Source organism: uncultured Maribacter sp., from assembly GCF_963977385.1.
Lineage (GTDB): Bacteria > Bacteroidota > Bacteroidia > Flavobacteriales > Flavobacteriaceae > Maribacter.
Window position 1 is genome coordinate 346,030 of sequence record NZ_CAXBOU010000001.1, and the last position, 57,671, is coordinate 403,700.

The window sequence follows — 57,671 nt, forward strand, 5'->3', positions numbered from 1 at the left end:
TCCCGCATTGTTGGGCTATATCAAATCACGGGGAATATCGATTAGTAACGCAAAAAGCTATTGTAAAGAAGTCCATTACAGGTTTAAGGGGAAACCGTATTTCGCCATCGGATTGCAGAATCATACCGGAGGTTGGGAGCTTCGTAACAAATACCTGAAGAACTGTACCTCGCCCAAGGATATCACATTATTTCAAAATGGATACGACATACTTACCGTAACCGAGGGCATGTTCGATTTGCTCTCCATTGTTGCACACCAACCTGATTTGCGACAAAAATCCGATTTTTTAGTAATGAATTCTACTGTTTTAATCCAAAAAGCGATGCAGGTTTTCAAGGGGTATAGTAAGATAAAACTCTGTCTGGACAACGATTCAAACGGGAGGTTGTGTACAGAAAGACTAATGGAACATAGGGGTGCGATGGATATGTCTTTTATCTATACCGGCCATAAGGACATGAACCAATGGCTGATGGAAAATGGTAAAAATCGTGTCGGGCAGGGAATTCAAGATGTGTTTTTGTTGCCACAAAAACAAACTTGCTTTACTCCCGATGGTCGCAAAGAAGGAAAACAATGAAAAAGACCTACATCAAATTTCGTTGTACCATCTACGAAAAGAAGCTGCTCGTAAAAAGGGCGGAACGTGCCGGGATTTCCCTTTCGGAATATTGTAGGAACACGGCCTTTGGCCGCAATGTCATCGAGAGGCTTTCCGCGGAACAACTGGAATGCTATAAGAACTTGGTCACCTATAAAAACAATTTCACCCGTATCGGGAACATGTTCAGGAAACGTAATCCCAATCTGGCAGATGAAGTCAAACAGTTGGCAAGGGAGATAGGCATACATCTTAAAAACTTCAGAAAATGATAGGCATGGGAAAGTCCATAGCACATACCGGAGCTTCCATGGCATACGGATGGAACAACGAGAAGGATGCCAAAGTGGTACTCATCCAATATGTGGCAGGGGACAATGCACAAGAGGTCACGGAAGAATTCAAGATTACACAGGAGATGAACGAACGTTGCAAGAAGAACACCCTGAGTTTCGTCCTAAGCCCAACCGTTGAGGATGGCAAAAAACTTGACAATGAAAGACTCCGTGAGATGACGGAACGGTTCTTAAAGGAAATGCAGTTGAAGGAACGTCAGGCCATCGCATTCGTGCATAGGGACAAGGAACATACCCATGTACATCTTTATGTGAACCGCATAGACTTTGAAGGCAAGGCCTACAACGATAGTTTTATCGGGAAACGGAGCCAAGCTGCCGCCGAGAACGTGGCCAAGGAAATGGGCCTTACCACGGTCAAAGAAATACAGATGGAGCAACAATTACAGTCCGTGGCCTTACGCAACGAAATACGCAGGATACACGAGAGGACATTGGCTAATGAACAGCTAAAGACCTTGGATGCCTACATCAAGGCGATGAAGGCGCAGAACGTAGCCGTTGTTCCCAGTATCAACAAAGGTAATCGTCTACAGGGCTTCCGCTTCGAGTACAAGGGACAGAGCTTCAAGGGTAGCGAGGTGCACCGTTCCATGTCGGGCGGTAAATTGCTCGGTGGACTTACTACGGATATGGACATACAGAAACGGTTGGAGAAGGCTCCTTCGATAAACTTCTCGGGCAAGGCCTTGGAGCTAAGTTCCAATATGGCAAGCGCACTTGCCAAAAAAGTAATCAAGAAAGTCATCAAACGGGCGATAGATACTGGGATAGGATTTTAAAACAAAGAACAATGGGATACAAGAAACCGGATGAGATCATGGAACTGCTCACGGACGAACTGGATGGATTCAACAAGGCGCTTAACAAACTGCAACGGCTGACCAGGAACGTAGAGGACATCAGGATACTTCCCGACACTTCGGAAATAGAGCAACTGTTGGAAAACCATTTAAAACGGGAAAAGGAAAAAACATTAAACCTTGAGGAATCCGTCCGTTCACTAAAAGAGCGTTTGGCAAAGGCGAGCGTGATATCTAGATTCCGATTGTGGTTACATTATTACATTTGGGCAAGCTCTTTACTTATTATTTGTTACCTAGTTTTTAAGGTTGCTAAAATGGAAGAAATTCGAGAGGAATCTTTCTCTAAAGGAAGGCAAGAGGTCATCACAAACCTAAGGGGTTATTTCGACCAATATCCCGAATACTATGAAGATTACGAACAATGGCTCAAAGAAAATAATAGCGTTCCAAATCAAAAGTAGTGTGCGCCCTATTTCGATTTTACTTACGCTTATCTACCGGAACACTATAAAATCGAAACAGGATCCTTGCGCAGGTAAGTTATGGTAAGATTTGGGGGCAAGCTTAAAACAACCTTATATTTCTGTCAACTTTTTATTGTATCCATCCAATATCTCATTCGGCAAAGACTTAAGGTATATTTGAGTGGTGGATAAACGATTATGACCAAGCATAGCTGAAATAGCTTGTAAAGGAACATCTTGTAACATGGCTTGGGTCGCAAAACTATGGCGAGATACATAGGAGGTCAACCTTTGCTCTATATCGCATTTTTTTGCAATCTCTTTCAAACCTTTATTATATCTCTTTCGAGCCCATAATACATCCTTGTATTGAAGTTCAAAGGTGTCTCTTTTCACTATCGGAAATATAAAATCTGATTTTCGCTTGGTCTTAAGGTAAAACGAAAGTATCGCCATAAGCGGTGACGTTATGTTTATATCATAAGGTTTGGATGTTTTTTTCCTTTGAAACTTAATGCGGTTATCAATTATATTTTCAACTTTTAAAAAAGCCAAGTCCATAAATGAAACTCCATAGAGCATATATGAGGCTAAGAAATAGTTTCTAAAATGAAACAGACTATTGGTTTCTTCCAGTTCTAAAAGCATTATAGATTTAATGCTTTTAATATCAAGTGCTCTTTTTTCGGTTGGAGTTGTTTTAATTCTATAATGAGTAAAGGGATAAGCATCCAAGGAAATAACATCAGCTTTAATGGCTCTGTTTAAAATCGCTTTTATCGTTCTCATATAGGCTGAAAGGCCATTTACAGAATTACCTCTAGAAAAATGCCAGCTTTCAAATTTTTTAAGAAAATCATAATTTATTTCATTGAATTTGATATCATGTCCTCCAGTAAATTTTTCCAATACCTTAATTACAGCGTAGTACGTGTTCGCATTTCCAAAACGCTCTGCCTTCTTCAGATCTAATACAATACTCTTACTAAATTCAAAAAATGAATCAAATGAAGCAGTTTTCACAATCTTACTTTTGAGCTGTAAGATTGATAAATAGTTTAGCTCATCTTTTTCATGGAGGTCATTAATTATATCTACGGCTCCGGTTTTTTCTTTCAATAGCTGATTATTCAACTTACTAACGGATGAAGTACCTTTATAGGCTCTTTTTATCTTCTCATTTTTAGTATCCCAAAACTCCTTTTGTATAGATTGCCCTAAGCTAATAGATGTTGTTTTACGAAAATGAGTCAACCGTAAAATAACAGGGTAGGAGGCATCTTTTTTCTTCCTGCGTGTATCTAAGGAAAGCTTTATGTTGGTATTCATCTCAATAAAGGTAAAAAAAATTTGCACGCAATTTGCACGCAAATAGATGGTTTTGTTTGATATCAAACAAAACCATAATAAATTAAAATACTGATTTATAATTAGTTATGTATAGATATGGTTTTATTTGGTATGCGTTTCCTCTTGCTGGCAGGCAAGAGGTCACCGGTTCGAATCCGGTATTCTCCACTAGTAATGACGGGCCTTCACAGATGTGAAGGCTTTTTTCATTTTAGAAATTGCATACTTTTTGCATACTTTCTCAAATTTCTTCAAACTTTAACATTTCAGTTACCAAATTCGACTTTTTAAAATCAAATTTCAGGACATTTTCGGCATAGCTTCTTTGCAATAATAATTATTGGTGTTTCTGTTGTAGCCTTCCCCCAAATCTTACCATAACTTATCTGCGCAGGATCCTGTTGGGTTTTTGTAGTTTTCGGGTAGATAAGCGTTAATCAAAAACCCAATAGGGCGCATGTAGCTTTTAATCGAACTGACCCATTCAGCACATTCACCTTTCATTCGCATACTCATTTCGGTGAATAAGCTTCACTACTATTGTCTTGGACACGACCATGGATATCTGTCCATTTTTTATTATTTCTACTAACACAAATCCATATATAGCTTTATTGAATCTTTTGGAAAATCCATGGTCAAGTCCGCTTAAACGGAATTAGACTTTGTTGCATTTGGTTCCGCTTCCAGTTGAGTTGGTACTCTTCCATGTTGGCCTTAGCTCCACTTTCCGTTCCGCCACCGTTCCCTTTTTATCGATAGCAAAAAAACAACATATGTTCTTGGACAATGGCATAAACCAGGCGCGTGCCTTGCTCTTATTTATACGCCTTACCAAGAACAAATATTGTAAGAAGTACAGCATCAAAAAAAGGGTAACAGCGGACGGCACTATGGGAAGTAAATCAAAGGCAAATAACATGAAATCGTACAGAATCAACAAAAAGGAAGCGGAACCAAAGTTAAAAAATCAAAAAAGGGAAAACGCTCTGGATATAATAAGTAAATCGATTTTTAAAGCCTTCCGAAGGGTTCGGGTGGGTAGTATTAATTAATTCTAATTTTTTTCAATTATGAGTACACTTAGAAACAAAGTCCAATTGATTGGCAACGTGGGGAACGACCCAGAAATGACCATTTTAGAAAGTGGTAAAAAAGTAATCCGTTTTTCATTGGCGACCAATGAAACCTACAAAAACGCCAAAGGCGAGAAAGTCCAAAATACGGACTGGCATAATTTGGTCGCTTGGAACAAAACAGCTGAAGTGATTGAACAATATGCAAGTAAAGGCAAGGAGATTGCGATTGAAGGTAAGCTGACGTCTAGAAGCTATGAAACTAGTGAAGGTGAAAAACGATTTATCACAGAAGTAGTCATTAGCGAAGTATTGCTCTTAGGCATCAAAAATGAAAATAAAGTAGCCTAATGTAAAATTCCTTTAAAATCAAAGAGGGCATCTCTCGCTAAAGTTCTGCCCTCTTTTTTTACCCATAATCCAAAAATTACAAGTAATGAAAGACAAAGTTAATGAAATACAGATAAGCTATACCGAACGGATTCCCTCCCCATTTTGGCAGAAGATAAATTCCTCTAAAGATGCAGCAGCGCTACTTTTTCAACATTGGGATAAAAGCACCATTCAAGTACATGAATCCTTTAAAGTAATGCTACTAAACAACAGCAATAAAGTAAAGGGAATCTATCATTTATCAAAAGGAGGAACCACAGGAACTTTGGTTGACATACGAATACTATTTGCGGTATATATCCCATATTTTAAACACTTTGTAGGAATTTTCTTTTTATGTAGGAGAATTTTAACATTTATAGTTATTTTTAGAATTATATGCACGGATTTCCAAATTACAGACAGATGGATTCCTGGGATTGTGGACCTACAAGCCTAAAAATCATAGCACATCATTTTGGACATCAAATCGATATCGAAAAGATAAGAAGAGAGATAGATTTTGAAAGGATTGGTGTTTCACTTAATTCTTTGGAATCGGCTGCAGAAAATATAGGCTTTGAACATCATTCCATAATGGTCAATTTCGATGACCTAAAAAATAGAGCCCCTTTACCCTGTGTTTGCCATTGGAATCAAAATCACTTTTTGGTAGTCTATGCCATTAAAAAGGGAATGGTGTATATTTCGGACCCAGCAAAAGGTAAGTATACTTTAAGTATTAAAGATTTCTTGGCGGGTTGGTCTACTAACTCACAAAAGGTGGACGAAGCGGAAGGAATTGCCATGCTATTGGAACCTAATGAACTACTTGGGACACAATATGTAAGTGATGGCAAAAAAAATCATTCTCATATTTATAGTTTCTTTTTAAAAAGGCTTTTGAACGAAAAGAAAGTTCTTTATTCCTTATTGTTGGGGTTGGCCGTAGCCGGTATTCTACAGGTTCTATTGCCGATAATGACACAATCTATTGTTGATCAGGGAATATTCTTTCAGGACAAGCGCCTTATATGGGTATTAATAATAGGACAACTTTTTTTCTTGCTCATTAACTTTTTGGTTGAAATAGTACGAAAATGGATTTTACTTTTTTTGTCAATGAAATTGAACCTTCAACTGATGGATTCCTATCTTAGTAAGTTATTATCCCTTCCTATCTCCTTTTTACAGCGTCGTGCAAAGGGCGATATCATCAATAGAATAAATGATTCAGATAGAATAGAATCCTTTTTAACCAAATACCTATTGGATTCCTTGTACGATGCCACTATTTTAATAGTTCTATCGATTCTATTATTCATATACAGTCCTCAAATTTTTGGGATTTTTATAATTGGGAGTGTCATGTATGTTTTATGGTTTCCCTATTTATGAAACGCAGGGCAAACTTGGACCATGAATCTTTCGGACTGAAATCCAAAGGGCAAGGATATGAATTGCAGCTTATCTCCAATATTGCCGATATAAAGACCAGTGGATCCGAGAATAGAAGAAAAAAAGAATGGTACGAAAATCAACTAAAGATTATAAATACAAAGACCAAATCCCTTAAACTTCAAAATACTCAGGAGAACCTAGCCGATATTATTAGAAACACTATTAATATTATTATTCTTTTGGTTTCCGCGATGGCCGTAGTAAATGGAACGATGACTCTTGGAACCATGTTGGCCATCCAATTTATTCTGGCACAGACCAATATACCACTTAGTAGGAGTGTCGATTTTATGCTTGAACTTCAGGAAACGAACCTTGCCATGAGCCGTTTGTCAGAAGTCTTTAAGGAAGAACCAGAGGATAATTCGGAAATGAACATATCCTTACCTAAAGGTTCGTTCGATATTGTTATCGATGATATATCGTTTGGCTATCTTGGACAGAACAACTCTATTTTCAATGGTTTAAACCTAACTATTCCTTCAGGTAAAACAACGGCTATTGTTGGCGCATCCGGCTCAGGAAAGACAACACTCTTCAGATTATTGTTAGGTTTTAGACAGCCATCAAAAGGCCGTATTACCCTTGGGGGCGAGAATCTGAACTTAATAAGTATTTCGAATTGGAGAAAGAGATGTGGAACAGTACTTCAGGATGGAAAAATATTTGATGATAGCATAATACGAAATATCACTGAATCAAATTCAAACGAAAAGCTAAACGAATTAAGGCTTACCACTATTCTAAAGTGCACCAAACTTGATGAGATGATTTCAGATTTACCAAACGGACTGAATACAAGAGTAGGGGAGAAAGGTGTAATGTTATCTGGAGGAGAGACACAAAAGGTTTTAATTGCTCGGGCCTTATACAAAAATCCCGATTTCCTTTTCATGGACGAAGCAACGTCAGCTCTAGATGCTACCAATGAATCTGAAATACAAAACAATCTTAACGAATTTATAAAAGGGAAAACGGTAGTGATCATAGCGCATAGACTTTCCACGGTAGTTAATGCCGACCAGATAATTGTATTGGATAAGGGAAAGGTTATTGAAAAGGGTAATCATATAGAGTTAATGAAAAACGATGGTAGTTATTCACGACTGATAAAAAACCAGCTGGGCAATGGATAACGAAATGAATATTTCAAATGAGACATCTAATTTCATAGGAAAAACATCCAAACGTTTTTTAACCTATGGGAACGCACTTAGTTTATTTACAGTAGGGTGTTTGATAGTTTTTGGTTTCTTTATATCCTTCAATCAAACAATAGAGGCAGAAGCTTTAATTACCAGTAATCCGCCACCAGTTACTTTACTTTCCCGAATTGATGGGAATATTCAGGAAATAAAAATTATTTCCGGTGATAACGTACAAGAAGGGGATGTTCTAGCGGTTTTGGAATCATCGGGTAACTTTATGGATATCATATATCTGGACAGCACTCTGTCAAATGATGAAACCATTACCTTGACAGTTGAAGAACTTCTGGATTTTTACCCGACCAATCTAAAACTAGGTCCAACTATTCAAACATCCTACACGACCTATATTGAATCCTATTTGTCTCATATTCTTTTAAAGAGTTTAGATATTGAGCAGGGTAATATAAATAGTCTAGAGGAGCGCAGGACATCTACAGCCAATCAGATTTTTTCAAAAAGGCAACAGTTGGCAAACTCTATTTCAAAACTTAAATCTGGTAAGAAAAACTTGGACAGGTATGCACAGTTGTATGAAAAAGGTGTTTTTTCAGAAAACGAAATGGATATCGAGAAAAGGAAATACCTGGATCTATTAACCCAGAAAAGTAAAAGCCAAGAGGAATTGGAAACCCTGCGTATTTCTTTATCGGAGATATCCAACCAAAGTAAAAGTTCGCAATCATACTTAACAAGAAACTCGGTAATGAGTCTTTCTAAGCTTCAGTTGGAAAGACAAAAATTAATATCCGAAATCAGTCATTGGAAAGAACAATATCTTTTTACAAGTCCAATTACAGGAACTATTTCAACTTACGATTCATGGCACAAGAACCAGGAAGTAAAAGAAGGTGAAAACATTTTCACCATAGTTCCATCCAATAGTGAAAACATATTTGCAAAGTGTAAAGTTCCCGTTGTAAACACCGGTGGTTTGGTAAAAGGACAAAAAGTCCTTATTCATATAGATAATTACCCATTTCCTGAATGGGGAGCTCTAGTAGGTACTATAAAATCCGTTTCGGATGTACCTAAATTAGAAACAGTGCCATACTATTTAGTGGATGTGGAACTTAAAAATTTGACGACAAATTTTGATAAGAAATTGCAATTCAAACAAAATATGAACGGTCAGGCATATATTTTACTTAACGAACTAAGCTTATTTGAACGGGTAATGTTCAATTTAAGAAAAACCTTTTCACAAAAATGATTGCTCTTTTACGTAAAACCTTAACTATTCAGTTTGTAATATTCATGCTGTTAGTACCAAAAGCTTATTCACAGGATGGGCCTTTAAATGATTGCGACAAACTTTTTAAAGAAATGGTGGCCATCCCTTTAGCTGAAAGAATCTACTTATTGAACGATTTTGAAGGTTCTACAGAATGTGCAAAAAAAGCCGCTAACGTATTATCTGCCCAAGCAAAAGTAGAACGGGACAGTCTAATATTATCCAAGATATACGCTATCATGTCATATAGAACTGACACCGAGTATAGTCTTAGATATGCCGATTCACTTATAATGCTAAGCAAAGAACCTGAAGATTTTTATTTTTTTGATAAATATTTGATTAAAGGTTATGTGTATTATTTTCTTGAACAACCTTTAATGGCTTCAAAAGAGTTTACCAAGACTTATGAACAGGGGATAGAGTACAAAAATTTTGAAACTGAGGTAAGAGCTCAAATTTGGTTAGCGACCATTAAAGAGGAAAATGAAGAAAGTTCTCAGGCATTAGAGCTATATTTTGAGACCCTAGCGTCTATCGATAAATGGGAAACTGAGGATAATGAGACTAAAAGAGAATTAAAGTTATCGGTGCTTCAAAGTATAATAATTCTTGAACTTAATAATAAAGACCCGGATAAAGCTGATTTTTATTTAAAAGAGGCTAAAAATATTTTGGCGGAATATCCCTCCCAAAACGCAACTCAAAAAACCCGTATATGGGATGGTAAAATAGCTTTTTTAAGAGAGGATTACGATACTGCATATGATATTTTAAAAGCTGAATTGGGAATAAATCATGGATCTGAAGATCTTGATTTGTTATTCACTTTGGGAACAATTCAAAAGAAAAAAAACAACGCGTTCCTAGAAAGAAAACATTTTAGACAATTTGATTCTATATCTACGAAATTAAAATTATCACCGATACCTGAAAGTAAGAGTGTATATCTATTTCTTTTAAACGATGCAATTACCCAAAATGACAATAAGAAACAATTGGAATATTATGATAAGCTTATATATATTGACAGCTTTTTGACTGCAAATAAAAAAGATTCCGATTTAATAGAAATGCCGGGATATTCTATTTCTGATTTAAAAAATCAAAGGGATACTTTAATCAATAAATCAAAAGGTAAAGATTACGCTTTGTTGATTTTTGGTTCATGTTTAGTTGTATTTATTATTGTTTTAATCTTTTATGTCAAAAAATATAATCGAGCAAAACAAAGTCTTTCCGACTATATAGATTCCTCCCCTAGTCCAAAAGAAGTAATCAATACAGAATCAGTAGATAAAGTTATAAATGAGCCAAAGGATTCCATCCAACATGTAAAAAAGAAAATTGATAAAGAGATTGAAGCATCCGTTAAAATAGCATTATATAAACTAAATTCTTGGGAAGAAGCAAAGGGTTTTACAAATAAAGATGTTGATTTAAATTATTTAGCAAATTTATTTAAAACCAACAGAACCTATATATCGAAAGCCGTCAATGTTTATAAGGATAAAAAGTTCAGGGTTTATATTACCGAATTAAGAATGAATCATTTTATACAAACAACTAGAAAGAATTATGATTATAGAAATAAAAATCTTAGTTCGATTTTGGAGGAATTCGGTTTTAACTCTATAGACACATTTAGTCGTGCGCTTAAAACTAAACTCAAAAATAAAAATATCACTCCATCAATGTATATGAACGAAATAATTAAACGCAATACGTAAAATGCGTATATGATTCCCTTATTATCATGGTTTTATATTTTTAGTTAATTATATTTATAAAAGCGAATAAACATTAAAATTAAAACTCACATTATGAAAAAAGCAGTAAAAACAATCGGAAAGACTCTTACGAAAAAACAAAAGAACAAAGTTATTGGAGGAGATGACCCCGTAGAGAAAAAAAGACTTGACAAAAAAATCTAATATCTTTTAACGGAAGCTTAAATAATTAATACTATTTAGGCTTCTCTTTATCTAGCGTTACCGTTCTTAATAGTACTATTTTTAATGAATCCAGATATATTCCACTTCCCGAATATTGGTTTTTTTATATCAGATATACTCAACAAATATATGAGACTTTTTTTCACATCCCATCTAGTACTTTTTTTAATCAGTTCATGCTCGAGTCAAAAAACTATTATAGACCAATACCCTCTTCCAGAAAACAATAAAGAATTAGTAAAGGAACATGGATTGGAATATTTAAATATCTATGCCAACCTAGAAAACATTAATAGTCCTGAAACTAAGGACTGGTTATCCAAGCAAGATACTATTGTCCACAACTACTATGCGAACAATGGGTTTGAAGAATATAGTAAACAGTTGGATTATGTCAACAAAACATTCAATCCCGGTTATTATTGGCTTAAAAATAGTGACGACGCATATTATTATTGGGGCGATAATGATTCCACACAAGTATTATATAGGAGATACAGAATTACCAATGAGCTAAAACCAATTTATTCAGCGACCTATGATAAGACCGTTCATTTTTATCAACCAAATAAGGAAGGAACCATGTTCATCCTATTTGTAAGCGATGATGAGGGCGATTACTTGCAGGTTATCGATATAGCTAGCCAAAAGATATTGTTCGAAACCGCCAAGGACATGAATTCACAACAAGTCTCATATGCAGTTTGGGCTAACCAAAAACAAATTGTTTTTACAGGCTGGCCTAATCCTGACAATTCAAAAAATTCATATTTGGCTTTAGGTGATATTTCTACCGGAAGTATAAAAAAGATATTTAGCGGTGATGATATTATGGGGTATAACGAGGAACATTTTTTAAGACCTAATATCAGGTACGGTTCTGATGTTCTTCAGGCAATATTGGTTAGTGGTTCGGAAAGTTACAATGGCTTTAACACTTCAATGAAAACAGTCGGGTCCAATAATCCTTCTTGGAAACAAGTAATGTTCGAGAAGGATAGTGTGCTCTATTATCCAAAGGAAAGAAACGGGGATATGTATTTTTTAAGGTATAAGAACGGGCAAAAGAATCTGATTAAGACAACCATCGATAATATTAGCGACCCTAGTAAGGATAACGTTATATTCAGACCAGAAGAAGATTACATTATAACCAGCTATGCGGTTTCCAATACAAATATTTATGTTATTACATCTAAATATGGTATAGAGCATAAGGCTTATGCTATCAATAAAAATAACGACGTGACGTTATTGGAACTGGATTACCCTGCTACAGGTTTAAGATTTTATTCCCACGACTCTTCGTTAGGTACAATCACATTATTGCAATCTAGTTGGAAAGAGAATTACGTTTTTATAGATGTTGATGATTCTTTGAATATAACTGTCAATGATGAAGTAACAAGGAAAACACCACAAGAATTTAAGAATATTAGGACCGAAATTATTGAAGTCATTTCATATGATGGAACCATGGTTCCTATGACCATTATTAAGCCAAATAATTTTGTTTCTACCAATGCAAAAAAGGCTATCATTACCGTATATGGTTCCTATGGTATATCGATTGAGTCTTATTATAGTATGGCTATACTAGACTTTGTTAAACAAGGAAATGTTTTTGCCATTGCCCACGTAAGGGGTGGTTCAGAAAAAGGTCTGAAATGGTATACAGACGCTATTAAAGAAAACAAAAAGCATTCTTGGAAAGACTTACTTGCTTGTTCACAGTACCTTAAGGATAATGGCTATACCGATAAAGATAAATTAGGGGTTTATTTTAGTAGTGCCGGTGGGGTTACTGCCGGAATGGCAATTAATGAAGACCCTGAAATGTATAAAGCTTCAGTAGGCGAGATTCCGTTACTCAATCCTTTAAGGTTGGGTTATCAAAAGAATTTTAATGCGAGTGACAATGATTATGATTTTGGTACTAAATCGACATTAGAAGGCTTAAATTCTCTGCTAAGTCTTGACCCCGTGTATAATTTACAAGAGAATCGATTATATCCAAACACCCTTATAATTAATGGGGAAATAGATGAATTAATCCCAGTTTACGATGGGGCCAAATACATTGCTTTTTTACAAAATCAGAGTGTAAATTCAGATAGAACTTTCTTACTTGATGTTATCAAAGATGGAGGTCATGGCTTAGATACTGATGTTGCCACCCAAAAAGCCATGTTTTTCTTCAACAAAGAATTATAGCATATTTCATTCACGAAATAGGTCTTTTATGTAACGGCATTTCTTCAGAAAGTTTACTATTTTTTAAACTATAGGTACATTTTAATGTTTTTGCATTTCATCCCTTCCATCACTATTAACAGTAAATAACAATACATTGTGACAACTGTCGTTTTAATTAAGACAGTTTGCGTTTAAAATATTGTATATTAGGTTTGTAATTCTATCATTATGACCACAAAAAAATTAGATAAAAGTACAAAGGAAGGAATAACATCTTCCATACAGTTTATTGACCTATATTTCCAGACTTTTGGTGTTAGTAATAAAAAAGCATTGGGTTTATTTAGGAAATTAAGAGATAATCCAGCATATCATTCAATTGTACCTATCGGCAATACATTAGAATTAACGGAACATTATATTAAAACCTTAATAAGAGATGATACTAACGAGATTGGTACAAGCTTAAATGAGATGGCTAAATCGCATTATTCAGTTTTAAAAATTCTAGCTGAAACAATGACTAACCATGCATTTAAAAATATTAAGGAATCTGAATTTAATATTACATATGAATGGAATGATGATTCTCGTGCAATTCAGTTGCTAACATTAATAAAAAAAGGCTTCGATTATAAAACCTTTCTTTTAGTAACTAAAAATATGCCTTTTAATGACAATGATTGGGCTAATATTTTGGATACAACAACTAGAACACTAGATCGATATAAAAAGGATAATAAATCTTTCAGCTCTACACAAACAGAAAAAATCATTGAAATCCAGCAATTGATGAAATTTGGTGCCGAAGTATTTGGTGATATAACTAAATTCAATAATTGGTTAGTTCGAGAGAACTCTGGATTAGGTAACATTATACCAAAAACATTACTAGATACCTCAATTGGGATAGGGTTAGTAAAAGACTCTTTGGGTAGAATTGAACATGGTATTTTTGCATGATTGTATATAGGATTTCGAAAGGAAAATATAAAGAGGACCTATCTGGAACCGGCGCTGAGTTATATGGAGGTAGATGGAACAATAAAGGAACAAAAATGCTCTATACCGCATCATCTATTGCCTTAGCTATGGCTGAAGTCACTGTGCATGTAGACCATAGTATTCTACCTTTGGATTTTTATGTTATTTATATTGAAATTCCCGATAGTCCTATCCATAGGATTCCGCTAACCGATCTTACACATTTTGAATGGAATTTGAATCCTCCTTCTTTTCAAACTCAACAGATAGGAGATAATTTTATTGCTGAAAATAAATATATTGCCTTAGAAGTTCCATCGGCTATAGTACCTGGAGAATTCAATATACTTGTTAATCCAAACCATCTTGAAAAATCTAAAATTAAGGTCATAGAGGTACAAAAGTTCCCTTTTGACAAAAGACTTTTTGGACTTTAATTTAGTTCAACTACTAAAAATATTATTTACCTCTTTAAAGCTACGTATAAAATCTTTTCAAAAATAATTCTGCTATAGGAGGGAGAGTTGAATCAATATGTGAACAAATATAAACTCGCAAAATGTTTATCGGACAAGAGACGGCATAAACCGTTCGGTCCTCTTTTTTTTCCGTTTCCTTATCTCTCTAAAAATTTACTAAATAATATAATTGTAGCTAAGTAAAAACAAGGTTGTGAGATGCTTAATTATATTTAATGTACTAAAAATCAACATTATACAAAATTGCTATAGATAAAGTATTAAGTTAAAAATACAATAGCAAGTCTAACCGTAAATTATGAAAAACTCAATTGATAAATTGATACGCAATTTATCAATTGAGTTTTTCTATCTGTTTTCTTTTGAAATAAAATGAATGACCTTTCCATTGTATAAAAAAGGACAAACCATCCCAAATTTTATGTTAACACGTTATAATCAATTTTAATTGTTTTCAAACAGTAACAAATTAAATAGAGCCATATTGAATTCCATCAAAAACCTAGAACGTTTACAAAGATTACACTCGCTAATTAAGCAGGAAGTCACAGGTCAACCAAAAGAGTTGGCTGATCGTTTATTTGTAAGTGAAAGGCTAGTGTATAATCTTATTGACCAATTAAAGGATTTTCAAGCAGATATATGTTATTGCCGTAGTAGGAAGACTTATTACTACTGTGAAAGTTTTCAGTTTGAGGTTAACATTTCAATAATTATTGGCGCCAGCAATAAAACTCAAAAACTGTATGACTTAAGGTATGTTTAGTATAATAAGAGAGGCAATTTCTTTAAAATTATTAGGGGTAAAGCGAAAGTAAATGATAAATCTAATAAAACTAGTAATGGGATATATATTGAGTTATGAAGTAAACACAATTCAATTTATTTTAAATGAAGTATATCAGATAACCTTTTATCTCTCAATTTTGCTTTCAGTACTGTTATTATTTAAAAAACTGTATATGCTAAGAGGATCTAAACTTTTAAAAATAATATATACAAATTTGGAGATTGATTGGGAAGGTTTAAAACATCTTAAATATTAAAATAGCAAATTTTACAAAACAAATCATCAAATAATTTAAACTATGATAGATTTCAACTCATTAACAAAAGAAGATGGCTCGCCAATTTTTTATCAACATTACCCCAGGTTGTTTTCTAAATATTTTACGCAAGTGAAGCCAAGTCTGGTAAATCAACTTTCGAAAGCTGGTTATTTCTATTATCACTCCACATTATTGACTGACTCTTTAATTGATGATAAAGAATTTTCGAATTTCCCTATAATTACCTTGCTTCAAGAAGAGACAGTAAAGATTCTAACTGACATTTATGGCAAGGATTCTGAATTTTGGAGCTACTGGAACAAACGAAGAGAAGAATATTTCACGGCCGTAAAAATCGAAAAGAAGTTGAACTATGATGCGGTTGTAACACTTTCAGAGTATGAAGATTTAGCCGATAAAAAAGCAGCTTTTGGTAAGGTTGCCATTGATTGTCTGCATTTGTTATCTAACAAAAAAGACGAAAAGTTATATCAGGTATTATTAAAATCACATTTTTATTTTTCCATGGGTTTTCAATTATACGATGATGTAAAAGACTTTAAAGAAGATTTCGAAAAAGAACAGTTTAATTGGGCCATTTATGAGCAAAGAAAAGAAGAATATTATGAAGATTTCAAAGATAATCCTATAACCTTAAACAAATTACTTTTTTTAAATGGTACAGGTCAAAAAGTAATGAATACTTCTATCATGTATTTTCAAAAAGCTATAGGCATTATCAGTAGCTTAAATATTGATAGTGAGTGGAAAGGTGTGATTCAAGAAATGAAGCAAACGATAGATGGTTATATCGATATTACAACAGGATATATAAAAACTATTGAAGAAAAGATTCGAATAAAAGAAAACAAGTACGGTGAATACATCTTTTTAAATTATAGTGATGTAGCTGTAAAAGAAATGAAAGATGGGCTGCATTATATTAAAGGTAGTTTTACTCAAAATTATGCAGACTTAAAACATATCATGTACTTAAGTACATCAGAAGGCTTTGAAAACGAAGAAGATATTCATGTTTCAGATGTTTTTCAACGAGCAATGTTAAATGATTGTTTGATTGATGTTTGCAAGGTTTTAAATGTAAATGTTTCTAATTTCTTCAATTTAGAATGCGAGTATTTAATTAGCCAACGAAACACTGATGCCATCGGAGGATGGTCTTATTTTCCTTCTGTAAAAGAAATTGCTGCGGATATAGACGATTTAGGCCAAATAATGCAATTTTTTATTAAATCGGGTAACCAGCATTACATAAAAAAGTATTGTCTACCGGCTATCGATTTAGCTATAGCGGATAGAGTAACCCCAGAAGGAGGCATAGAAACATGGATTATACCTATGAACAATAGGAATAGTTTACAGGAGAAACAAGAAGTGTTTAACTCTACAAAATGGGGTAAAGGGCCTGATGTGGAGGTTGTAGCTAATTTTATATTTGCCTTATCAATTTATGATGCTATTCAATATAAATCTACTATCGAAAATGCTATATTATTTATTTTGAAAAATCAGAATGATCTTGGGTTTTGGGAGAGCCGCTGGTATTATGGTAATTATTATGGCACTTATGTTTGTTTGAGATTATTGAATGAATATAATAATAAAAACACAAGGCAAATTCAAAAAGCCTTAGAGTACATATTAGACGAACAAAATGAAGATGGTGGTTTTTCAACTACAAATTCTAAAGAATCAGATGCACTTTCTACAGCCCTCGCAATATTATCTTTAAAACTCTTTTTTAAAGGAGACCACATGTCAATTAAAAGAGGAATCAAATATCTTAAAATGACTCAGCACGAAAGTGGCTATTGGAATGCTACTAATTTTATAAAACCAAAAGCTCAGGAACCTTATAAAAGTAAAACAATCACAACAGCATTTGTGTTAAAAGCTTTATGTAATGTCGAATAACTACAATGATTTAATACCAGTGCTTTCAGAACATGTAGAATATAATCGCCTTACTGAATCTGAGTTTATTTTAAGTAATACGGTACATAGACATTATTTGAAAATAAACAAAGATGTACATAATTTACTTTCTCAAATAGATGGTAAAAAAAGCTTGGTAGAGCTTTCACAGTCATTTTTTGAAAATTTTGGTCAAAAAATAAGTGTGGAATCTATTTACAAATTACTTTACGAAAACTTATCAACTTACGGAATTTTAAAAGGTTTTGATGAGAAAATTAAAGCGTACCAAAAACCGTCATACTTAAAACTTAGTTTTATAATTTTTCCTGATAAAATGGTTAACAAGCTTACCAGCGAGTTGCATTTCTTATTTAAAAGAAGAAATGTTTTCATTATTTTATTTATTACTACTACGATTGTTTTATCCTTATTGTTTTTCAATTTTAAACTCTTTGAATCTTTCAACCTTCAAGACAGTCTTATTTATTTTATCATTGTTATGGCGTTAAGTGTAACATTTCATGAGATAGGACACGCTACTGCAGCAAGCTATTTCGGTGCAAAACATGGTGGTATAGGTGGGGGGTTTTATTTGTTTACCCCTGTTTATTATGCGGATGTCACAGATATTTGGCGCTTGACGAAAAGACAGCGTATCATAGTAAATTTAGCCGGTATGTACTTTGAGTTGATTTTTTGTTCTTTTATAGCTTTGATTGCGTTTTTATTAGGAAATAGTATTCTTTTATTAATTTCAATAACAGTCTGCTTTCATACTCTATTTAATCTAAATCCATTTTTAAGAAGTGATGGGTATTGGGTACTATCTGACTTAACTAATAAACCAAATTTGTTATTTCATTCTGCTAATAAAGTAAAAGATATCTTTAGATTTCTTTTATTTAAAAAATCTATATCGTGGAATGCTAAAGATATATTTCTATTAGCCTATGGTTCTGTGAGTTTTATTTTTATAGGTTTTTTTCTATACTATGTATTAATAGACAACCCTAGCTCTCTCTTAGATTTCCCCAAGAATGCATACATATTTGTACTTAGCCTATTAAGTAACGATTCTGAGTTTTCATTGGCTAAATATGGTGAACTCATAATTCCTATAATTTTCTTTACGCTCGTAGTTAAATTAAGTATTACGTTTATTAGAAGGCGTTTTAAAAATCATATCAAAGCCGAAACTTAAAATCAATTGTTTTACAGTAATTGAGAAATTCTCTGCAAGGTTTATGCAGTAGGTAGTTATAATTTTTTAAAAGAATTAAAATCGAATAATAATGGAAAAGAAAACAATAGAGCTATTTGAAATGGAAGAGTTAGAAAAAAGATTTGAGATGGGATGGGGAGGAAAAAGGGATAATCCAGGATTACCTGATGAAGAGCCTTTTGGGTTAACAATTAGGTAAGAATTGAGTAAGAATTGAGTAAGAAATTGGTAATGTCCAAGTAAATAAAGAAATATTTAATAGTTAATTTTTATTCTTTTGTGAATCGAAAATAAAGTTTTAGAAAAAAGATTTGAAATAAGTTGAGAACAAAAAAACTCGTATGGGCTGTGACCAACAATATGTTGCCGAAAAAGTTAATGAGTTTGAATAAGGACTAAGTTCAAAATAGAAATATAGAACTTTTTAAATTATATGTAATCAATTAATAAGTGCAATACCAACATTAAAATATAATAACATGAAAAAAGAAAATGAAGTATTAGTAAATTTTGAGGTTGAAGAACTTGAAAAACGTTTTGAAATGGCCTGGGTAAGAACAATTAATCGTACCGCTAGAGAGATAGCTGAGGAGCTACCTGATATGGAATAATGAAAAAAGATTAGTTAGCTAGTAGAAGAGCTTGAAAAAATTTTGAATTGGGTTGGGGAAAGAGAAAGAAAGCATTAGAAGTAGTTTGGTTTATTCAAAAGTAAGTTGCTCAATAATTTATCTAACACTGAGGTAATTAATCTTTAAAGTTAATTAAAGAGGGCTATTTACCTATGCCGATATTAAAATAGGTATGTATTTAAATTAAATATTATGAAAAATGAAGAAGTACTAGTTAGTTTTCAAGTAGAAGAGCTTGAAAAACGTTTTGAGATGGGTTGGGGTGGCAAAAAAAAGAATTTTGACCCTAATGATTACCCAGCAATAGCCTAGTTTTTTTAACTGTAGAGCTTAAAGGGCTTGTAATATTACAGGCCCTTATTCAGTTATTTAGATAAAAAATAATTTTCAGTACACGAGTAAATTTAAACAAACCTCATCATGAGACCTCAATATCTCTTATCATTTTTCTTTTTTATTAATAGTTTATATGGCCAATTTGTTCATAAAGGCGTTATTGTAGATTCTGTTTCGTTAGAGCCTATATCTTATGTAAATATATCTTGGTCATCTTCAAAAGGAACCATCACCAATGAACAAGGGAAATTTAAATATATAAGTGAAGGGTATGATGAAAATATTTCAATTTATATATCACATCTAGGGTACGAAAATAAGATTATACCAAGAACCGTATTATCAGATACTATTTACCTTGTTCAAAAAACGTATCAGTTAAATGAGGTTACAGTAATTGACACCAAAGAATTAAAGAATAAGATTTTAAAAAATATTGAAAATAATTATGATTCAGGAAAAACATGCGAATCATTCTTTATTAAACAATTTTTACAGGAAAATGGAGATTATGTTAACTATCTGGAAGCAGTAGGAGTTGTCGAGAATCGTTCAAAATCTGATATTCTCAAAGTTAAAATAAAAGGAGTTCGTAAAACTGATGACCTTATTACTCCATACATAAATTTTATTCATCAAAATATTTATCTGTTATTGACTGAAGCCACTACAGAAATTATTAATAAGGGCAAAATTATAGATTATGACTGGGTTGATTCTAATATCATTGAAGCCATATTAGAAGAATATAAAACTAAACAAAAATATTTATTGACCATTGACACCTCAGACCACTCGATACAGAGGGTTGTGAAAAATACTCTGACAAACGAATTAAAGAATAAATTTCAATGGGAAACTATTCGTGATGAAGGAGAAGAAAAAGAGTTCGAAGGATATTTGCAGGGCAAGCTGCTAGAATATGACTTTAAAAAAATTAAAGGAAAATATTATTTAAATAGAATTCGTCATAAAGTGAAAGCTGTACTCGTTAGCAAAGATAATACTATAAAGCATGAATTTTTAAGTGAACAATTATATTTAACGACTGAAGTGATTTCTGATTGCCAAACGAAAGAAATGAAAGCTTTAAAGAGAGGTAAAGCCTTAAATGATCTTAAAATTAAAGATTACAATAATGAGTCGTGGCAATTTTTAAACGCTATTCTTCCCCTAGCAGAACAACAAAAAATACTAAATGAATTAGGGGGTGTTCGTTAAACAAAAAGGCTTTTATCTCATTGGATTATCCAAAAGTTCCGTTGCCCAGATTTTTTTGTAGGGTTCTTTAAAAAGATTAAGAGTATAGTTCTATCAATTTCTATTCTAAAACCTTTTTGTGGATTATAATACAACTGTATTATGAAAGTCGCGTAAAGAATTTGACATCGGCTTTTTTTTTAAACCATCTTTATATTAAAATTATTATTCCTGCAAGGTTTGTGCAGTAGGTGAAAGTACATTAGTAAAATAGTATTGTAAGTATTAATACAGCCATTTAAAAAAAACTAATAGTTTAGAATTGACATGAAAAGAGGTGATTATTTGAAATATACCTAGTGGGTCAAAAAGGTAATCTCTAATTACTTAAATGAAATAATATTAAAGATGACATGCTAGAGTTGTTCGTTTCAGAGGAGTTAGAATAAAGATTTAAAATGGGTTGTAAACCTCGTTTCTTGGCGAATTGAGTTGTTTTGAAAATTGTGAGTGTGATAAAAGGTAATTTAATACGGATTTAGATAAAAAATTTTGAAATAAAGAAGTATAAATATAAACTTAATAATATGAAAAATGAAATTTTGGATTTGTTCAGTACAGAGGAATTAGAGCAAAGATATGAGATGGGCTGGAAAGTAAATCTTGAAATATGTACCGGAGATGCTTGTAATGAGCAATAGAATAGGAGTAACAGGGAGGGAGCCGAAAATCCTTAGATAGAGTAGGTATATAATTAAACCAATTATTATGAAAAATGACATGTTAGATTTGTTTAGTTCAGAAGAATTAGAGCAAAGGTTCGAAATGGGCTGGAAAGCTAAAGCAGAATTCTGCAGTGGTGATGCTTGTAATCAGCAATAGAATAGGAGTAACAAGGAGGGAGCCGAAAATCCTTAGGTAGAGTAGGTAAATAAATAAACCAATATATTATGAAAAATGACATGTTAGATTTGTTCAGTTCAGAGGAATTAGAGCAAAGGTTCGAAATGGGCTGGAAGGGAAAGGTTGAATTTTGCAGTGGTGATGCCTGTAATGCTGCTGAGAAGTAATTAATTTTAATTGTTTCAAGGGTGTCATTAATGTTTAATCTACGTTGATGCAACACACTCTGTTATTGACTTGGATGTTTATGAAATATTTAAAGTATTTTCTTTAAATTATAGCATGAAAATTTTTGACACCCTTACATTTTGATTATGAAATATAATACCATTTTTCTATTTTTTTTTACATTAACATTTTTATCTGCACAGAATAATTATAGGGGTATAGTATTGGATTCTTTATCTGGAGAGCCAATGAAATATGCCAATTTTATTTGGGAAAATGGTCATGGAGCCATTACTAATGAGGAAGGGGGATATGAGTTTTTCGTTAGATCAAATGATAGCTTATTAATTACTATTTCCTATATAGGGTATCATGACTTACAATTGAATTTGGGGGAGTTGAATGACACAATTTATCTTTCACCTAAAGCTTACGAACTTGATGAAGTTGTAGTTATTGATACTGATGATTTGAAGAAAAAAATTTTAGTAAATTTTAATAAAAATTATGAATTAAATAGTTCTTGTGAAGAGTTTTTTTATAAACAGTTCTTAAAAGAAAATGATAAATATGTCAATTATTTAGAGAGTATTGGGGTAGTTAAAAAACTAGTAGATATTGAGGGACAAGAACTTTATATTAAAGGAGTTCGTAAAACGGAGAATTTAATCACTTCGTATGTAAATTTTCGTTTTCAAAGTATATCAAGGCTGTTTGACAGAATTTCTAAAAATATTCTTAAAGATGGAGAAATAACAGATTATGATTGGATTGCTGAAAAATTGATAGAAGTAACCGTAAAAGATTATGAAACTGAAAAGGATTATATACTGACAATTGATACATCGGACTATTCTATACAAAAAGTAATTAAGAGCGATTTGACAGAGGGTTTTAATGAAAAAATATTTTCAAAAACTATGTATATTAATAATAAAAGTCGTGAAGTAGATGGTTTTCTACAAGGTGAATTTTTCGAGTACGACTTTAAAAAAGTAGAAGGTAAATATTTTTTAAACCACATATATCATAAAGGAAAAGGGATATTATTAAGTAAAGACAAAACAGTTAAGCATCAATTCATTAGTGAACAATTATATTTGACCACAAACATATCAAGTTCTTGCAATCCAAAGAAAAATTATTCACAATTAAAAAGGGGTAGAGACTTACGAGATATCAATGCAAAACTCGACCAGGAGCAATGGTCAAAACTTAATGCAATACTACCTCTGAAAGAACAATTAGAAATTATTTCAACTCTAGGAAAGGTAGAATAGTTTATTTAAAAAAACTCAGGAGTGCCCTATAATACTAAATATGGGCAAAATTTTTACAAAATATATGGTGTCAAATGGTGAATTAGTAAATAGCAGGGTCAAAATAGCAAATATTATTCCTGTAAAGTCAACAGAGTTGAGCGTGCAAGAGTTTTCAGAAAATGAGTATTTATTACATCAAAAAAAATATGGACATTATGTAAAAGTCTCAAAACATGTTTATCAATTGCTTGATTTGATTGACGGTAAAAAGGACTTTGAAGTCATTTCTATTGAATATAGTTTGAAGTATAATCAGAAAATTACGCCTGAATTACTATATAAATTGTTTTTCAATGATTTGTCTAAATATGGATTGCTTCTAAACACTTCTGAAATAGCGGAATATGTTAAAAAACCAGATTACCTTAAATTAAGCTTTACGATTATAAAAGAAGAAACTTTAGCCAAGATAACACCCTTATGTAAACGAATGTTTATTCCTAATTTAATAGGGGTCGTATCCATACTTTCTTTAGTTATTTGTCTTTTAACACTTTGGTTTAACTTCCAAGAAATAAAAGATTTTTTCTATATGTTCGTGCCAACTACGGTTTCGTTATTGTATTTTTTTGGGATTATGTTTCTTAGTGTCACGTTTCATGAATTTGGTCATGTTTCGGCAGCAAAATTTTATGGAGCTAAACATGGTGGAATTGGAGGAGGCTTTTATTTATTTACACCTGTCTACTATGCGGACGTCACAGATATATGGAAATTACCTGTAAAGCAGCGAATCATGGTCAATCTGGCTGGAGTATATTTTGAATTAATCTTTTGTTCTATTTTATGTATACTATCTGTCATAATTTCCAATTCTTATCTAGGGGTAATGGCGTTTATTGTTTTTGTACATTCCTTGTATAATCTAGTTCCATTTGTTAGAAATGACGGTTATTGGGTTCTGTCGGATGCATTGAATTCACCCAACCTAAGTAAAAATTCTACAAAAAAATTACTGCAATGGACAAAGAGTGTTTTTCGTTTAAAGAAATTTCAGTATAGTTTAAAGACTATTTTTCTACTTTTATATGGATTTATCAATAATTTTCTTATAATTTTTTATGTTGTTTCTGTTTTAGTTTATGATTCCGAATCTATTTTATATTTTCCGTGGAATATTTACGAATATGTTAATAATGTTTTTGTCTCTAATTTCATATTTTCAGATTTAAAGCAATTTGTAGTTCCGCTTGTATTTTATTATTTGGTTTTTAAGCTCCTCAAAAGGGTAATTAAAAATTTCTCTTTAGGTTATCAAAAATTGAAATCTAGTCTTCCTATTTGAATATTTCTTTATCTTTTATCTTTTATCTTTTTAGCAGTTAGCTAATTGGACTGTAATCTTTTCCTCAGCAATTACTCAACTACTCTTGAATTTGCATCATCCAACATCTCGTTTTCAAAACTTTTTAAATAAACCTGAGTGGTCCGAAGAGAATTATGTCCAAGTCCCTCACTAATTACCTCAGTAGAAATACCTAAATATTTTGCGATTGTAGCCCAAGAATGTCTTATGGAATATGTTGTAAATTTTTCTTCGATACCTGCATCTGTTGCGATTATTTTTAAACGTTCATTCACACGCCGGCGTATAGATTTATATTTTTCGTAATGTTCTGTACTACCATCATAATTGATAGGAAATAAATAATCTTCCGAATTTTTATTAATTATATAGTAGCTTAAAATGTCTGAGAGTTCAGACGTGATTTTTACTGAAAGTGGGTCGCCGGTTTTACTTCTACCATAGTAGAGCCTATCGCCTTGTATATTGTTTATTTTTAGCTTTACCAAATCAATCAAGTTCATCCCTCTACAGTTGAACATAATCAAAATATAATTTTTCGCATGCCAAAGGATTGAATCCTTTGGGTAACACAAATTTCTTATTTCTTGAAAATTGTTTTTAGAAGTAGCCCTTTTTTTAGTGTGCTTGCTAGTTGGAATTTTATATTTTAAAAATGGATTACTTAAAGGAATAAACTCATCTTCTTCTATTGCCTTATTATAAATAGCCCTTAACCCTCTCATATACGAGTTAATTGTACCTGGTCTATTTCCATTTGAAATAAAGTAAACTTCGTAATCCTTTAGAAGACTAACCGAATATCATCTTTCTTACAAAATTTCAAAAAACGATTGATGCAACTTGAATACCACTCAGCAGTAGATGGTGAGTTCATTTTTCTTTTACGATTTATGATGACATTTCCACTTTCAACTAATGTAATATTATTTTTTATTTGATGTCTTTCAATAGTGTCGATTTGGCTATCCCATGAATTTTTAATCGCTTCAACCAATTGATCCGCGTTAATTTTATTAATATCACGACCAAAGTTTTTTATTTTTTTCTTGGCAAGATGGAGTTTGTCATTTATTTCTTCTTCAATAGCATCATGGTCTTTGTTTTGATTATAGGAAGCTGATTTTTTTAGCCTCGCATTTTTTTCATCCCAACCTTTGATTGTTGAGGAAAAACCAAGGGTTATAAATCGTTGTTTTTTATGATAAACATAAAGCACAATTGGATATGAATTATCACTCCTTTTTGATGTTTTTCTGAGGTCTAAAGTAAGTCTTGCTAATGCCATTTTTGAATCTAAACTTACTTTAAGGTATGGAAAAAATTGCATACTTTTTGCATACTTTTTTTTGAAATCAAACCAAGATAAATGATTTCAAAAAAAATAAAAAATGTAAAAAACTGAAATTCAATAATTTATGAAGTTAAGAAGTGGAATAGATTTGTTGAATTGAAGACTGGCAGGCAAGAGGTCACCGGTTCAAATCCGGTATTCTCCACGTAAAAAGGCTTCCAGTTTTGGGAGCTTTTTTTATGTTCATTTTGGAAGCTTTTTAATTACTTATTTTCAAAACTAAGCCTCACTTCTCCGCTTACTAACCTATTTTCATTATCAACACCACTATAGACTCCATCTTGAAATAGGTTACCTTCTTTTAAATAATAAGTTTTAAAATACATATCTAAACGATCAAACGCAACAACGCCTGTGAGATTAAAACTAAAGTATACGACCGAACCTTTATTTAATAGTTCTAAATTGTCTCTTTCAAAATAAACATTCTCATCTAGTGGTATCATCTTATAATTTTCAGATAATATCTTAAACTTGAAGATTTCGGTTCGATCACCTTGTAAATTTATAGTCAGCTCGTAAGTACCCGTAATACTTTTGTAAATAGCAGCATACGGACTATTTTTTGATATTTCTAAAAAGTGTTTTGGCACTATTGTTTTATTGACAATTCTTTGGTTTCTAATTTCCATAGCAATATATGGTGGTATATCAGAAGAATCGAATTGTGTTTCCATATCCTCTTTAGACTCGTACTTTTCGAGAATGAACCTGCCTGCAACCGAATTATTATAAAGATCAAATGTGTTATAACAACCAATGAGGTATTTAAGATGCGCAGGGTTGTTTTGCCCTATATATATTATCTCGCTAGCGCCTTCTACCAATTTACCGTTTAACATTGTTTTGTTTCTAATAAAAATGGCGTCTTCCCTAATTATAATATTACCAAAGTCATAAAATTCCTTGTAATTACCTTCTTTGTCTGGGTATCTATAGGTATTTTTTATTTTTTTCCAATTATTAGAAATAATGGTTTTACCTTTTTGTATTACCCCATCTTCACCGAAATAATAATTTAAATAGTAATAGGTTTTATTATCGTTTTCACCGTAGAGTAATGAGCGTTGCGATTTTTCAACCTCACCATTTATTCTATTTTTTTCTAGAAACTGTTCAATATTCTCAAATCCTAAGTAGAGTAGAACAATAGATTTATAGTATTGATTAAGTTTAATAATAGATTTACCCTTATGAAATTCACGTACTTTATCATAGAGATACTTGCCATTTATGAAATCGCTGCCAATTTGCTCTAAATCACTTTTTAAATTTGGTTTTAAAGAGTCATAATTGCCATAACCAAAATACTGCATTGATTTTGGTAAACTCTTAAGTGAATGCTTCTTCTTAAAAGTTTTCTCCAGTTCATTTAGTAATAATTCAAAATATTCAGAGGTGAGTGATAGAGATTGAACTTCCTGTTTATTCATAAATTCCGAATTTACATTATAAAATTATTAAAAAATTTATTAGTAATTAGAAATAATCAAAAATAAGTATTGTGAATTAAATTTATAATCTATTGATAACGAACATTGTACTCATTAAAACCAAACTCATGAAAAAACTAATTTTAACTCTTTTATTGATTCCTATGTTAACATGGGGTCAAAATAAAACCGTAAGTGGCGTTGTAACCGATGGTAATGATCCACTCCCTGGGGTGAACATTATTGAAAAAGGAACCACAAATGGGGTTACTACAGATTTCAATGGTAATTACGAAATTGTAGTGGCATCTACTGCTATTTTAGAATTTTCATATATCGGTTTCAAAATACAAGAAATCACAGTTGGCAATGAATCTACCATTAATATTGCCATGGAAGAAAATACAGAGCAACTTGAGGGGGTAGAAGTTACCGGATTTGCTGGGGTTGTTGGTCGAGCAAGAAAAAGAACCGAATCGGTACAATCTATTCCTGAGTCTATTACCGCATTAAATGCAGAAGGTATTGAGAATAATGGTATAAATAACGTTACGAATTTTGCTAAGCTGGTACCGAATATGAAGCTAAACAGTTCGCAATCAGCGGGCGTTAACTTTTTAACCGTTCGTGGTATTCCTCAAATTCGTAATGCCGATGCTCCAGTTGCATTCGTCATAGATGGGGTTACTATACCTGATCCGAGTTTATTAAATCAAGAACTTTTCGATTTAGCTTTAATTGAAGTCGTAAAAGGTCCGCAAGGAGCACTTTATGGAAAGAATGCAATTGGCGGAGCCATTAACATTTATTCTAAAGAACCAGTAAATACTCAAAAGAACACACTTACTTTAGGGTATGGTAATGCAAATGCTTTATTAACACAATTTGTTTCTTCGGGTGCACTTAAAAAAGACAAGCTTTTCTATAGGTTGTCAACACAATTTAGAAATTTTGATGGCTTGTTGACCAATGAGTTCGACAATGAAAAAGTAGATTTTGAAAGAAATTTTAATATAAGAGGTCAGTTAATTGCACGATTTTCTCCAAAATTTAAAGCAAGTGCTACACTTCAATTTATTGATGTTGCAGCAGGTGCCGCACGTTATTCGGTGAACCCTACCGGAAATATATTTGTAGATGGTTTTCCGGGGGGAACATTAAACCCTAATCCTGAAAAAGGGAATAATGTAATCAATCACGATGAGCCGGGAAAATCTGATGTTAGCAATGCTTTCGGAAACCTGAGTATGGAGTATACACCAGGTAAGGTTAAAATTCAAAGTATAACTTCATATAATTATGTAGATAGGTCTTTGAGTGGTGATTTAGATTTTATACCATTTGATGATTTTACCCAAGGCGAAACCGCCGAGACTAAAACCTTCAATCAAGAATTACGATTAAATAATGTGGGCTCTAACGGAAAAGTAAATTGGAGTGCAGGTGGTTTTTATCAAGACATAGAAAAGCCTTTCTTTCAAGATGGGTTGAGTCGTGATTTTGATTTGAATGAATTGTTTTATGGTGTAGCGGCCGATGTGGTAAATACGACTACTACATTCGCGTTTTTTGGTTTTGTTGATTATAAATTGACAGACAAATTAACGGCAGCGGTAGGTTTCCGTTATGACAATGATACCTTTAAACAACAAGATAACTTGTTCGAAGAAACTTCAGAACGATCAAATAATATTGTACAGCCCAAAGCATCAATATCTTACCAAGCGACAGAGAATGCTTTAATTTATGCCAATTACGGCCGCGGTTATAGAACAGGTGGTTTCAACCCTGCAGTTACCGATCGTTTCAACAGAAGTTTTGAAGATGAACTTACAGACAACTTTGAATTAGGTTTTAAAACTTCTATGTGGGACAACCGATTTATTTTGAACGGTTCTGCTTTTTACACAGATTTTACGAACCAACAGCAATATATTTTTGACCTGAGTACCTTCTATGCAGGTAATTACAATTACGATAAAAGTAGAATTATCGGTTTTGAATTTGATGCAAAACTGCGACTTTCAAAGTATTTAGACGTGCTGGCTAATTATGGTTTTGTAGATTCAGAAATTACCGATGGTGGTACTACTGGTGGCGCAGACGGCACTGCTACAGATTTAAATGTTTTCAACGGAAAGAAAACACCATTCGTACCGGTAAACAATTTCAACATTGGTCTTGAGTCTAATGTTGCATTGACCGAAACGGTAGATTTTAATGCCAATGTAAACTTGAATAGTACAGGTAAGACCTATTGGGATGAACTGAATCAAGATGGCTCCACAACAGATGCATATCAGTTACTTGATGCCCGTGCTTCTATATCTTTTGATAACATAAAAGTTACGCTTTGGGGTAATAACATTCTCGATAAGCAATATTATACAGAATTTGTACCTGGCGCATTGTTCGGCGGTTTTGATGATTTCGGATGGAGAGGTCGTCCAGCTACATACGGTGCGTCTTTTGCCGTTAGTTTTTAATTTAGTTTTTGAAATAGTTTAGTGAAGAAGGAGGAATTTATCTCTTGATGATTTCTCCTTTTTAAATCAATAAAATTGCATACAATGAACAACAATACAAATTATCATATGGAGCGTGCCTTGGTTGCAAAGGTTATCATGCAAGACATGTTTAAGGTACAACCTGGCGAATCTGTAGCTATTACTGCAGACTCTGGTAACGATATAGAATTAATGAATGCTTTTGCGGCGGCAGTATATGCCATAGGCGGTAAACCGTTGTTAATATGGACTCCAAAAGCAGAAAAAGATGGGCAGGCAGGTTTGAAAGATTGGCCTGCAGAAGCGTTGACGGCTGCATTGAGTAATGTCGATGTTTGGTTAGAATGTAATTCTACCATTCTATTATATTCAGATATTTGGGAAAACGCGTTTAAGAACAACAAAAAACTACGTTATCTAATTATTGCAGACTCTTCAGTGCAATCATTAATTAGAACCTTTACAGGGTACAAAGTAGCAGATCTAGGTGAAATGCTTAATAAAGTACGCGACATGGTTTTGAAGTGTAAAACAATTCGCATTACTAGCGATAATGGTACAGATGTATCTTATGACATTGACCTAAATTATACGTTTGATATTGACGATGGCGACTTCTCGATGCCTAAATTTGGTACCGCTCCGGGGTATGTAAACATGGTTCCTAAGATAGAAAGCATGAATGGCACCATTGTTTTTGACCTTTTAATGAATGCAAATGTTTACGGTACCGATAACCGAATAGAATTTGTAATGAAAGATAGTAAGATTGCTGATGTAAAAGGTACGCCCGCAGAGGCAGAGAAATTTAAGGAGTACCTTGCATCATTCAACGATCCTAATATGTACAAAATATCGCATAATATGTTTGGTCTTAACCCTAGTATTCGTAAAATGCGAGGAGAGGTTGTAGAAGACGAACGTGTGTGGGGTGGTGTAGATTTTGGCTTCGGTCATACAAGTCCGATGGATATGCCTCCGTTGGGTCAAGTTGCGAAATCTCATTTTGATGGTATTGTGGGTAAAGTAAGTATTTACCTTGATGATGTACAAATTGTTGAAGACGGTGTTTACATGCATCCAGATTTAAAACCTTTAGCAGAGAAACTAATAGGCGCATAACTATGTCAACTGAAGCAGAACAGGTAAACGACGATTACTCCAGAACGAAAGTACCCGAAGAAAAGACCGTTCATGGTCTTCGTATCGCTGGTATTATCGTTGGTATTGGTATTACGCTTCCCGTACTGTTTTTAGGTGCAGAAGTAACCCAATCTGTAGGTATGAGTACCGCTATTTGGATTTTTGTAGGTGTCTGTCTTGTGCTTAGTGTGCTATGTGGTATTACCGCTGTAATTGGTAACCGTACACGCTTATCTACCTATATGCTGTTGCATTTTCCTTTTGGTAAAATGGGTGCAAAACTCATAAATGTCATTGTAGGTGTAACACTATTAGGTTGGTATGCAGTAACTATTGAAATCTTCGGAACCTCATTAAACGATGCCTTTACACAGTTATTAGGATGGAATTTTCCCGCCTGGATAAGTATTTTAATCGGCAGTGCCTTAATGACATTGACGGCTCTTTATGGTATTAAAGCCATGGAGAAATTATCTAATATTTCAGTACCGTTACTGCTCATATTTATGGTGTTTGTACTGTTTACCTCTTTAGGAGGAAGCGAGTGGGATGTTATAATTGCATTTGAAGGTTCTGGCGGAATCGGAATTCGAGAGGCCATTTCTGCCGTGGTAGGTATGGCGATATTGACTCCTGTTTTAATGCCAGATTATTCTCGATTCGCAAGAACAGATAAAGATAGTTTATTGGCAGTTTTGGGTTTGGCCATTGGGTTCCCAATTGTATTATTGGCAGGTGGTATACCAAGTTTGACTACTGGTGAAATCGATATTATGAAAATTATGATAGGCTTAAGCCTAACGCTACCAGCCTTACTTATTTTAATATTCTCGACTTGGACAACCAATTCTGCAAATCTATATTCTACAGTACTTACCTTTTCCACAATTTTTACAAAACAGGGTAATTGGCGTATAGGGCTTGTTGCAAGTGCTATCGGTACTATTTTGGCAATAGGAGGAGTTACCGGCTATTTTATCGATTTTCTTAATATTTCGAGTATTTTCATTCCGCCAGTATCGGCTATTTTTATTGCAGATTTCTTTTTTGTGAAAAAGCAAAATTATGATTTAAAAGATTTTGACAGCCTTCCTAATTTTGATTTGGCAGCAGGTATTAGTTGGATCGTAGCCTGTATTGTAGCCTATTTAGGTGCATACGATTATATGACATTAACTACCATTTCATTTTTCGATTCCTTTTTAGTGGCTTTCATCTTATACCTTATCCTCAAAAAAATAATAAAGTAAATGGTTCTTAACGATTTAAAACCTAGTGCCATTTGGCAACATTTCGAGTCAATTAACTCAATTCCGAGGGCATCTACCAAAGAAGAAGAAATCATTCAATTCATGATTGCCTTTGGGAACTCATTGGGTTTGGAAACCATAGTGGATGATATAGGCAACGTCATAATCAAAAAGCCAGCATCCGCAGGAAAAGAAAATCATAAAACTGTTGTATTGCAAGGTCACTTAGATATGGTACACCAAAAGGAAGCCGGGTCTAAATTTGATTTTGCTACCCAAGGTATTGAAATGTACATAGATGGAGATTGGGTAAAGGCCAAAGAAACCACATTAGGTGCAGATAATGGTATAGGTTCTGCTGCAATAATGGCCGTATTATCTTCAAACGATTTGGTTCATCCGCCGATAGAAGCACTTTTTACCATAGATGAAGAAATGGGAATGACAGGTGCCATGGCATTGACCAACGAACAATTAAAGGGTAAAATACTACTGAATCTTGATTCTGAAGAAGATGATGAAATAACCATAGGTTGCGCTGGCGGTGCCGATGTAGAAATTAAAGGAACTTACGCTACAGAAACTTTAAATGCTGCCGGCTATGAAATGCAAACCATAACTGTAGGTAATTTAACAGGTGGTCATTCGGGTGTAGATATTCACCTTAATCGCGCCAACGCTATTAAAGTAATGGCAGAATGCCTGCAAGAACTCACTGCTAAGTTAGAATGTAGAATACAGTCTGTACACGGTGGTACGTTAACCAACGTAATACCTAGAGATTGTAGCGCTGTAGTTGCGATACCAACCACAGAATTAGATGAATTTATAAGTGAACTGAAAGTCTTAGAAAGTAAGAGGAGACAGCAGTATGCTGCAACAGATTCGGCATTGACGATTGCGACTACAAAAACGGCAACTACGCTATCTGTAATGAGCAAGGATGCACAAGACTATTTGCTTTCGGGTTTACTATCGATACCGAACGGGGTATATAGAGTTACCCCTAAAATGCCAGATTTGGTACAGACCTCTAACAGTATTTCTATTATTAAATTAGAAGGAGGTAGGTATACGATTGCCTGTCATGCAAGAAGCTCGGTAGATAAAGAGCGTTTAGAAATTATAGAAACCATTACAGGTATTTTCAATGAAAGTGACGTGCTTGAAATAGGACCTTACCCTGGTTGGGAACCTCGCCCTGATAGCGAGCTTTTACATGAGGCAGTAGCTATTTACGAAAAATTAAATGGAGTAAAACCCGCAGTCAAGTCTATACATGCAGGCTTAGAAACTGGTATATTATCTGGCACATATCCTGATATGGAAATGATATCTTTTGGACCTAATATTCTAGGAGCCCATTCACCAGAAGAACGTTTGCAAATTAGTTCAACACAAAAATTCTGGAAGTTTCTTACCGAAATATTAAAGAACTTATAATTTGTTTTAATACATAAATACAATGGCAGATAACCAATATACCAACACAAAAGTACAGTCGAAAGACTTTACATCTGGGTGGTTAATTGCTGTTATTATTGCAGGTACAGGGCTAACATTACCTATTTTATATTTAGGTTCTGAGGTAGCTTTGAGTGTGGGGTTTAAGAATGCTCTTTGGGCATTCGGACTTTCAACTTTGGTGTTGACCATTATGTGTTTAATTACCACCAAAATTGGTAATCGTTCGCGACTGTCTACATACATGATTCTCCATTTTAGTTTTGGAAAACAAGGTGCAAAAATCATAAATTTTATTTTCGGTATTACCCTTTTGGGTTGGTTTTCGGTAGCGCTAGAACTTTTATCTGTTGCCGTAGTAGATACTGCCCTCAATACCCTATCGCTACAATTACCAAAATGGCCGATTGTAATTGTTATGGGTGCCTTAATTACGGTGACCACTTTCTTTGGTATTAAAAGTCTAGAAAAACTAGCGAATATAGCCGTGCCATTTTTGACGCTTTTTTTATGCTACGTGATTTACGTCTCATTTGAAAACGGAATGTCTTTTCAAGAGCTGTTAGATTGGGTACCAGAAAATCCAAAGATGACGCTGTTCGAAGCTACTTCTATATTGTTAGGCTCTTCTATACTTTTTCCTGTAATGATGGCCGACTTTTCTAGATTTATCTATAATGACAAGCAAAGTATGATTGCTGTTTTAGGTATTACCATTGGGTTTCCGTTGGCTTTGATATTTAGTGCCATACCATCTATACAAACAGGTGAAGTTGATATTATTAAGGTGATGCAGCAATTCGGCTTAATTTTACCTGCATTCGCTCTTTTACTGGTATCTACTTGGGTCGGTAATGCTAGTAATCTGTACTCAACGGTATTGACATTTTCTACGATAAAGACAGAGTGGTCATTTAAAAAAATAGTAATTATTGCAAGTGTTTTGGGTATTGGCTTGGCATTGCTAGAATTCTCGCAATACCTTTTCGATTTTCTAAATTTGTTAGGTGTTCTCGCCCCATCGATTTCAGCAATTTATATCATCAATTTTTTCTGGGTAAAAAACCAACGGTATGAGCTGAACGAAATTACAGATTGGGAACCTGCAGCTCTAATTAGTTGGGTTGTAAGTTCTGGTATCACTTTTTTGACCTATTTAGAGGTCTTTCAATTGACCCACGCCTATTTTATAGATTCATTTTTGTTGGGAGGGTTAATTTATCTATCCTTAAAAAGGAAAGAGATTAAAAGACCATAACCACCTAGCTCCCTATCAAAGGCGAGCGAGTTGCTAACTTTTTGGAACTAAGAGAAAACTCCCAATGCCGCTTTTCAATAAAAAGGACATCCTTTTACTTAATACTTCATACTATTTCCCCCAAACTCCATAAGCTTATCGAATAACACACCGTACAATTTTCCCATAGCTATCTAGATTTTTGTTTACTTAATACTTTGTACTTACGACTTAATACTATTTTTCCCTAGCTCCTAGCTCCTAGCTCCTAGCTCCTAGCTCCTAGCTCCTAGCTCCTAACACCTTATTCATAAATCCCTAACTTGCAACTAATTCATCAATCAATCAATCAAAACGTTTACAATCATGATAGCACAAAAAATCAGTTCGCTTATCCTTTTCTCTATGTTTATAGGCAGCACCTATGCACAGACCAATGACCCCATTTTTAACAAACTCACCAACAAATTAGAACAAATAGCTGGCGACGGACCCATAGTTGGTTTCTCTGTAGCTATCGTTAATGAAGATGGAACGTTGTTTGAAAGCGGGTTTGGATTTGCAGATAAAAAAGCAAACATAAAATACACCGAAAATTCGCTTCAAAATATAGGGTCCATTTCTAAAACCTTTATTGGTATTGCATTGTTGAAAGCGCAAGAACTGGGCAAGCTAAATTTAAATGACGATATTAACGACTACCTGCCTTTTAAAGTGGTACACCCTAAATTTAAGAATACACCTATAACTATTCGGCAATTGGCAAGTCATACGTCAAGTATTAAAGACCCGGCAGAATATGAGGGTAAAGGTTATATTCTTAAAGAGGCGGAAAACGGAGATGCTAAAGTAAACGGTAATTTCCGCAGTCCAGATGAAATGATGTCTTTGGGCGACTATCTTGAAGCCATTTTAAGCGAAGATGGTAAGTGGTATAAAAAGAAAACATTTTCGAAGTATCCCCCAGGTGGCATGTTCAATTATTCCAATATTGGCGCAGGGTTGGCGGCGTATGTTTTAGAACAAGCAACGGGAGAATCCTTTCCAGCCTTTACCCAGAAGCATATTTTTGACCCTTTAGAAATGACAAGTTCAGGTTGGTCTTTTGATACCATAGATTTATCAATGCATTCAAAACTGTATGCGGATGCTGAGACTGAACTGGCATTTTATAAATTGGTGAATTACCCTGATGGCGGACTCATTTCCTCTTCTCACGATTTGGCAAAGTATCTATCTGAAATCATTTCAGGCTATGCAGGTAGTGGTACAATCTTATCGGAAGAAAGCTATGAGCTATTGTTTAAACCTCAGCTGACAGACGAGAATCATAAAGACCGAAGCGATAGGGAGTATAATGATGAATACAACATGGGTGTTTTTATGGGTATGTCTTCAAAAGGGCAAATAGGGCATACAGGCGGAGACCCAAGTGTAGTTACCCACATGTTTTTTAATGAAAAGACCAAAACGGGAAAGTTGCTATTGGTAAATACGGAACTGGATAAGAAAAGCGTGCAGGAATTCATTGCTATTTGGCGGGCTCTAATTGCTCATGAAAACGAGTTGTAATAATAAGAGGTATTATGAAAAATGAAATACATACCATTTGGCTAGACCTCAATGAAGAATTGTATCATTTTATTCTAGGGAAGATAAAAGACGAGCAGGAGGCAAAAGATATTCATCAAGAAGTATTCTTGAAAATACAGACCAAGATCCATCAGCTGCAACATACTTCTAAGTTGACCTCTTGGGTATACCAGATTACTAGAAATACTATAATTGACCATTTTCGTAAATCGCATTCAAAGACCGTTGCTATTACTGATTTTGATATGCCAGAAGAACAGTCGGGCGATTTTGACTATGCTAAACTGACCAATTGCATTAACCAGAAAATAGAACAGTTATCCGCTCAGCATAAAGAAGCAATTGTATTGACCACTTTTCAAGAGTACTCCCAAAAAGAGCTTTCCAAGCATTTGAATATTTCGTATTCAGGCACGAAATCTAGAGTTCAGAAAGCTAGGGATATATTAAAAATACAGTTGCTAAATTGTCCTAATGTGGCGTCTGACCAAACAGGAAAACTGCTCGATTTTGATACTAATGACTTATAGCTACGTCTTTTTCTAATCATTGCCGTCTATCTAGTATAAACCTTAAAAAGTAACGATGGACGAATTAAAAAAAGTAACCGTACAAATACTAAATGCCTTTACCGAGAATGATAAAGGCGGCAACCCTGCAGGTGTTGTATTGAATGCAGATGTATTATCCCATGAAAACAAATTGGAGATTGCCAAGAAAGTAGGGCTCTCTGAAACCGCATTCGTATCAGGTTCTAAAACCGCAGATTTCAAATTAGATTTCTATACACCTACAAAGCAAATAGCACATTGTGGGCATGCCACCATTGCCACTTTTTCATATTTGAAACAAAAGGGATTATTAAAAGGCAAAACATCTTCAAAAGAGACGATAGACGGAAATAGAAAAATAGAAATACAGGGAGAATTGGCATTTATGGAGCAATTAGTACCCAGTTATGTAGACCCGTCTGAAAAAGAAGAGGACATTCTAAAATCATTAGGGTTAGTTAAAACCGACTTGCTACCAAACGCTCCTTTAAAAGTGGTGAATACGGGAAATTCTTTCCTATTGATTGCCGTGAAAAATGCAGAAGTATTACAGCAAATAACTCCAGATTTTGATGCAATACAAAATATAAGCGATGAATTTGATTTAATAGGCTATTACGTGTTCACGACCGATAGCGAAACAGCATCTGATGTAACTACCAGAATGTTCGCACCGCGTTATGGTATATTAGAAGAAGCAGGTACAGGCATGGCTGCAGGTCCGCTAGCAAGTTATTTGTATGATGTTCTGCAGATAAAAAAGACGAGCTTTCAAATACAACAAGGCAAGTATATGTCACCATCATCCCCAAGTGCTATTACTGTGAAATTAGAACTGGAGAATGATAAAATTACCAGCCTAATGGCAGGCGGCAAAGGGGTTTTGGCAAGGCAAATGGTAATTGATGTTTTCTGATTTTAGTGTTTTTCTAATGAGATTAAAAAACAGCAAATAGTCTTGTATGATAGGCATTTTTGTAATTTAACATGGGAAAACCAAAACTCCCGATCCTTAAAACATATGAAGCAATGCAAAGGTTCCCCAAGTCTATTTTTTCTAATAGCGCTATTGGGTACGTTAGGTTGCACCAATTCTGGAGATAGATTAAATACTGCTAGAACATGGATGACTTATAAAGGCGATGCGGCAAGCTCCAGCTATTCTCCATTGGCAGAAATCAATATTTCTAATGTAAAGGAATTGCATAATGTGTGGACATTTCAAACAACAGATGTACCCGATGGGGCAGATCCCGTTACCAGTCAAAGCAACCCGATTATAGTTGATGGAATTATGTACGCCAATTCTGCAAAGCAAACGGTGTATGCCATTAATGCAAAAACAGGCGAGAAAATTTGGTCTTTCAATCCTTTAGAAAATGGTGATCCCAGTTCTACAAGTAGAGGTGTAACTTATTGGGAAGATGGAGATGATAAACGTATTCTATATTCGGCACGAAACTTTTTAATGGCGATTGACGCTACCACAGGTAAATTGATAACTACGTTCGGCGAAAATGGAAAAGTGAACCTTAATGTTGGTGTTCGTGATGATCCTAATAAAATATCGGTGTCTTTGACTACCCCAGGTAGTATTTATAAAGATTTGATTATTGTGGGATCAAGATTATCAGATTTTTATGGTTCACCACCTGGTTATATTCGTGCGTATAATGTAAAAACAGGAGCATTGGCATGGACCTTTCATACCATTCCACATCCAGGTGAACCGGGCTATGGAACCTGGCCGCCAGATGCCTATAAGTATGCCGGTGGTGCCAATTGCTGGGCAGGTATGAGTATAGACAATGAACGCGGAATGGTATTTTTGGCGCTAGGCTCGCCAACTTTTGATTATTATGGAGCCGATAGAGAAGGCGCCAATTTGTATGGCAATAGTGTATTAGCATTAGATGCCGCAACGGGTCATTACAAATGGCATTTTCAAACCGTGCATCATGATATTTGGGATTATGATCTGCCCTGTCCGCCAAATTTGGTGACGCTAGAGCAAGATGGAAAAGAAATAGAAGCTGTTGCTCAGGCCACCAAACACGGATTCATTTTTGTATTAAACCGTGATACTGGCGAACCTATTTTTCCTTTGGAGGAGCGTGAAGTACCAGCGTCTCACTTACCGGGAGAAATAGCCTATAAAACACAACCATTTCCCACAAAACCGAAGCCATTTGTAAAGCAGTCAATGACCGAGGAAGACCTGAATCATTTTACACAACAAGATTATGATTCTATTTTAAAAACCTTTACATCTGTTCGGTATGAAGGGTTGTTCACTCCGCCAGATTTAAAAGGAACCTTATCACTGCCCGGCACAAACGGAGGAGTAAATTGGGGCGGAGCCGCCTTTGATCCAACTTCATCGTATTTGTATATACGTGGCAACAACTTACCAGAAATACAGACCATAGTAGATGCCAATGCATTTTTTGCGGCAGATAATAGTACACGGTATGAATATGGCCGCTCTGCGTACATGAAATACTGCGCAACATGCCACGGAACAAACTTGGAAGGAGTGCCATCAGTTTTTCCCGCTTTGTCTGCCTTAAAAGAGAGAGTTGAAGAGCATGAAACACTATTGAAATTACGCCAAGGCGGCGGACAAATGCCCGCTTTTAAAGGAGTACTTACACCACGGGAAGAAAGAGGTATCATGGCTTTTTTATATGATAAAGAAGAACCCTTAATTGAAGTACCACAAGAAATAAATAGCGAAGAAGTTCCTGTACGATATATGAATAGCACAGCTTATAGAACTTGGAGCGACCCTAGTGGAAACCCTGCCCTAAATGCCCCATGGAACACCTTGAACGCACTTAACCTTTCTACGGGTGAGTATGAATGGCAAATACCTTTAGATGATGATGAAGAGCCAAAAGAAAAAGGGGTGCCTAAAAAAGGTTTGTCGGCAAGATCGGGTCCTATGGTAACTGCTGGCGGTTTGGTATTTATTAGTGGCGCAGCCGATAAAAAACTATGGGCCTTTGATAAGAAAACAGGTGAACTGGTTTGGGAAACAGAACTCCCTGCCGCAAATAATGCCAATGTATGTTCTTATGCGGTAGATGGCAAACAATACATTGCACTCTCTGTTGGTGGCACCAAGGAAAATCCTTCTGGTTCGGTAATGGCATTTGCCTTGCCAGAGATTAACTAAATTCTGGCAACTGATATGAATTAGAATTTTCTCCTTTCTGTAACATTTACAAAACGTAAACGTCTTATAGTCAATCAATCAAAAATAAAAATCATGAATTCGACTAACAATGTAGGTAGGGGAATAGGGCTTTTATTTCTGCTCATTTTTATAATGGGTATTCTGGTATATCAATTTTTACAAGGGCCTATTTTATTTTCAGAAGATTTTTTAACCACTGCTGCACCCAATACCAATAAATTGATTACCTCGGTTTTGTTAGGAGGTTTAAGTGGGCTATTCTCTATTACTATTTCAGCATTATTATTTCCTGTTTTTAAAAAATACAGTACCACCTTGGCTATTTTGTACCTGGCTTTTAGTATTCTAGATTTTGTTGCCATAAGTATAGATAATACCAGCGTTTTGGCTATGCTAGAACTTAGCAAAGAATATGTGACTAATGTTGAGGTGAATACTGGAATGCTAGAGGCTATGGCACCTATATATTCGCAAAAACATTGGTGGACACATTACCTAAGTTTATTGACTTCTTGCTTTTCTGTGTTTGTTCTATATTTCGCATTCTACAGAACAAAATTGATACCCAGAATATTTTCTGGCTTTGGTATGCTAGCCGTACTACTAATGTTTATTGAGATGTTAGCTTCAATTTTAGGCGAAGGCATTAGCATGAATATGTTGTTACCTATGGGTCTAATTCAATTGATTTTACCGCTGTGGTTATTGGTAAAAGGGTTGAATACAAAATGGCTAGAAACTAACTTTAGGGTAGCTGGTTTAAGTAATAAAATGTAATAGTTTTTGGTTCTTTTATGCTTTCCCGTAATTCTACATTGAAGAAAAATACTACCTTTCTAGTCGGTTCTAAAACATTACTTCCCCCTGCCGTTTTAGCGTGTTAGTAAACATTTTAATTTTTAGGTATAAAGCAACTTGTTGCTTTATACAATTGTTATGCCTCACCCAAAAAAATAAACAATCGAATTTGAATAGCTGAAATGATAGAAAATATTACCGTAAAAGACATTGCTACTTACGACAATAGCGGAATTCAAGTAAGTGACTTAAAAAAAGTGAATTTCATTTATGGTGCGAATGGTTGTGGCAAGACTACAATTTCAAATTTTCTTTTCAATAACTCTGACGAAAAGTTTTCTAATTGCTCATTATCTTGGCAAAGTGATATTCCATTAAACACCTTAGTTTATAACAAAGAATTTCGGGAAAGAAATTTTGGAAAAGGAAAATTGAGTGGTGTTTTTACGCTCGGAGAAGCAACAGCGGAACAAGTGAAAGCTATTACAGATAAAACTGAAGAACTAAAGGTTATAAAAGCAGATGGAATAAAAAAAAGAGAAACACAAACTTCTCAAATTCAAAAAAAGGAATCATTAGAAAATGACTTTAAAGAAAGAATCTGGACAACAGTTTACAAGAAATACGAACCAACTTTTAAAGAAGCATTTACTGGAACCTTACAAAAGGAAAGTTTTAAGAACAAACTTTTGCAAGAGTTTGGAGCAAATACATCAACGTTAGAAACTTTAGCAAATCTTAAAGAGAAAGCAAAAACAATTTTTGGGGAAGTTCCAGAAACTATAACACCGATAAATACGATTGATTTTGAACAGATTATTGAAATCGAAAACAATGAAATCTGGAAGAAAATCATTGTAGGTAAAGCTGATGTAGATATTGCTAAACTTATTCAGAAATTAAATACTAATGATTGGGTAAATCAAGGAAGAGATTATCTTCAAGAAGATGAAAGTTGTCCGTTTTGTCAAGAAAAAACAATAACTCTAGATTTTAAAAATCAATTAGAATTTTTTTTTGATGAAACTTATTTGAGTGATATTAAATCTATTAAAGAATTGAAACAAGAGTATAATTCTCTAACTCAGAATTTAATCAACGAACTAAATTCTTTAGAAATAAATCAAAAAGATTTTAAGAATTCAAAACTTAATAACGACAGGTATTCAGCATTCTTAAAAACCTTAATAAGTCAAAATACTACAAATACAGAGTTTTAAATAACAAAATAAAAGAACCAAGCAGAAGCATTGAATTGATTTCTTTAAAAGAACAATTGGACTTGATTTCAGGATTAATAATTAATGCAAATGCAGAAATAAAAGCTCATAATAATATAGTTGCAAACTTCAATACAGAAAAGAATAATTTAATTAAGGCAATTTGGAAGTTATTAATTGAAGAATACAAAACTGAAATAACGCAATTCAACACCAATAAAAATGGTTTAATAGCTGGAATTGCTGCATTAAAAACTCAAATAGACACAAAAGTAACAGATTTCAATTTATTAGATGGGGAAATCAAAAATTTGAGCAAGAACGTTACGAGTATTCAACCAACTGTAAATGAAATTAACAGACTTCTAAAATCCTACGGCTTTTTGAATTTTGAAATTGTACCTACAACAGAAGAAGGATTTTATCAAATTCAACGTGAAGACGGAACTATTGCTGAAACAACTTTAAGTGAAGGAGAAATAACATTTATTACTTTCCTTTATTATCTACAATTGGCAAAAGGGAGTGTTTCCGAAGAGTCGGTAAATGATGAAAGAATTTTAGTAATTGACGACCCTATTTCAAGCTTGTCACGTCCTAAAATACGGCTACAGATTAATATTAGTATTAAGCGGCATATTGATGCACGTAATTAGGTGTTTTGTAATCTAAAGATAAATGCAATCTTTTAGAGTTGTATAACTTGATTGCGTTTTTGGCTGCTTTTTTAGCATGGACAACGCTTGTAAAAGTTTGGTCAAGATAGAACTCATCTTTTAGAATACCGTTGACCCTTTCTGCGATGGCGTTTTCGTAGCAATGGTTTTCTTCTGTCATACTGATTTTAATTTTCTTTCTTTTCAATATTTGGGTATAGACATTACTGCAATATTGAATACCCCTGTCGGAGTGATGAATAAGCCGGTCAATGTTCTTGGCATTGTAAATAGCCTTGTTTAAAGCCCTGACACAGCCTTTCAGTTCCAAACTATCACTTAGGTCATACCCGACTATTTTACGTGAGTGCATGTCGGTAATCAAGGCTAGGTAACAGAATCCTTTAATAGTTCTGATATAGGTTATATCGGAGGCCCAAACTTGATTAGGTCTATTGATTTTTAGGTCTTTTATGATATTGTCATATTTATAAAATCGGTGATATGAATTGGTGGTTCTAGAAGAGTATTTTTTTCTTCTAATGAGTAACCTGTTCTCTCTTAAGATTCGGAATAGCTGGTCCCTGCCCACTTTGAGGTCGTACTTATGGAACTCATCTTTTAATGATCTCATGAGTTTTCTGGTACCTTCCCTAGGCAGTGTTCTTCTACTTTTTCGAACAAGCCCGATTACATCTTGTTCTATCTGTTTTTTGATTGCAAACCTTTTTTGGTATTTGTAATATGCATCTCTTTTCAGATCAAAAGCATTACAGATAGTACCAATGGAAAACAGTCTTTTATTACGGTTTATTGGTGCTACTTTCATTAGGGCTTTATGTTTAAGTTTTTTTTTAATTCTTCCACATCTCTATAGCCTAAGTTTTCAGCAGCGACCTCAAGATAACTATCGGTCACCAGTTTGTCCAAGTCCTTTTTGATAAGAAGGTCCTTAAGTTGTTTAAGCTCTTTTTGCAGGGCTTTGATACGGGAAAGTTCGTCGTCTGTTTGCACTGTTACACGGGTGTTCATTAAATCTTTACGATCATACTTTTTTATCCATACGTTTATAGTACTGGATTGTATCCCGTAAGTTAATGCAATTTGTCTTTTGGAATGGTTTCCTTTGGTAAGTTCCGCTAAGACTTTAAGTTTAAAGCTCTCGCTATAACGTCTTACATATCCATCATTTTTATACATATACTTGAAGTGTTTTGTATACATATTTCAGGACGGGTCAGCTTGGACAGCAATGTCCTGTTTATTGTTAGTACGTTAATAAAAGAGATTATAAAAGAAATAAAATCAGATACTGGGAATATCAAACAACTAATATTATTGACCCATAATGTTTACTTTCAAAAAGAAGTTTCATTCATAGACGGTAGAACAAATAAATGTAACAAAACAAACTTTTGGATTTTAAGAAAGATTGATAAAGTTACTACTCTACAAAGCTTTTTAATGGAGAACCCAATACAAAGTTCTTACGAACTTTTATGGCAAGAGCTAAAAAATGAAAGTCCGATTTCAAGCCTTACAATACAAAACATAATGCGTAGAATAATTGAAAACTATTTCAAACTTCTTGGAAAATACGGAGATGACCATTTAATTCAAAAGTTTGTAACCAAAGAAGAACAAGAAATTTGCAGGTCTTTAATAAGCTGGATTAATGATGGCTCGCACAGCATCAATGAAGATTTGTATATTGAATTACAAGACAGAACAATTGAAACTTATAAAAAAGTGTTTAAGGATATATTCCTTTTAACCAATCACGAAGGACACTACAATATGATGATGAATATTAACGAAGATGCCACATAGCAAATTGTCGAAGGCACAACAAATAACCAAGGCAAAAAACGAATAAATTCTTCTTCATTCTAAGACACTACTTTTCTAGGCCCATAGATTCTAAAAATCAGATTCTTTGAGCTTTTTTATTTGCTATATTTAGTGCTAGACCACACAACTGATTATATACAAAAACACTAAGCATATTAAATAACTAAATAATGGGAATTTTTGATTTGTTTAAAAAAAGAGGTGATAACTCCCTATGTCTTGAATACAGATAATGGTGTTTTAGGACCAACATTTCTTGAAGATTTTACCGAACATATTAAAAACTAATTTTTCATCCAATCCATTAAGCATCAACCACCAAACTTTTCCGGACAAAATTTCTCTAAAATCTTATCTATCCCTTTTAAATAGGCAGTTATTAATGGTTTTGCTACCTAGCAGGAAAAGTTGTACTATTTATCCTGTTTTTAACTATTGAATTTCTATTGAGAAAGCAAGTTTTTAATTCTAATATTGAATCGTAATTACAATTTTATTCTACATAAATAAATAGTATAAAATTACTCCTTCACCAATTCCTTACTCAATTCTTCTAGTGATACTCCTTTAGTTTCCGGCATTTTGGTAATTGCCCAAATAAGCTGTAGCACCATCATAGCACAGAAGAAGTAGTAGATATACCAAACATGGTCTTTTAATACACCTTGGTTAGCATCTAAGAAAAACGGTGTAATCAAAGTTATGATCGCTGCAAATACCCAATGAACACTTACGCCCCAAGATTGCCCGTATGCACGAACACTATTTGGATATATTTCTGAGATAAATACCCAGATTACGGCTCCTTGACCAATGGCATGTGATGCAACAAAAGTACAGATAAAGATAATTGTCAACGTAGAACCTAGGTCCATTTGAAAACATAGCCCAACCATAATTAAACTGATAATATATCCTATAGATCCTACAATTATAAGCTGTCGTCTCCCCAGTTTATCTAATAATCGAATTCCTATAAACGTAAATACAAGGTTTACGATACCAATAGCAATAGAATTGAATAGCGATTCTTTACCTCCAAGACCTGCTTGTTCCAATATTTCTGGGGCATAGTACAGTACAAAGTTGATACCCGAAAGTTGATTGAAAAAGGCAATAAAAAAACCAAGCCAAAGAACTCTAGAATATTTCTTTTGAAAAAGGCTTTCACTTTTAGAAGTATGCTTTAGGTCTGTTTTAATCTCCTCTAGCTGTTTTGCGGCACCTTCTTTGGGATGTATGATCTCTAATATTTTTAATGCGGCAGCATCATCTTTTTTGTGTAGTGCCAACCATCTTGGGCTTTCTGGAACTGTAAATACCATTAGGGTGTAAATAAATGCAGGTATAGCTTCAACACCTAACATCCAACGCCAATCATTTGCGCCATCAAAACCTTTTAGCAGCCAGTTAGATACAAAGGCAAGTAAAATACCGAACACCAACCAGAATTGATACAATCCGCCTAATTTTCCACGATTCTCTTTTGATGTAATCTCAGAAATATAGATAGGGGCTGCAACAGAAGAAATACCTACACCAACGCCACCAATAAAACGAAATGCCGAGAAAGAGTAAGGGTCTTGAGCCAATGCAGAACCTAATGCAGAAACTAAAAATAAAATTCCTACCCATAGTAATGTTTTTTTACGCCCCCAATTATTGGTGGGTATACCGCCAAAAAGCGAGCCTACTACTGTACCCCAGAGTGCCATACTCATAATGAATGTTCCGTGAAATAACGGAGAAGTATCCCAAAGTTGTTTTATAGGTTCGTTTGCCCCGCTGATAACTACGGTGTCAAATCCGAATAAAAAACCTGCAAGCGCAACGGTTATAGACCAAATAATTATTCTATTCATGGTGGTTGATTAAGTATCTGTTAAATATAACTAATCGAAACCGTTAATTCTTAACGTATAAGAACAACATAAAAATCAAAGAATTGGTAACTTGTGATAATTTTAAAAATTGAACGATGAAAGATTTGAAAAATAAAGTAGCCTATATAACAGGTGGTACAAAGGGTATTGGTTTTGCAGTTGCTAAAGCTTTAGTTGATCAAGGTATGAGAGTTGCTATTAGCGGTAGGTCTCAGAAAAGTGTAGACGAGGCACTAAAAGATTTTAATAACGATGCTGTTTTAGGAATTGTTTCTGATGTGGCGAAAATGGCAGACGAGAAAAATGCTGTTTCTACTATTATGGAGAAATGGGGTCAGGTAGATGTTGTTTTGGCAAATGCTGGTGTGGGTAACTTTGCACCAATTGATGAGATGACAGAAGACGAATGGCATCAGATGATAGACACCAATTTAAACGGAGTTTTTCATTCTTTAAAAGCCTCGGTTGAAGCTTTGAAGAAGACACAAGGATATTACATAACATTGGCAAGTTTGGCAGGTACAAATTTCTTTGCAAAAGGAGCTGGATACAATGCTTCTAAATTTGGTGTTGTTGGCTTTACCCAAGCTGTAATGTTAGATTTAAGACAGTACGGTATTAAGGTATCTACAATTATGCCGGGTTCTGTAGCGACGCATTTTAATAATCATGAGCCAGATGAAACCGATGCATGGAAAATACAGCCAGAGGATATCGGACAATTAGTGGTAGACTTATTGAAAATGAACGAAAGAACTTTACCGAGTAAAATAGAGGTTAGACCTACTAGACCAGATAAAAAATAAGGCTTACACCTCTTTTTCTGTAAACGGAATCTCAGCATTACAGATTTCTGTAATCAGTTGTCCAAGAATCTGTTCGAAATCATGAATGACATTAGCATCTATAATGTGATTTTTGGCTCCTCGAGCAGATTCTTTTTGGGCAAAAAGTAACGTGCCTTCCGCGAAATTTTTCAAGGAGATGATTCCTGCTTGTATGACCATGTTTTCTTTAGGATAGGTTTTGAAAAACATCAATCCGTAACAAAGTAATTGAAAAGCTTTGCTGTATTGATATTCTTCAGATAGTATTTCCCAATCCATTATTTCGACATTCCTTCTTTCTACTTTTCCTGTCTTATAATCAATTATACGAGTAATGCCGTCAAACTCATCAACACGGTCTAATTTACCTTTTAGTTTAATTGGAAAATTAAGTCCTTCTACTTGAAGGGGAACTTCTAAAGATTGTTCTAAAGCAATAATTTTGACGCTATGTTCGGCTAAAGCTGTTATTTCTGCATCAATAAATGTCTGTATGTATTTAAGAATTACATAAAACGAAATGTAATTTTTACCAGAGCTAATATTACCTTCTTTGTAGGTCTTTTCAAAATTGCGTGATACAATTTGTTTAATATCTTTTTTTATGCTGTTTAAGAGCTCAACAGTAAGGTTTACGCCAACCAGAGGCGTATAAAGCTCTTCTAGGCTATCATGCACTATTGTGCCGAAGGTATTAGGCGCAAGCGTTTCTTCAACCTTTAATACGTCATTTATGTTTAGTAGGTTCTGTTTGTAGAAATCAATAGGATTTCTAATGTAATTGCTCAAAGAACTAGGAGAAAAACCTTTTTTGGCTTTTTCTTGAATTAGGGCAACTAAACTTTTGGTTTTATTAATTACCTCATTTTCGCGAGTAACTGTTTGAATTTGGGGTGTGGCAATGTATTCTGTAATATCAGTTCTATTTTCATCGGTAAGTAGTTGTGTAATTAGCCTACTTTTTTCACCACCCTCTAGAGCGTCTGGTTCTGTGTTATATAGAATATATACATTCTTTGCTCTTTGTAACAATCTGTAGAAGTGGTAGGTATAAACAGCATCTTTTTCTTTATACGTTGGTAATCCATTTTTGATTTTAAGGTCAAAGGGTATAAATGAATTATTAGATTTACCTGATGGCAAAACACCTTCATTGACAGAAGTAATAATAATGGTTTCAAAATCTAGTAGTCTACTTTCAAGCATACCCATTATTTGAATACCTTCTATAGGGTTACCTTGAAAATCTAAAGTTTCGGTACTCAATAATTGCTTAAAAAGATGTTTAAAGCTTTTAAGATTATTGATATAAGAAAAGTTGGAACATAAATCTTTAAGCTGATTGAACAGAGTAAAAAATTTATAAAGTTGTTCTAGTAATAGGTGGTTTTCTTTAACTATCTCTATAGTTCTAATAGCTTGTATGAGCTTCAGAAAATTTTCAATTAGATTATTTGGGTTGTTGTTTGTGTCCTTGAATAATAATGATACTATAGCATTTTTGGGTATTAATTTTTCAATTTGGGTACTTGTAATGTAAGACCAGTTATTTGTTTTTATTTTGGATATTAAATCATCGGCAGAAACCTCATTAGCATTAAAGAGCAATACGGCATAAGAGTGTGTTAGTAAGTTTAAGAGGTGTTTATAAAACCATCCTTTTTCAGTCTTTTGCTCGTGAAACTCTATGAGATTGGTGAAAAAGCTAGCTAAGGGAGTTGATTCCAATTTTTGCCCCATAGTAATATTGGTGGCTGAAATATTATCAGGTATGGAATTTAATAGTGGATTTAATAATTCTTCGTTACCCAATACTATGGCTGCATTACTAAGCGAATTTGGAGATTCATTTTGAATTTTGTAAAGTAGATCACCTACATAGTTAACCTGTGATATGTTCTTTGGTACACCAATAATTTCAATATGCTTCTCAGTATTATAGTGATTGGTTAGTCCGTTGAGGGTTTTTCCTTTTAAAACATTCCAGGTATTTTGATAGTTGCGTATAAAATAACCCGCATCGTGAATAGTATCTTTTAGGAAGTAAGGGTCAATATCCCAATAGATAGTAGAATCGTTTTTCTCAAGAATTGTTTGCAAAAGAACACTTTCAGCACTATTTAAGGCATTGAATCCAAGGAACACATGTTTCTTGTTAATTGCTTCAAGATAGCGTGGTAATTGTTCTACGGATGTTCTGTAAATAAGCCCTTGGTGGCCAAGCCCTTGATTTATTAGATTAGAATTGAATTTATTATATATCTCTTCTAGATATCTCCAAAAGTGCAAGTAGTTTTCAATCATCTCTGATTTTTCAAGATTCAAAGACCAGTGATTGACTTCTTGTATTGCTGCTACATTTTTATATAAGATAGAGGCATCGACTAAATACCTATCTACTTCATTAAAATCTTGTAATAGTATTTGTCCCCATTTCAGAAATGAATCGAAAGATTCCTTATCGTAATCACCAACGCTTAAATAAGCATTATAAAGTTCAAAGAGTTGAGTCGTAGTATTTGCGGTTACTAGGTTCGAAACCTTTTCTATAAAGTCTTCAATACTGTAGATTTCTGGCGCTAGTACGGTTTTAGATATAGATTTGGATAGTATTTTTTTTAGAAATACACCAGCACGTTTACTGGGTAGAATAAATATTATTTTACCAGTATCTGGGTTTTTACTAATTACATCCTGGATTACGTCTTCTATAAAACTCTGCATATGGTAAAAATAAAAAAGCTCCGCATATAGCGGAGCTTTTATTCATTAATAACACTTAGGTTAGTCTAACTTATTTTACTAAGTTGATTTCTACCCTTCTGTTTTGAGTTCTACCTGCTCTTGTGTTATTGGTAGCCATTGGCTTAGATTCGCCATAACCAACTGCAGATAATCTGAATTCTTCTATTCCTTTGTCAACTAAGAATTCTTTTACAGAAAGAGCTCTTGACTCAGAAAGACTTTGATTTAATTTTTCGCTACCTACACTGTCAGTATGACCTTCAACTGTAAATTTAGCTGTAGGATATTCTTTAAGAATAGTGATAATATCAACCATTACAGATGTAGACTCAGCTTTGATTGAAGATTTACCAGTATCAAATAAGATAGTTCTAGCGTAATCGTTCAATTGCTTCTGAACTTCTTCAGTTACTTCAGGACAACCAGCGTTAGCTACTGTACCAGCAACATCAGGACATTGATCATCTTTATCAAGTACACCATCTCCGTCTTTATCAGCCCAAGGACAACCTTTGTTTTCAGCAGGACCAGCTTCAGAAGGACAAGCGTCATCTTTATCAGCTACACCATCGCCATCAGCATCAGGACAACCAGCTAAAGCAGGAACACCAGCTTCGTTAGGACAAGCATCATCTTTATCAGCAACACCATCACCATCAGCATCAGGACAACCGTTCATTTCTTTAGAACCAGCTTCGTTAGGACAAGCATCTTTGCTGTCTTCGATTCCATCACCGTCAGCATCAGGACAACCGTTGAAAGCTTCAAGACCAGCAACTTCTGGACAAGCATCATCTTTGTCATAAATACCATCACCGTCAGTGTCAGTACCACCAAATTTAACTGAGATACCAGCTAAGTGTTGGAAATGTTTTACACCGTAATCTTCGAAAGCATGCTTATAAGAAGATTGTAATGTAAGACCTATGTTTTCTGAGAACCAAATGTTAAGTCCAAGACCACCATTTACAGTTCCAGCTCCGATTTCGTCAACCCAAGTATAACCACCACCTATTTCAACGAATGGGTCAAGTACAGTTGTTCTTTTGATGAAATCATATTTTATTGTACCATCTATTGCATAATGAGATAAATCATCAACGCTAACGTCACCTAATTTACTGATTTTGTTAAGAGAACCTCTAGCTCCAACAGAGAAACCGTCTCCTACGTACTTCGATACTCCTACATAAGAAATAGAAGGTAAAATGTTCCAGTGATCGTTCACATTGAAGAATTCATTGCCAAAAGAACTTACATCCCCAGTAGGATATACGTCAATAGCATTAACCCCGAATTGCACTTGCCAAGGGTTATTCTCGTCTTGCGCTTGTATGCTGTTGATACCTACTACAAGTAGGGCAGCAACCAATAATTTGCTAAGATGTTTCATGTATTAAAATTTTAAGTTTAAGTGTTTATTAGCTGCAAATGTAACTTGTTAAATATTATTAACAAAATCAATTTCCTATTTTTTTTAACGCATTTAATAGATTAAAAAGTGCATTTAAACGATTTTTAGCTCTTTTCCTACTTCGGTGAATGCTTTAATGGCCGCATCTAGATGTGCGATAGAATGGGCTGCTGATAGTTGAACCCTAATACGAGCTTTGCCTTTGGGTACTACTGGGTAGAAAAAACCGATAACATAAATACCTTTTTCAAGTAACTTATTTGCCATCTCTTGTGATAATTTTGCATCATATAGCATTACTGGAACTATAGCAGAATCACCATCGACTATATCAAAGCCCGCTTCTTTAATGCCTTTCTTAAAATATTCTGTGTTTGCCTGTAGTTTATCGCGAAGTGATGTGTCATTTTCTAACATATCAAACACCTTTATTGATGCGCCTACAATGGCGGGCGCTAATGAGTTAGAAAATAAATAGGGTCTAGAGCGTTGTCTTAGTAAAGTGATAATTTCTTTTTTACCGGTAGTATAACCTCCCATTGCTCCACCTAAGGCTTTGCCTAGTGTGCCCGTTATAATATCTATTCTACCCATTACCCCTTTCTCTTCTAGGGTACCTTTGCCTTTTTCTCCTATAAAGCCTGCTGCATGACATTCATCTATCATTACCAAAGCATCATACTTATCGGCCAAATCACAGATTTTATCTAATGGCGCAACAATACCATCCATTGAGAAAACACCATCAGTAACAATGATTTTAAATCTGGCTCCGTCTTCATTAGCCTTTTTTAGTTGCTCTTCAAGGTCTTGCATATCGCTATTTGCATATCGATACCTTTTAGCCTTACATAGGCGAACACCATCTATAATAGAAGCATGATTTAAAGAGTCTGAAATTATTGCGTCCTCAGCAGATAGTAAGGGTTCAAAAACACCACCATTGGCATCAAACGCCGCGGCATATAGAATGGTATCTTCTGTTTGGTAGAAATGTGCTATTTTTTCTTCAAGCTCTTTGTGTATATCCTGTGTGCCACATATAAACCTAACCGACGACATACCAAAACCATGGGTGTCCATCGCATCTTTAGCAGCCTGTATAACATCTGGGTGAGATGAAAGCCCTAAGTAGTTATTTGCACAAAAGTTAATAACCTCTTGGCCAGTGTTAATTTTAATAACAGCATCTTGTGGCGAAACGATTATTCTTTCTTCCTTAAAAAGGCCATCATTTTTAATCGATTCAATTTCTTGTTGTAAGTGTTCTTTTATTTTTCCGTACATACTACTTATATATATTCTAGTTGAATTTCTGTATTAATATAAACAATGATTTTCTGATCAATTATATACCCCATATTTAAAAAACTCTCTGCATAGGTATTCAGTTGATTATGATATTTGGCATTACGTTCACCTGTCTTATAATCGATAATAGTAGCATGGTTGTTTTTTATAACAACTCTGTCTGGTCGTTGAGTTGTACCATTGGCCATTAATAAATCTCTTTCATTCAATACCTCAAAACCAAACTCATAAAAATGATTTAAATCTGAATGATAAATGACTTTCTTAATTATTGCTTTTACTTCTTCTTTTTCCTGTTCTTTTATATACCCTTTTTGTATAGCCATTTGAAGAGCTCTTTTCAAATCGGCTGTTGTGTAAATGGCCCCCAAAATAGTATGAATAACATTTCCTTGATTAATGGCAACATCTAGACCTTCATCCCATAGAACTCCGGCCAAAGCAAGAATTTTAAAATCGGGTCTATCTTTATTGGTATAAATATAAGGTATATCTCTTTGTTTTGCGGTTTTGGAAGTTTTTGATTCAAGACTTCTCAATTCGCCAAAATCATATTGAAACGTATCCTGTTCGTATATTCCTTGGCTTTTTAAATAATGTATAAACAGACCCGAATAATAGTTGGTGTTGTGGTCACCTTTCCTGTCAAGATTATTTGAACTGATAATGAATAGAGCATTAACCGCTCTTGTTAATACTACGTATAAAAGATTGAAGGCATCTAATTGAAGCTTTTGGTGATCAAGAGTGTATAATAATGATTCGACTTCGCCATACTCTTGCACTTCTTGCTTTTTATTAATGAGTACTTCAGAAAACCCAAGAAATTCATCTTTGTCTACCGGAAGCCATAGTTTAGGGTCAATTTCTTCAAACACATTAGAATTGGCATATGGGAATATTACCACAGGAAATTCTAATCCTTTAGATTTATGAATTGTCATAATCTGTACAGAATCTAAATTCTCAGGAGTACTAATACTTGTTGCGTTTCCTTTTTTATCCCAATAATCGAGAAACGATTGCATGTCTGAACCATATTTCTGCTCTACATCGAAAACCAAATCCATAAAAGCTGAAAGATGCGCATCTGAACTCGGTATAAGATTAAATGTTTTAATGGCATAAGCAAGACCGTCAAAAACAGAGGCCTGTCTTAATTTTGTAGCGTCAAAATGATATTGTTCTAATAAATGGGTGTCAAGGTGATTTAAGTTTTCATAGATATATGCATGCTTATCAATTTTATCGGCTGATAGAAAGTTAAGAATCTCATATTGTATTTCTTGTTCAGTTGGTTGAACCATGTATCGAATAAGCTGAACGAGAAAGTTAGCTTTAAGACTCCCGTTTAATAATAAAGAGTCTGAAGAGACAACGGGTATTTCGTTTTGCATCAGAAAATCTGCTAACAATAACCCATGTTTCTTTTTTCTGATAATTATACAAATATCACTGTAGCTGTATCCTTGAGCCAAACATTTGTTTATAGCAGCCAAGGTTTCTAGAGCATATTGCTCATCACTATCTTCCTGTAATAAAGAGAGGTTCACATACCCACCTTCTTTTTGGTTTACTTCTTGCTGATTACCAATTTTAAAAAACTCTTGATACATTGTGTTTTCTAAAAACGGACTAATACTTTGAAAAAAGCTGTTATTAAAATTTATGATTTCAGCGTAGCTTCTGTAGTTTTTGGGCAGTGTAACTAGCTCAGATTCTATAGTGAACGGGTGCTTTTGTTGTGTTGCCAATTCAAGAAATTGTTCAGCCTTACCGCCACGCCATCTATATATAGCTTGTTTAGGGTCGCCAACCAAAAATAGAGACCCTGTGTTACCCAATTCATCCTCACCTTCCATGGCATTACCGATTAATGGAATAAGGTTTTCCCATTGCATCTGCGAAGTATCTTGAAACTCATCTATAAAATAGTGTCTGTACTTCTCACCTAGTCTTTCATAAATGAATGGTGCGGGTTGGTCTTTAATCTCCTTAGCGATTAAGGTGTTAAATTCGGATATTGATAACTGGTCTTTTTCTTCTTGAATTATTTTTAATTCTTTTTGAATGGCGTTCAATAAGGCAAAAGGCACAATATTTCTATTAATATTGGAAAAGAGACCTCTTTTATAAACCAGCTGCTTTATATTTTGATAATAATTAAGCAATTGGGGCGAAAGTTCTGCAGGAGGGTTTTTGATGGTAGCCTTTAATATTTTACCCTCGATGAGATTTTCTTCTAATTTGTTATTATAAAGGGATGTAGGATTGAAATTACCATCCTTTATTTTTTTAAAATGATTAGGTAAGGTTTCTCTGGGGAAGTCTTTAAATTCAACTCCGTTGCTAATAATATAATCAAGTGAGGCATTAGCGAGTTCAACTACTTTTTTCTCTAAGGATTTTATCTGTGTCTTTAGATGACTTTGTAATTTTAGAAAATCACCAAGTTCTATGTTCTTAAGATGTTTAAGGTGCTCGGCGTTATTTTCATCGAAAATAAGTTTTCCAATCTTTAATAGGTCGAATCCTATATCCCAACTTCTATCATCCTCAATTTTTTCTAGGGCAAAGTCTAATAATACTTTGGTGAATTCAACATCTTCACCTGCCTTACCTATTACTCTTTCAACAGCTTCTTGCAATAGTAGATCAACATCAAGAACAACTTCAAAATTTTGTGGAATCTTCAAGTCTTTGGCAAAAGTTCGAATGAGTCTGTGGGTAAACTTATCAATGGTAGAAATGTCAAAAAATGCGTAATTGTGAAGTATTTGTTTTAATCTAAGTTTACTTAATGAAGGTAGTTCTTCAAAGGTAAAATGAGTCTCATTTATAATGTCATTAAATAAAGGTGATGCTTTTTCATTAGAAGTGGTTTTAGAAAACTCGAAGAGGCTATTTAAAATTCGATGCTTCATCTCATTTACCGCTTTATTGGTAAAAGTTATGGCCAATATTTTTCTAAAATTTTGCGGAGAAGCCAGTATAATTTTCAAGTATACCTTGGCAAGGGCATAGGTCTTGCCGGATCCTGCAGAAGCATTATAAATGGTAAATGAATTACTAGACACTGATTTTTACTGCAAATTAAGGATTCCTGTACAGTTCTTAACAAATTATTAGATGAATATAAATGTTAAAATTCGTAACTTTGAAAGACAATTAATATTAATCTAAAAACACATAAATTATGGCTTTTCAACTACCGAAATTGCCTTACGCATATGATGCTCTTGAGCCACATATAGATGCGAGGACAATGGAAATACATTATACAAAACATCATAACGGTTATACTACGAAGTTAAATGCCGCTATTGAAGGAACAGATCTTGAAGGTAAATCAATTGAGGATATCTTAACTGGTTTAGATATGAATAATGGAGCTGTTAGAAATAACGGTGGTGGTTTTTATAATCACTCTTTATTCTGGACTATTTTATCTCCGAATGGAGGGGGTAAACCAACTGGCGAATTAGCAGAGGCTATTGATAGCGCATTTGGTTCTTTTGACGCATTTAAAGATAAGTTTACCACAGCAGCAGGAACTAGATTTGGTTCTGGTTGGGCATGGTTATGCGTTCATAAAGGTGGTAAAGTAGAAGTATGTTCTACTCCTAATCAAGATAATTCACTTATGCCTGGTGTAGGTTGTGGTGGTCATCCAATTTTAGGATTAGATGTATGGGAACATGCTTATTATCTTCATTATCAAAATAAAAGACCAGATTATATAGAGGCTTTTTTCAATATTATCAATTGGGATGAAGTGTCAAAGCTTTATGCGAGTAACAAATAGTATTTAGGATTCTAAATACTCTAAAGTATTTGTAGGAAACCACTTAAGAAATATTCTTAGGTGGTTTTTTTGATTTTAAAATAGAAAAGGGCGGAGAAATCTCCACCCTTTTCGTCCCAAATCTTACCATAAACTTAACCTACTTATGCTATGGCAGGACTAAATTACTGGTATTGAGCAAATAAAAAAAGTAATTTTAAGAAAAAAAATATCTTTTATTTAATGAAAGTTGAATTTCAGGTAGTTATTGAGAAAGCTTATCTAGTAGGTACATAACCCGATTGGAATAAAATAAAAAGACGGAGCATAGCTCCGTCTTTTCCCCAAATCTTACCATGAACTTAACCTACTTATGCTATGGTCCTCCAAATATATAATTAGTAGAGGTATTGATGAAAGCTTTCCGTTGAACACCCCGAACATTGGCTGTAATGCTAAAAAGGTTATTTGTGAAGGTGGTTTTATATAATAAAGGATGTTGGAATGGGGTTTAAAATAAAAAGACGGAGCATAGCTCCGTCTTTTTCCCCAAATCTTACCATGAACTTAACCTACTTATGCTATGGTTCTTCAAATGTAATGCTGTGTATGAAAAACTGAAAAGGTATTGGTTGAACTCCCAGTAATAACGTTAAAGAGAGCTAAGGTGTAATTATATACTGAAGTGTTGGTTGAGAAAAATTATTAAATAAAAAAGGTGGAGAAGTCTCCACCTTTTTTGCCCCAAATCTTACCATGAACTTAACCTACTTATGCTATGGTAAATCTAAAAGTAAAGCTGGTTAGTTCATTTCGACTATTCTATCGAC

The 57,671-nt window shown here is 34.1% G+C and carries 46 protein-coding genes (1 of these 46 running past the window's edge); 35 read left to right on the forward strand and 11 right to left on the reverse strand.

Annotated features, from left to right (window positions below):
- The 4 genes in view from AAC084_RS01480 to AAC084_RS01495 are tightly spaced (at most 11 nt apart) and all read left to right on the forward strand, a layout consistent with a single transcriptional unit that may run on beyond the window.
- Positions 1–583, forward strand: the 3' portion of a protein-coding gene (locus AAC084_RS01480) for a toprim domain-containing protein (RefSeq protein WP_339835929.1). 377 nt of this gene lie to the left of the window's left edge; only the last 583 of its 960 coding nucleotides appear in the window; its start codon lies beyond the left edge, outside the window; it ends in the stop codon at positions 581–583.
- Complete coding sequence (gene mbpA / locus AAC084_RS01485) at positions 580–876, forward strand: mobilization protein MbpA (protein WP_339835932.1); 297 nt, start codon at positions 580–582, stop codon at positions 874–876. The genes AAC084_RS01480 and mbpA overlap by 4 nt, the downstream gene beginning before the upstream one ends.
- Positions 873–1,742: a relaxase/mobilization nuclease domain-containing protein gene (locus AAC084_RS01490; protein WP_339835935.1), complete on the forward strand. Its 870-nt coding sequence runs from the start codon at positions 873–875 to the stop codon at positions 1,740–1,742. Before mbpA ends, AAC084_RS01490 begins: the two co-directional genes overlap by 4 nt.
- An 11-nt stretch (positions 1,743–1,753) precedes the next feature.
- Positions 1,754–2,227: a DUF6730 family protein gene (locus tag AAC084_RS01495; protein ID WP_339835938.1), complete on the forward strand. Its 474-nt coding sequence runs from the start codon at positions 1,754–1,756 to the stop codon at positions 2,225–2,227.
- Positions 2,228–2,341: 114 nt separating this feature from the next.
- Here the strand turns inward: AAC084_RS01495 and AAC084_RS01500 are convergent, their stop codons facing one another.
- Positions 2,342–3,559 (reverse strand): site-specific integrase, encoded by a 1,218-nt coding sequence (locus AAC084_RS01500; RefSeq protein ID WP_339835940.1) that lies wholly within the window; start codon positions 3,557–3,559, stop codon positions 2,342–2,344.
- A 1,094-nt stretch (positions 3,560–4,653) separates the two neighbouring features.
- Here AAC084_RS01500 and ssb point away from each other — a divergent pair.
- The 16 genes from ssb (at position 4,654) to AAC084_RS01580 (ending at position 24,600) form a co-directional block, all read left to right on the forward strand.
- On the forward strand, positions 4,654–5,007 hold the full coding sequence (gene ssb / locus AAC084_RS01505; protein ID WP_339835943.1) for a single-stranded DNA-binding protein: 354 nt from the start codon (positions 4,654–4,656) through the stop codon (positions 5,005–5,007).
- Between the two features lie 85 nt (positions 5,008–5,092).
- Positions 5,093–5,488, forward strand: coding sequence for a JAB domain-containing protein (locus AAC084_RS01510; protein WP_339835945.1), 396 nt, complete (start codon positions 5,093–5,095; stop codon positions 5,486–5,488).
- Positions 5,455–6,426: a cysteine peptidase family C39 domain-containing protein gene (locus AAC084_RS01515; protein ID WP_339835948.1), complete on the forward strand. Its 972-nt coding sequence runs from the start codon at positions 5,455–5,457 to the stop codon at positions 6,424–6,426. The genes AAC084_RS01510 and AAC084_RS01515 overlap by 34 nt, the downstream gene beginning before the upstream one ends.
- Entirely contained in the window at positions 6,423–7,625 is a 1,203-nt protein-coding gene (locus tag AAC084_RS01520) for an ATP-binding cassette domain-containing protein (protein WP_339835950.1), read from the forward strand. Before AAC084_RS01515 ends, AAC084_RS01520 begins: the two co-directional genes overlap by 4 nt.
- Positions 7,618–8,910: an HlyD family efflux transporter periplasmic adaptor subunit gene (locus AAC084_RS01525; protein ID WP_339835953.1), complete on the forward strand. Its 1,293-nt coding sequence runs from the start codon at positions 7,618–7,620 to the stop codon at positions 8,908–8,910. The genes AAC084_RS01520 and AAC084_RS01525 overlap by 8 nt, the downstream gene beginning before the upstream one ends.
- A gap of 149 nt (positions 8,911–9,059) precedes the next feature.
- The gene (locus AAC084_RS01530; RefSeq protein WP_339835956.1) at positions 9,060–10,661 is read left to right on the forward strand and encodes a hypothetical protein; all 1,602 of its coding nucleotides are present in this window, start codon (positions 9,060–9,062) and stop codon (positions 10,659–10,661) included.
- Positions 10,662–11,015: 354 nt separating this feature from the next.
- On the forward strand, positions 11,016–13,100 hold the full coding sequence (locus tag AAC084_RS01535) for a prolyl oligopeptidase family serine peptidase (protein ID WP_339835959.1): 2,085 nt from the start codon (positions 11,016–11,018) through the stop codon (positions 13,098–13,100).
- 210 nt (positions 13,101–13,310) lie between these two features.
- A complete protein-coding gene (locus AAC084_RS01540) occupies positions 13,311–14,045 on the forward strand; it encodes an antitoxin Xre/MbcA/ParS toxin-binding domain-containing protein (RefSeq protein WP_339835962.1) in 735 nt (244 codons plus the stop codon).
- The gene (locus tag AAC084_RS01545) at positions 14,042–14,503 is read left to right on the forward strand and encodes an RES family NAD+ phosphorylase (protein WP_339835965.1); all 462 of its coding nucleotides are present in this window, start codon (positions 14,042–14,044) and stop codon (positions 14,501–14,503) included. Before AAC084_RS01540 ends, AAC084_RS01545 begins: the two co-directional genes overlap by 4 nt.
- A gap of 1,130 nt (positions 14,504–15,633) precedes the next feature.
- Positions 15,634–17,529, forward strand: a complete 1,896-nt coding sequence (locus AAC084_RS01550; RefSeq protein ID WP_339835969.1) for a prenyltransferase/squalene oxidase repeat-containing protein — start codon at positions 15,634–15,636, stop codon at positions 17,527–17,529.
- Positions 17,519–18,733, forward strand: a complete 1,215-nt coding sequence (locus AAC084_RS01555) for a peptidase, M50 family protein (RefSeq protein WP_339835972.1) — start codon at positions 17,519–17,521, stop codon at positions 18,731–18,733. Before AAC084_RS01550 ends, AAC084_RS01555 begins: the two co-directional genes overlap by 11 nt.
- Positions 18,734–18,824: 91 nt before the next feature.
- The gene (locus tag AAC084_RS01560) at positions 18,825–18,953 is read left to right on the forward strand and encodes a hypothetical protein (RefSeq protein ID WP_339835973.1); all 129 of its coding nucleotides are present in this window, start codon (positions 18,825–18,827) and stop codon (positions 18,951–18,953) included.
- 280 nt (positions 18,954–19,233) lie between these two features.
- Positions 19,234–19,365, forward strand: a complete 132-nt coding sequence (locus AAC084_RS01565; protein ID WP_339835976.1) for a hypothetical protein — start codon at positions 19,234–19,236, stop codon at positions 19,363–19,365.
- A 441-nt stretch (positions 19,366–19,806) separates the two neighbouring features.
- Positions 19,807–20,943 (forward strand): carboxypeptidase-like regulatory domain-containing protein, encoded by a 1,137-nt coding sequence (locus tag AAC084_RS01570; RefSeq protein ID WP_339835979.1) that lies wholly within the window; start codon positions 19,807–19,809, stop codon positions 20,941–20,943.
- A gap of 1,196 nt (positions 20,944–22,139) precedes the next feature.
- Positions 22,140–23,273, forward strand: a complete 1,134-nt coding sequence (locus AAC084_RS01575) for a carboxypeptidase-like regulatory domain-containing protein (RefSeq protein ID WP_339835981.1) — start codon at positions 22,140–22,142, stop codon at positions 23,271–23,273.
- 40 nt (positions 23,274–23,313) lie between these two features.
- On the forward strand, positions 23,314–24,600 hold the full coding sequence (locus AAC084_RS01580) for a hypothetical protein (protein WP_339835984.1): 1,287 nt from the start codon (positions 23,314–23,316) through the stop codon (positions 24,598–24,600).
- A gap of 71 nt (positions 24,601–24,671) precedes the next feature.
- Here the strand turns inward: AAC084_RS01580 and AAC084_RS01585 are convergent, their stop codons facing one another.
- From AAC084_RS01585 to AAC084_RS01595, 3 genes are all read right to left on the reverse strand, one after another.
- Positions 24,672–25,346 (reverse strand): tyrosine-type recombinase/integrase, encoded by a 675-nt coding sequence (locus tag AAC084_RS01585; protein ID WP_339835986.1) that lies wholly within the window; start codon positions 25,344–25,346, stop codon positions 24,672–24,674.
- Between the two features lie 59 nt (positions 25,347–25,405).
- The gene (locus AAC084_RS01590; RefSeq protein ID WP_339835988.1) at positions 25,406–25,909 is read right to left on the reverse strand and encodes a hypothetical protein; all 504 of its coding nucleotides are present in this window, start codon (positions 25,907–25,909) and stop codon (positions 25,406–25,408) included.
- 269 nt (positions 25,910–26,178) lie between these two features.
- Positions 26,179–27,408: a hypothetical protein gene (locus AAC084_RS01595; RefSeq protein ID WP_339835991.1), complete on the reverse strand. Its 1,230-nt coding sequence runs from the start codon at positions 27,406–27,408 to the stop codon at positions 26,179–26,181.
- Positions 27,409–27,536: 128 nt separating this feature from the next.
- On the opposite strand from AAC084_RS01595, the gene AAC084_RS01600 reads away from it, so the two are divergent.
- From AAC084_RS01600 to AAC084_RS01655, 12 genes are all read left to right on the forward strand, one after another.
- On the forward strand, positions 27,537–29,894 hold the full coding sequence (locus tag AAC084_RS01600) for a TonB-dependent receptor (RefSeq protein ID WP_339835993.1): 2,358 nt from the start codon (positions 27,537–27,539) through the stop codon (positions 29,892–29,894).
- Positions 29,895–29,978: 84 nt separating this feature from the next.
- The gene (locus AAC084_RS01605; protein WP_339835996.1) at positions 29,979–31,037 is read left to right on the forward strand and encodes a hypothetical protein; all 1,059 of its coding nucleotides are present in this window, start codon (positions 29,979–29,981) and stop codon (positions 31,035–31,037) included.
- Positions 31,038–31,039: 2 nt separating this feature from the next.
- Positions 31,040–32,308, forward strand: coding sequence for a cytosine permease (locus tag AAC084_RS01610; protein ID WP_339835999.1), 1,269 nt, complete (start codon positions 31,040–31,042; stop codon positions 32,306–32,308).
- Positions 32,309–33,751, forward strand: a complete 1,443-nt coding sequence (locus tag AAC084_RS01615; RefSeq protein ID WP_339836002.1) for an aminoacyl-histidine dipeptidase — start codon at positions 32,309–32,311, stop codon at positions 33,749–33,751.
- Between the two features lie 22 nt (positions 33,752–33,773).
- Entirely contained in the window at positions 33,774–35,030 is a 1,257-nt protein-coding gene (locus tag AAC084_RS01620; protein ID WP_339836005.1) for a cytosine permease, read from the forward strand.
- A gap of 345 nt (positions 35,031–35,375) precedes the next feature.
- Positions 35,376–36,581 carry a serine hydrolase domain-containing protein gene (locus tag AAC084_RS01625; RefSeq protein ID WP_339836007.1) on the forward strand — a complete coding sequence of 402 codons (1,206 nt, stop codon included), beginning with the start codon at positions 35,376–35,378 and terminating at the stop codon, positions 36,579–36,581.
- A gap of 14 nt (positions 36,582–36,595) precedes the next feature.
- Entirely contained in the window at positions 36,596–37,132 is a 537-nt protein-coding gene (locus AAC084_RS01630; protein WP_339836010.1) for a sigma-70 family RNA polymerase sigma factor, read from the forward strand.
- Positions 37,133–37,187: 55 nt separating this feature from the next.
- Positions 37,188–38,069 (forward strand): PhzF family phenazine biosynthesis isomerase, encoded by an 882-nt coding sequence (locus AAC084_RS01635; RefSeq protein WP_339836012.1) that lies wholly within the window; start codon positions 37,188–37,190, stop codon positions 38,067–38,069.
- Positions 38,070–38,174: 105 nt separating this feature from the next.
- Positions 38,175–40,331: a PQQ-binding-like beta-propeller repeat protein gene (locus tag AAC084_RS01640; protein WP_339836015.1), complete on the forward strand. Its 2,157-nt coding sequence runs from the start codon at positions 38,175–38,177 to the stop codon at positions 40,329–40,331.
- A 93-nt stretch (positions 40,332–40,424) separates the two neighbouring features.
- Positions 40,425–41,129: a DUF4386 domain-containing protein gene (locus tag AAC084_RS01645; RefSeq protein ID WP_339836018.1), complete on the forward strand. Its 705-nt coding sequence runs from the start codon at positions 40,425–40,427 to the stop codon at positions 41,127–41,129.
- Between the two features lie 203 nt (positions 41,130–41,332).
- Positions 41,333–42,370 (forward strand): AAA family ATPase, encoded by a 1,038-nt coding sequence (locus AAC084_RS01650; RefSeq protein ID WP_339836021.1) that lies wholly within the window; start codon positions 41,333–41,335, stop codon positions 42,368–42,370.
- A gap of 35 nt (positions 42,371–42,405) precedes the next feature.
- Positions 42,406–43,026, forward strand: a complete 621-nt coding sequence (locus AAC084_RS01655; protein WP_339836024.1) for an AAA family ATPase — start codon at positions 42,406–42,408, stop codon at positions 43,024–43,026.
- On the opposite strand, the gene AAC084_RS01660 is transcribed toward AAC084_RS01655, so the two are convergent.
- Both AAC084_RS01660 and AAC084_RS01665 read right to left on the reverse strand, forming a co-directional pair.
- The gene (locus AAC084_RS01660; protein ID WP_339836026.1) at positions 42,998–43,855 is read right to left on the reverse strand and encodes an IS3 family transposase; all 858 of its coding nucleotides are present in this window, start codon (positions 43,853–43,855) and stop codon (positions 42,998–43,000) included. The genes AAC084_RS01655 and AAC084_RS01660 overlap by 29 nt on opposite strands.
- Positions 43,855–44,226, reverse strand: coding sequence for a transposase (locus AAC084_RS01665; RefSeq protein WP_029446265.1), 372 nt, complete (start codon positions 44,224–44,226; stop codon positions 43,855–43,857). Before AAC084_RS01665 ends, AAC084_RS01660 begins: the two co-directional genes overlap by 1 nt.
- A 9-nt stretch (positions 44,227–44,235) precedes the next feature.
- Between AAC084_RS01665 and AAC084_RS01670 the strand changes: the two genes are divergently transcribed.
- Entirely contained in the window at positions 44,236–44,856 is a 621-nt protein-coding gene (locus tag AAC084_RS01670; protein ID WP_339836034.1) for an AAA family ATPase, read from the forward strand.
- 542 nt (positions 44,857–45,398) lie between these two features.
- Here AAC084_RS01670 and AAC084_RS01675 read toward each other — a convergent pair.
- Positions 45,399–46,739, reverse strand: a complete 1,341-nt coding sequence (locus AAC084_RS01675; protein ID WP_291789893.1) for a sugar porter family MFS transporter — start codon at positions 46,737–46,739, stop codon at positions 45,399–45,401.
- A 116-nt stretch (positions 46,740–46,855) separates the two neighbouring features.
- Here AAC084_RS01675 and AAC084_RS01680 point away from each other — a divergent pair, with 116 nt between their 5' ends.
- Positions 46,856–47,566 (forward strand): SDR family oxidoreductase, encoded by a 711-nt coding sequence (locus AAC084_RS01680; RefSeq protein ID WP_339836039.1) that lies wholly within the window; start codon positions 46,856–46,858, stop codon positions 47,564–47,566.
- Positions 47,567–47,569: 3 nt separating this feature from the next.
- Here AAC084_RS01680 and AAC084_RS01685 read toward each other — a convergent pair whose 3' ends face one another.
- From AAC084_RS01685 to AAC084_RS01700, 4 genes are all read right to left on the reverse strand, one after another.
- Positions 47,570–50,311, reverse strand: a complete 2,742-nt coding sequence (locus tag AAC084_RS01685; protein WP_339836041.1) for a PD-(D/E)XK nuclease family protein — start codon at positions 50,309–50,311, stop codon at positions 47,570–47,572.
- A gap of 70 nt (positions 50,312–50,381) precedes the next feature.
- Positions 50,382–51,725 carry an OmpA family protein gene (locus tag AAC084_RS01690; protein WP_339836044.1) on the reverse strand — a complete coding sequence of 448 codons (1,344 nt, stop codon included), beginning with the start codon at positions 51,723–51,725 and terminating at the stop codon, positions 50,382–50,384.
- Between the two features lie 114 nt (positions 51,726–51,839).
- Positions 51,840–53,033, reverse strand: coding sequence for a glycine C-acetyltransferase (gene kbl / locus AAC084_RS01695; protein WP_339836047.1), 1,194 nt, complete (start codon positions 53,031–53,033; stop codon positions 51,840–51,842).
- Between the two features lie 5 nt (positions 53,034–53,038).
- Positions 53,039–56,134, reverse strand: coding sequence for a UvrD-helicase domain-containing protein (locus AAC084_RS01700; RefSeq protein ID WP_339836050.1), 3,096 nt, complete (start codon positions 56,132–56,134; stop codon positions 53,039–53,041).
- Between the two features lie 119 nt (positions 56,135–56,253).
- Between AAC084_RS01700 and AAC084_RS01705 the strand changes: the two genes are divergently transcribed.
- A complete protein-coding gene (locus tag AAC084_RS01705) occupies positions 56,254–56,862 on the forward strand; it encodes a superoxide dismutase (protein ID WP_339836053.1) in 609 nt (202 codons plus the stop codon).
- Positions 56,863–57,671: the final 809 nt, after the last annotated feature.

Excerpts from the sequence above, each read along its gene's own strand:
- mbpA (WP_339835932.1), top strand. The coding sequence starts at position 580 with ATGAAAAAGACCTACATCAAATTTCGTTGTACCATCTACGAAAAGAAG.
- AAC084_RS01490 (WP_339835935.1), top strand. The coding sequence starts at position 873 with ATGATAGGCATGGGAAAGTCCATAGCACATACCGGAGCTTCCATGGCA.
- AAC084_RS01495 (WP_339835938.1), top strand. The coding sequence starts at position 1,754 with ATGGGATACAAGAAACCGGATGAGATCATGGAACTGCTCACGGACGAA.
- AAC084_RS01500 (WP_339835940.1), bottom strand. The coding sequence starts at position 3,559 with ATGAATACCAACATAAAGCTTTCCTTAGATACACGCAGGAAGAAAAAA.
- ssb (WP_339835943.1), top strand. The coding sequence starts at position 4,654 with ATGAGTACACTTAGAAACAAAGTCCAATTGATTGGCAACGTGGGGAAC.
- AAC084_RS01510 (WP_339835945.1), top strand. The coding sequence starts at position 5,093 with ATGAAAGACAAAGTTAATGAAATACAGATAAGCTATACCGAACGGATT.
- AAC084_RS01515 (WP_339835948.1), top strand. The coding sequence starts at position 5,455 with ATGGATTCCTGGGATTGTGGACCTACAAGCCTAAAAATCATAGCACAT.
- AAC084_RS01520 (WP_339835950.1), top strand. The coding sequence starts at position 6,423 with ATGAAACGCAGGGCAAACTTGGACCATGAATCTTTCGGACTGAAATCC.
- AAC084_RS01525 (WP_339835953.1), top strand. The coding sequence starts at position 7,618 with ATGGATAACGAAATGAATATTTCAAATGAGACATCTAATTTCATAGGA.
- AAC084_RS01535 (WP_339835959.1), top strand. The coding sequence starts at position 11,016 with ATGAGACTTTTTTTCACATCCCATCTAGTACTTTTTTTAATCAGTTCA.
- AAC084_RS01540 (WP_339835962.1), top strand. The coding sequence starts at position 13,311 with ATGACCACAAAAAAATTAGATAAAAGTACAAAGGAAGGAATAACATCT.
- AAC084_RS01545 (WP_339835965.1), top strand. The coding sequence starts at position 14,042 with ATGATTGTATATAGGATTTCGAAAGGAAAATATAAAGAGGACCTATCT.
- AAC084_RS01550 (WP_339835969.1), top strand. The coding sequence starts at position 15,634 with ATGATAGATTTCAACTCATTAACAAAAGAAGATGGCTCGCCAATTTTT.
- AAC084_RS01555 (WP_339835972.1), top strand. The coding sequence starts at position 17,519 with ATGTCGAATAACTACAATGATTTAATACCAGTGCTTTCAGAACATGTA.
- AAC084_RS01560 (WP_339835973.1), top strand. The coding sequence starts at position 18,825 with ATGGAAAAGAAAACAATAGAGCTATTTGAAATGGAAGAGTTAGAAAAA.
- AAC084_RS01565 (WP_339835976.1), top strand. The coding sequence starts at position 19,234 with ATGAAAAAAGAAAATGAAGTATTAGTAAATTTTGAGGTTGAAGAACTT.
- AAC084_RS01570 (WP_339835979.1), top strand. The coding sequence starts at position 19,807 with ATGAGACCTCAATATCTCTTATCATTTTTCTTTTTTATTAATAGTTTA.
- AAC084_RS01575 (WP_339835981.1), top strand. The coding sequence starts at position 22,140 with ATGAAATATAATACCATTTTTCTATTTTTTTTTACATTAACATTTTTA.
- AAC084_RS01580 (WP_339835984.1), top strand. The coding sequence starts at position 23,314 with ATGGGCAAAATTTTTACAAAATATATGGTGTCAAATGGTGAATTAGTA.
- AAC084_RS01585 (WP_339835986.1), bottom strand. The coding sequence starts at position 25,346 with ATGAGAGGGTTAAGGGCTATTTATAATAAGGCAATAGAAGAAGATGAG.
- AAC084_RS01590 (WP_339835988.1), bottom strand. The coding sequence starts at position 25,909 with ATGGCATTAGCAAGACTTACTTTAGACCTCAGAAAAACATCAAAAAGG.
- AAC084_RS01595 (WP_339835991.1), bottom strand. The coding sequence starts at position 27,408 with ATGAATAAACAGGAAGTTCAATCTCTATCACTCACCTCTGAATATTTT.
- AAC084_RS01600 (WP_339835993.1), top strand. The coding sequence starts at position 27,537 with ATGAAAAAACTAATTTTAACTCTTTTATTGATTCCTATGTTAACATGG.
- AAC084_RS01605 (WP_339835996.1), top strand. The coding sequence starts at position 29,979 with ATGAACAACAATACAAATTATCATATGGAGCGTGCCTTGGTTGCAAAG.
- AAC084_RS01610 (WP_339835999.1), top strand. The coding sequence starts at position 31,040 with ATGTCAACTGAAGCAGAACAGGTAAACGACGATTACTCCAGAACGAAA.
- AAC084_RS01615 (WP_339836002.1), top strand. The coding sequence starts at position 32,309 with ATGGTTCTTAACGATTTAAAACCTAGTGCCATTTGGCAACATTTCGAG.
- AAC084_RS01620 (WP_339836005.1), top strand. The coding sequence starts at position 33,774 with ATGGCAGATAACCAATATACCAACACAAAAGTACAGTCGAAAGACTTT.
- AAC084_RS01625 (WP_339836007.1), top strand. The coding sequence starts at position 35,376 with ATGATAGCACAAAAAATCAGTTCGCTTATCCTTTTCTCTATGTTTATA.
- AAC084_RS01630 (WP_339836010.1), top strand. The coding sequence starts at position 36,596 with ATGAAAAATGAAATACATACCATTTGGCTAGACCTCAATGAAGAATTG.
- AAC084_RS01635 (WP_339836012.1), top strand. The coding sequence starts at position 37,188 with ATGGACGAATTAAAAAAAGTAACCGTACAAATACTAAATGCCTTTACC.
- AAC084_RS01640 (WP_339836015.1), top strand. The coding sequence starts at position 38,175 with ATGAAGCAATGCAAAGGTTCCCCAAGTCTATTTTTTCTAATAGCGCTA.
- AAC084_RS01645 (WP_339836018.1), top strand. The coding sequence starts at position 40,425 with ATGAATTCGACTAACAATGTAGGTAGGGGAATAGGGCTTTTATTTCTG.
- AAC084_RS01650 (WP_339836021.1), top strand. The coding sequence starts at position 41,333 with ATGATAGAAAATATTACCGTAAAAGACATTGCTACTTACGACAATAGC.
- AAC084_RS01660 (WP_339836026.1), bottom strand. The coding sequence starts at position 43,855 with ATGAAAGTAGCACCAATAAACCGTAATAAAAGACTGTTTTCCATTGGT.
- AAC084_RS01665 (WP_029446265.1), bottom strand. The coding sequence starts at position 44,226 with ATGTATAAAAATGATGGATATGTAAGACGTTATAGCGAGAGCTTTAAA.
- AAC084_RS01675 (WP_291789893.1), bottom strand. The coding sequence starts at position 46,739 with ATGAATAGAATAATTATTTGGTCTATAACCGTTGCGCTTGCAGGTTTT.
- AAC084_RS01680 (WP_339836039.1), top strand. The coding sequence starts at position 46,856 with ATGAAAGATTTGAAAAATAAAGTAGCCTATATAACAGGTGGTACAAAG.
- AAC084_RS01685 (WP_339836041.1), bottom strand. The coding sequence starts at position 50,311 with ATGCAGAGTTTTATAGAAGACGTAATCCAGGATGTAATTAGTAAAAAC.
- AAC084_RS01690 (WP_339836044.1), bottom strand. The coding sequence starts at position 51,725 with ATGAAACATCTTAGCAAATTATTGGTTGCTGCCCTACTTGTAGTAGGT.
- kbl (WP_339836047.1), bottom strand. The coding sequence starts at position 53,033 with ATGTACGGAAAAATAAAAGAACACTTACAACAAGAAATTGAATCGATT.
- AAC084_RS01705 (WP_339836053.1), top strand. The coding sequence starts at position 56,254 with ATGGCTTTTCAACTACCGAAATTGCCTTACGCATATGATGCTCTTGAG.